The sequence below is a fragment of the Chryseobacterium camelliae genome (genome assembly GCF_030818575.1).
Taxonomy (GTDB): domain Bacteria; phylum Bacteroidota; class Bacteroidia; order Flavobacteriales; family Weeksellaceae; genus Chryseobacterium; species Chryseobacterium camelliae_A.
Genome location: NZ_JAUTAL010000001.1, coordinates 3,402,235 through 3,459,905, shown reverse-complemented (window position 1 = coordinate 3,459,905; position 57,671 = coordinate 3,402,235). Strand labels below are relative to the sequence as shown.

The following is a 57,671-nucleotide window of genomic DNA, read 5'->3' as shown; positions in this document are numbered from 1 at the left end:
GGAACTTCCCTTCTTTAAATTTAAGGATCCCTGCATTGTAGGCAGAAAGTTTTCCGATATCCGTTGAGGAATATTCATTATAAGTTCCTATAAAACCAGGATTAGCAGCGGATTTACCTCCTAGAGCCTCTTTGTCTTTTCCTTCGGCAAGGTATTTCTGGGCAGCAAGGAAGCTTTTAACGGCTTCTGCATTTTTAGGAGCTACCACAAATTGCTTGTAGGCAAAAAATCCTAAAACTCCCAATACCAAAACTCCGAACACAATACTCAGCGGTTTTGAATATCTTTCAAGGAACCTCTCAGTGTTTAAAGCTTCTTTATCAAGGTCTTTAAAAAACTCTACCGTTTCTTTACCTTCTTGCTCTTGCTGAGCATTCTTTGTAAGTTTTGCCATAAATTCTTAAAAATTGAAATGCAAATTTAATTGTTTCTGAATGATTTACAAAATACTTTGCAGGTATTATTGATAAAACTGCATCACAGTGTATTTTTTATCCTGTTGAGCGTGTTTTTGATCCTTTTTTCCTGTGGTTTTGCGGTGTTAAAATTCAAGCGTGTGGTAAATTTCAGCGTTGAATTTTTCAAGCTTGTCTTTGCCGTTCAGGTCTTTCAACCCGATCAGGAAACTGAACTGTACCGGTATCGCACCCTGCTTCTGAACGAGTTTGGCTGCGGCTTCCGTGGTGCCTCCTGTGGCCAGAAGGTCATCATGGATCAGGATTTTCTGGCCCGGTTTGATCTGTCCTTTGCGCGTTTCAATTGCTGCACTCCCATATTCCAGATCGTATTCTTCGGAAACGACAGGCGGAGGAAGCTTTCCTTTTTTCCGGATCAGGATGAACGGGACATCCAGTGCCACGGCAATGGCGATTCCGAAAAGGTATCCTCGGCTCTCGATTCCGCATACGGCATCCACTTTTCCTTTACTGAAGGCTACCAGATCCCGGATCACTTCTTCATACAGCTTAGGATTCAGGAAGATAGGGGATATATCTTTAAACTGTATCCCCGGAATCGGGAAATCAGGAATATTCTCTATTGTTTCTTCAAGTTGTCTGATGAGTTCCTGTGAAGCCATTATGGATTGATTTTATAGCTTGAAATTTTCCATTCCCCGTTAACGTTTTTAAGTCCGAAAGTTGCTTTAAGTGAAGTAGTCCTTCCGTTCTTATCCGTCACATCATACGTTGCATTTACGCTGGCATTGTTTGTATTCGAGGCATTGGTGGTAATATTCTTAACGCTTACATTCTTTACAGAACCGAAACCTGAATTAGGATTGGAGAATGTTTCATAGCTGCCCCAGCTTGGATTGTTGGATGCGTCGAAGGCCGCTTTCAGGTTCTGAGAACTTACATTGCTCAGGAATTTATTAACGGTCGTCTTAGGATCTGCTGCAGGTTGTTTCGGAGCTGCAGGAGTTGTTGCACCGGTAGCAGGATCTGTAATAGTACCCGGAGTGGCTCCAGGATTATTAGGATCGATAGCCGATGGATCCTGTATCACGGCAGTAGAATCTACTTTAGGTGGTTCAGGCACTTTGAGCGCGGATGGATTGACATCCAGTCCGATTTTAGACATTTTGAACGTTTTTGCGGTTGTCTTCACAGAAACGGTGATGTCTATCTTGTTATCAACCACTTTAGCGGCAGGGATAGAGGAGTATCTAAGGTTAAAGCCTTTGAAATTGTTATCCTGCATCAGGTTTTTCGATGTCGAAATCTTTACGCCGTTGCTGAAAACCTCCAATGTGGTTTCCAGACCGGCTCCGGTAAAGGAAACAGGATTTCCGGCATTGTCTACAAGTCTCGGAATGATCTGCAGGGAAGTGGCCCCGGTCCCGTCGTCACCCATTGGCCTGGTGATGATGCTGAGGGCGTTGGCTCTTACGTCGTTTGGATCGCTTTCCTTGGCTTTTTCATCAACCGAAGATATTCATTTCTCCCAGTGATGGCGGAGCATTGCTGGCCCATTCAATCCCGTTTTTCTGTGCTACTTCATCTGCCATAGCCAGGATTTCAGGAACTTTTTTCCCGTTAATCAGTTTTCCCAGTGCTTTCAGTTCGGCAACATCGCCGTCTGCTTCCACTCCGAAGGTCTTAAGGATATACAGCGCCTCATTGAATTTAATCTGTTTAATGGTAGGAAGGCTGGAAGTCATATCATTGATACTCGACTGCAGAGTCTTGGTATTGGTAGCATCTACCTGATCTTTCTTACATGCTGTAAAAAGCAATAAGCTGAACATAAGCAGATAAGATAACTTTTTCATTTTTTATCGGTTTGGTGCAAATTTAATAAAACCTTTATTAAGTGTATGTTTTATTTTTTACTTTGTTTTGAAGGCTGGATACCTTAGTGAACATGGGCTGTTTGTGCCTGCATGACACAATTTTTGAATATAGCAACAAAAAATCCATCAGAAAATTTCTGATGGATTTTGGCTCCTCCTGCTGGGCTCGAACCAGCGACCCTCTGATTAACAGTCAGATGCTCTAACCGACTGAGCTAAGGAGGAATGTCCTCGTTTAAGTAGTGCAAATATAAAACGAATAATTATATCAAGCAAATTTTTATCCCGTGTTTATGGGCGAAAACAGATGTTTCGCAGCTTAAATTCTCGTTTTCAAAGATTTAAATTGTAAGGGAAACAACTGAAAATATAGGTTCTCGGATACTTGAAATTAAAACTACAAAGAAGATTTCTTAATTATGGCTGTTCTCAAAGGGTTATTATTTAATTGGGACGGGGACCTTTTGTAAAACAGGAAAAAAGAAGGTAAAGAAAATCTGCATTTGGATGCATGACTATTCCCTGCCTTTTCCAAAGTATTTGAAGATAATTATACAAATAATTCCTAATCCAATTTTTCCAATTGTTGAGATCTTATTTTCTGACAGACCATTATAAAATCAAGCCTTTGCTTTGGACTAATAATAGTAATGTTCTTGGTTTTTGTAATAATAAATACAAGATCTGTTAGATTGGAAGCATATACTGAATACCTGCCATATGGTCTTGAATTAAATATTCCAAAGTACCCCCAAAAGCCCTTCGAAGCAAACATACGTATATGCATATTGAATGCATGTGTACTTGTTTCTTTTATATCCACCAAATCATAAATGTTAATCTTTTTTATGGTGAAAACAGGTGATTTTATAAGAATATAATTATCCTTTATCAAATATTCTTTAGGATGCAAAATATACGGAACTATAGCTATTATAGCAAACAACAATAAAAGAAAATATTTCGTCACTGTTGAAGGAATATTAACATAGTCTTTTCTAAAAATAATAAAATAGTAAAGACTAATAATAAATACATTTAGCATTACTGTCAGGAATATAGACATTGCTCCCATTCTAGCTTTATACTTTCTTACCATAATAGTTTTTAATAAATATTTCTTTTATTTTCAGATATATGATATTTTTATCATCAAGATAGAGTATCAATGCTGCAGCCATAGAGCAGAAAAAGGAGACTAAACCATGAGTAAAAATAATGCTCAGGTGAAAAATCAATCCAATAATTAAAAAGATATACTTTAACTTTCTATTTGTAGCCAATATACATGCAAAAAGTAAAAGTTCTAAAATAATGACAGACCATGTAAATAGGGGGGCAAACTTACTTAATGTAAAAATATTGTAAATTTTCTGTATCCAAACCGGCGCTCCAAATACGTTGTGCGTAAACCAATAATATGCACAGGTTCCATTTCTCCACTCTTCATTGTATAGTTTTCCGATACCCGAATGCAGATATATGATAGCAACTTGAAGTATAATCAAAAAGTAATATACATTAAAAAAAACATTAACAGGCTTTCTGCCTTCACTTTTTCTTTCTGGCCTCCATTGATTTAACCGGTTATCAAATAAACATATAAGAACAAGCAGAATGGTAAGGTTTGAGGCAATCTGATCACCACCTTCCACAACCAAGAAACTATTACAAATGCTATAATGTACCCATGCTTGTAATAGACCTGTTACTTGAGGAATAAAGCCTGTAAATACGGATAACAGGATCAGGATAGAAACATATTTTCCCACCTCCAAACCTAAGAAATAGAAAATACTAAAATTAGTGAGTGGTATATTTCTTACGAATATCATATCCTGTTTATTCGCTAATAACTCAAAATCAGCTAATTCTGGAACATTATTGAATAAAAGAGTTAATAAAGCACCTAAGGCGAATATAGATCGGACAAATGCTAAACGCTCGTTAAATATAGATTTTCTTTCCAAAAATAAAATTAATGATTTCATTTCCTGATAAGATTTATAGGGAAAACTACGAATTTGGAAGGGTATTCTGGGCTTTGATTTAATAAAGACCAAGGAGGAATAATTTCTAATGAAATTAAGTATTTTCCATTAAAATTTTTAATACTTTTATTGTCTATTATGATATTTGAGTAATGTAAAGTGTCAGACTTTACCCTATCCAAAATATTTAATTCAGACTTTGCAGTTATTGTAAATGATTTAACAGAATCTTCTTTAATACGTTGTATAATATTTCCTATTTCAATATTTAATACTCGATTGTGCCTAGATATACCAAAATAATATTCAGAGGAGAAATTTCTAAGATTAAGATATTTTATCTTATTTCCTTTTACAGAAAAGATATGAATTTTTGGATCTTTTGAAGTTTTAGTAAAAAAAGCCCAACCTTCCGGAAAAAACGAAACGTAGGATGCTTTTATGCTCTGGCTATTGTTAAGAGGGTTGTTTCCTAAATAAACACTGAGGAGTTTAAAGAATATGAATAAAACAACAAATAGCCCTGAAAAAAGAGCTATTATTGAGTATATGCTTATTTTTTTCATGTAAAAATACTTATATCCCCTCTAACTGTATTGTTACATCTGAAGTAAATTTTTCTTGTAAATAAGGAGTATCCATTCCTGTCTCTGGCGCAAATAAAAATACAGCTATTGCACCTACCACCACTACAGCTCCTGCTACTGCTACAACTGCCCAAACAACAGTGTCAGTATCGAACCAAACCGTATCCCCAGCCTGTATTTTGACTTTTTTCGCTTTTGAAGCAACCTCTGGGACTGATGTAGAGCTGCTGATGTCACTTTGTCCTTTGATCTGTGTCGCATAAACATTTGTAAGATCTGTTGCTGTTGCATCATTAATTTGAGCTAAAGCTATTGTTTCTTTTCTTACAAGTTCAGCAGCACTTTTTATAGCAGCTTCAACTTTGTAATAATCACCAGAAGAGATGTTTTTTCTAAAATTCTCCATATAGCCAGGATTTGAAGATTCAATATTATTAACAACCTTATTTTGAAATACTTCAATCTCTGCAATTTTTGTATTGTCAGTAATAAAGTTTCTAAAGTTTAACTCTTTGAAATCTGCTAGGCTATTAGCGATATCTCCTTCAAAAAACATCACTCCTTTGAAGACATCAGTATCACTAAGCGATGATATTTTTGAAAAATTACTACTGGGTTTTTGATTTTTGATTTCAATACTCTGATTGTCACGAGTATCACCTTGACTACAGGACATGTTTAAAAACGAAGCAAGTAATGTACCTAGTATGACAGGGTGGCTTGCGATTTTTCTTAGAGATTTCATAATGTTATTAATTATTAGGTTAGCTTTCAAATTTATGATAAATTTTGAAAAAAACAATTAGTTCGTTAAATTTTAATTAATAATACCTAAAAAAAACTACTGTCCTCAGTGCTTAGGTTCAAAGTAGTAAAAAATGGATTAAAAATTACGGGTACTCATAATTTGTATGCAATAAGAGGTTGGCTCCCGAAAAGTAAAGAAACCGCATTAAAAATAGAATCTTTATAAAACAAATTTACTGATGCTGTATTTTATTTTTGTTGATCCGGTTATAAAGGTTTGCCGGAGTCGAGTTGTAGTGTTTTGCTATAAATTTTTTGATAGAATCATTTTTAAGTAAAGCCTCTATTTTCAATTTGTGATCATCAAGTTTACTTCTTTTTGGTGCAGGAAGTCTCCGGAATAACATATTTTGTAATCAGAGTAGTTGCAAATATTATATTTATAAGTCTGATGCGTACAAGAATAATATTGCTTTAAAAAGTTGTTGTAACCAGATCCATCTATCATAATATAGAAAAAGACAGCCTTTTGGACTGTTTAAAAACACAAATTACTCCCGAATATATTTTGAAACATTTATAATTTTCATCAAACATGTATGAGTAGGCGAAGTAGATTCATGTGCAATTCTCGCTGCATTAAGCTTTTCTTCAAAATGGGTAATATTAAAGTGTTCTACCAAATATTCAAGTAACAGTAATTTTAATAATTCTGTGTCAGCTGACATTACATGAAATCATAATTATAAATTAATCTTCCTAATTTTGGATGCTAATCCCTGATCTCCTCTTTGGTCCTTCACTTTTACGAAACTAATCTTTTGTAAAAAACCGGATCAGATCGTCACAAAAAAAGAGAGCTACATTGCTGTAACTCTCTTGGCTCCTCCTGCTGGGCTCGAACCAGCGACCCTCTGATTAACAGTCAGATGCTCTAACCGACTGAGCTAAGGAGGAATGTCCTTATGTTTTAAGTGGTGCAAATATAGGACGAATATTTATACCAGACAAATTTTTGGAATAATTTTTTTACGATTATAATTTCCCGGTAAATATTTTGAAAATATCACTTCCGAAAATCAACAGCATCAGACCCAGAAGAAATATAACACCGATCATCTGTGCATTTTCCAGCACTTTCTGCGGTACCGGTTTTCCTACAATCATTTCATAAAGCGTAAAAATAACGTGGCCCCCGTCCAGTCCCGGAATCGGAATAAGGTTCAGGAAGGCCAGCCAGATGGAGAACATCGCAGTGAAACTCCAGAATGCTGCCCAATTGATTACGAAACCGCCATTGGCATCCCTGTCTACAGGCATGGATTTTACGATTGCTATGGGTCCTCCTACGTTTTTATATCCCTGGATTTTTGAATTGAACATAATTTTGAACTGCTTTACCTGCATGGTAAGGGCTTCAATAGTCCTTGTCAATCCTCTAGGAATTGCCTCCCCGAAAGAATATTTTTTATCGGTGATCACATTGGCAATGCCTTTCTGATTTACTCCAACGCCTAATTTACCGTTTTTGTCCACGGAGGCAGATAAAGTTTCCGGTTTTCCGTTTCTCAATACTTCAATGGATACGGTTTTGCCTTTGTTCTGGTTTAAAACAGAGCTAGCTTCATCAAAATAAGAAGTAGGGGTTCCGTTGATCGATACTACTTTATCGCCTTTCTCCAATCCAGATGCCTTTGCTGAAGGGCTGGCAAGGGAATCGATTACCATCGGGAATCTTGGCGTAATGTACAGTTTGGCTTCTCTTTGTTTGATCACATCAGCTACACCATTTTCATTTACTTTAAAAGTTACTTCCTTACCGCCTCTTAAAACGGTAACCTGGTCGCTGAAAAGGATGTTAATGGAAGTGTTTTCAAGCCTTTCTGCCGGCTTGCCGTCAACACTGATGATTTTGTCTCCGTTCTGGAATCCCATTTTCCGTCCGGCTTCAGTTACTCCAATGCCTTCTTTGAACTTCGTGAGGTCGGTATATGTTTCCCCATTGAAAAAAGACAGGCAGCTGTAGATCAGCCATGCAAGGAAAAAGTTTACGGTAACGCCACCCATCATGATAATCAGTCTCTGCCATGCCGGTTTTGCCCTGAATTCCCATGGCTGGGCCGGCTGCTTCAGTTGCTCCGTATCCATGCTCTCGTCTACCATTCCGGCAATTTTTACATATCCTCCGAAAGGAAGCCAGCCGATCCCGTATTCGGTTTCACCGATCTTTTTCTTGACAACGGAAAACCATGGATCAAAGAACAGGTAGAATTTTTCAACTTTGGTTTTGAATAGTTTAGCGGGAATAAAGTGCCCGAGCTCGTGAAGAATGACTAAGATTGAAATGCTTAATATGAACTGGAAAATCTTGATTGCTAATTCCATTAATAAATTTTAGGTTTAATTTGCAAAGGTAACAATTATCAATACTATGCCAAATAAAAAAGCTCCTCTAAATGAGAAGCTTTGTCATATATTTCTTGCTGAATTACAAATTGAACGATACTCCCAGGCTGCCATTATTGCCCACTTCTGCAAATACCCCGATCCTGTCGTTAAAGAAGTAACGGGCTCCGATGTGTGCCCCGATACCGAAGTCCTTGCCTAAGACACCAAGGTCAACTCCAGGATATATGTCCCATTTTTCAGGAAGGTCCAGTGCTTCCTGAAGGTGGAAGTTCAGCCGTCCGAAAACAAAAACACGGTTGTCTTTATCATTATCCTTATACCCGTCAAAATAAGCATTCAGTCCTGCTCCTATGGAAATAAGTTTGTTGAGCCCGTAATCATAGGTTCCGGTTACCCCGGTTCCATAGCCCCATGCATTAAGGCCCAGCTGGATTTTCTGATCTCCTTTACCTGTCCATGCCTGTGCGTTGGCTGTGATTCCCGCGAATACAACCATTAAGATTAAAACCAATTTCTTCATAATATAATACCCATTAAAAGTTAGTACTGGAAATTATCCGCATCAAAAATAAAACCGAAATCATTTAAAAACCCTATTTTTATAGAAGTTTTAGAACGCTTATGAAAATTACAGGAATCAATCTGGATGTCATCTGGAAAAATAAGGAAGCGAATTTCAGGAATATAGAACAGGCCCTTGAAAGCCAGGAGGCCGACATTTTTGTCCTCCCGGAAATGTTTTCTACCGGATTCTGCATGGAAGCATCTGAAGTGGCGGACAGTCATGAAGAATCCCTGTCATTTCTGAGAACAATGGCAAAAGAAAAAAATGCTGCTTTTTGCGGAAGTGCGCCGGTAAAGCAGGAAGGTAAATTCTATAACCGGATGTACTTTGTGCATCCTGACGGGCAAACGGATTTTTACGACAAAAGGCACCTCTTTTCTTTTTCCGGAGAAGATGAGGTTTATACACCCGGTAAAGAACGGGTTATTGTTCATTATAAAGGATTCCGGATCCTGCTTCAGGTCTGCTATGATCTCAGGTTTCCTGTATTTGCCAGGAATAATGATGATTATGATATGATCATTTATGTCGCCAACTGGCCGGAAAAAAGGGCAGACGCATGGGAACACCTGCTTAAAGCGCGTGCTATTGAAAATCTGTGCTTTGTTTTCGGCCTGAACAGGATCGGGACAGACGGGAATGATCTTTTCTACAGGGAAAGTTCGCATTGTTTTTTCGCTGACGGTAAAGAGATCGCCGTTAAAGAAGGAAATATCATTTCTGCAGATCCGGACTTACAGGAGCTTTTGGAGTTCAGGAAGCATTTCAGGTTCCTGGATGACCGGGATCATTTTACCATCAAGCTATAAAATAAACGGCTGAACTTGTTTTTGAGTTCAGCCGATGAATCTAAGCATATTGCTGGAGAAGCCGTGTAAGAGTATTGACGTCATGCACGCCGCTTTCTTTCCAGAGCAGTTCTCCATTTTTAAAGATTGCCAGGGTAGGAACTCCCCGTACTCCATACTGTGAGGCGATAGCAGGATATTGGTCTACATCTACTTTTATAATCCTGGCTCCTTCGCCTATATTTTCCTTTACAGTGGTTAAGACTGATGACTGCACTTTGCAGGGCTGGCACCAGGTAGCAAAAAAATCGATCAGAACAGGGCGCTCCGAATCAATGATTTCCTGAAATTTTTGTGACATAGTGTATACTTTAATGGTTTTCGGTATTGTTGAGGTGCTGTATCGCCTGTATATTCTTCCATGTTGTGCCGTCATAGGCCTTTATCCTGTTTTTTTTCAGGATCTGCATAGCCTGATCAGCCTGTATTCCTTTATTGCAGAAAACGACCACCTTCTTGCCTTTAAGCTCATTGATCCGCTTCGGAAGTTCCCTGAGTGGGATATTTACCGCGCGATCTGCAGTTCCCTCTCTGTACTGCTCAGGAATTCTAACGTCCACTAAAACAACATCTGCACTGTTGATTATATCAGTTAATCTGTTGTCCGTCTGGCTGATGCTGGCAATATTTTTACAGGCGCTTAGCATGATGCTCATGCATACAGAAGTTATGACAGCTATATGCCTCATTACTGTTACAGTACTTTTGACTGGCATACAAAACTTGTCGTCGGAATCTTTTCAGTCTTCTTAATTCCGTTATATCCGCCTTCTATTTCTGTAAAGTTCCTGATCCCTCTTGCGTTCAGTATGCTTGCGGCAATCATGCTGCGATAGCCTCCCGCACAGTGGATGAAGAAATGCTCTGAGCTGTCTATGGTCCCCGCCCAGTCACTGATGTTGTCTAAAGGCTTATTATAGGCATTTTCAACATGCTCTGCTGAATATTCTGTCAGTTTTCTTACATCAATAACCTTGGCGTCCGTACTGAACTGCTCAGCAAATTCGGCCGGGGAAATCCTTCTGATTTCATCGATTTCGTTTCCTGAATTCTTCCAGGCTTCGAAACCGCCCTGAAGGTATCCCAGAACATTATCGAAGCCCACGCGGCTGAGCCTGGTGATGGCTTCCTGTTCACTTCCCTGTTCAACCACCAGAATGATAGGGTGCTGCACATCCACAATCATGTTTCCTACCCAGGGTGCAAAGTCTCCTTTTAAGCCGATGTTAATAGAATTGGGAATAAATCCTTTATGAAACTCTCCCTGACTTCTCGTATCCAGGATCAGTGCTCCGGTATCTTCAGCGATGGCTTCCAGGTCAGCCGGATCAATTGGATTCAGTCCTTTGCTCATAACGTGGTCAATACTTTCATAGCCGTTTTTGTTCAACGCGACATTCATTCCGAAATACTTCGGAGGAGCTGTAAGGCCGTCCAGTACTTCTCTTATAAAAGATTCTTTGTCTGGCTGGTTAAGCGCATAATTGGTTTTCTTCTGGTTGCCTAAAGTATCAACCGTCTCTTTCTGCATATTTTTTCCGCATGCAGAACCCGCTCCATGGGCCGGATAAACGGTAATGCTGTCATCAAGCGGCATAATTTTATTCTGAAGGCTTTCGTATAGTATGCCTGCCAGATCCTCCTGCGTAAGGTTGGTTGCCTTTTGGGCCAGATCAGGTCTGCCGACATCTCCCAGAAAAAGGGTATCTCCGGTGAAAATGGCTGTTTCAGTACCGGTTTCATCAGTCAGGAGGAATGTGGAGCTTTCCATGGTATGGCCCGGCGTATGCAGCACTTTGATTGTAATATCTCCGATATTGAAAACCTGGTTATCCTCAGCAATAATAGCTTCAAAATCAGGTTCGGCTGTGGGTCCGTATACGATAGGGGCACCCGTTTTCTTACTTAAATCAAGATGTCCCGAAACAAAATCAGCATGGAAGTGGGTTTCAAAAATATACTTTAACGTGACACCATCTTTTTCCAGGCGTTCCAGATAAGGTGTTACTTCCCTCAGAGGGTCTATGATGGCTGCTTCATTTCCGGACACAATGTAATAGGCACCCTGAGCCAGGCATCCTGTATATATTTGTTCAACTTTCATTATGGTTGTAGCGGTTTGTTAATAGTACAAAAATCGTGTTTATTTTTTTAAAAGAAGGCAAAATAAAAAATCACTATTAATAGAAGAAATCTATAAAGTATCTTCAGCTTCAATTAATCCTCTAATTTAGCCAAAAGATGGTTGATCTGCAACAGCAGGCTAAAATAACTGATGGCTTATTGACAAGGGTTTTATAAAAAATTTTATATTTAGAACTTTAAAAAAACAATAATGACATCTAAAACACAATTCATTGAAGAACTTAATGCAAGATATACACCTAAAGGTGAACATATTATACTGGGAAAAGGCATGCTGGACGGCGAAGTCGTACCGGAAGTCAATGTAACCATCCCTTTAAAAACCATTAACCGCCACGGCCTTATTGCCGGAGCTACCGGGACGGGAAAAACAAAAACCTTACAGGTCTTTGCAGAACAGCTTTCTCATGCCGGAATTCCTTCGTTGGTCCTGGATATCAAAGGCGATTTTTCGGGCATCGCCGAAGCGGGAACAATGAATCCAGCCATAGAGGAAAGGTATTCGCGAACCCAGTTGCCCTATCAGCCTCAGTCTTTTCCGGTAGAACTCATGACCATTTCCGGCGAAAGAGGAGTGAAGCTGCGCGCCACAGTCACAGAATTCGGCCCTGTGCTGCTCAGCAAAATCCTGCAGCTGAATGACACCCAGCAGAGCATCATGTCTATTGTCTTTAAGTATTGTGATGATAAAGGACTGCCGCTTATTGATCTGGATGACCTTAAAAAAGTGCTTCAGTATGTAACGGACAATGCGCAGGGGAAAGCGGAGCTGGCTGCCAATTATGGGTCCATCGCTTCATCATCTTTGGGTGCGATCCTTAGATCCATTGTTGCCCTGGAACAACAGGGAGCCACGAAATTTTTCGGTGAACTGAGTTTTGACGTTCATGACCTTTTACAGACACGGGATGGCAAAGGAGTCGTTAATATTCTCCGGGTTGCTGATATCCAGAATAAGCCACAGCTTTTTTCAACCTTCATGCTTTCCCTTTTTGCTGAAATTTACATGACTTTCCCGGAAGAGGGCGATAGTGGAAAGCCTAAGCTGGTTTTATTTATAGATGAGGCTCACTTGATATTCGATGAGTCATCCAAGGCTTTGGTTTCCCAGATCGAAACTATGGTAAAACTGATCCGCTCTAAAGGAGTGGGAATTTATTTCATTACCCAGATTCCCGGAGATGTGCCTGAAGCAGTCTTGTCTCAGCTCGGACTGAAGATACAGCATGCCTTAAGAGGGTTTACGGCAAAAGATAAGAAAGAAATTTCCAAGGCGGTGGAAAATTATCCGACGACAACATTTTACGATGCACCTACCTTGATTCAGAACCTTGGGATCGGAGAAGCTTTTGTGACGGCTCTGGATGAAAAAGGGATTCCGACTCCGCTGGTGCATACCTATCTCATTTCGCCTGAATCCAGAATGGATGTCCTGAATGATGCTGAAATCTCTGAGTTGACATCGAAATCAGCTTTAGTGGCTAAATATGACCAGGTGATCAATCGTGAATCTGCATATGAAATCCTGGTAAAAAGAATGGAGACAGCAGTACAGAATGCGGAACCTGACCAGAAAGCCAAGCCTGCCAAAGAGGAGCCGGGAATGTTTGAACAGATCCTGCAAAGCAAAGCCGGAAAGACCTTTACCAGTACCCTGATGCGGGAAGGAGCCAAGGCAATTTTGGGAATGCTTGGGCTGGGCGGAAGGCGGAGATAGGTGATGCATGCCGGTGGTACACCCTAAGTATTTATATTTGCATTGTATGCTTCATTACGGCTGAAATTTTGGATTAAATTTTGCAGACTCATGTTATGGCATAAGCCGTGTTGGCTTTTTAACATAATTTTTTTTATTTTAGCAGATTTTCGGTGGCTGTTTTGGTAGCTACACGGATGGCCCAAGCAGCAGTAAAGAGAGAACCCAGAATGTATTCGATTATAGACATAGAAAGTAATGGTGCAGGTTACAGGAAAGAATGCATTATTGATATTGCGATCTACCGGTATGATGGACAGAAGATTGTAGACCAGTTTATTTCTTTGGTTAACCCAGAAAGCGATATTACCCCATTTGTGCAAAGACTTACGGGCATTACCCCTAAGATGGTTAAAACTGCGCCAAAATTTCATGAAATTGCTAAAAGAGTGATCGAAATTACACAGAATACCACCCTGGTCGGCCACAATATCGAATTTGATTACAGAATGCTTCGCCAGTCCTTCCAAAGCCTGGGGTATACTTTTGAAATCAACACCCTGGATACGATTCCTCTTGCTAAGAAACTAATTCCTGATGAGGTCAGCTACTCGTTGGGTAAACTGGTGAAGTCACTGGGTATCCCTTTAGTAAGCCATCACAGGGCTGATGGCGATGCGAGGGCTACACTTGAACTCTTCAGGCTCCTGATTCTGAAAGATACCGAAAATGAGATTATCAGCAAGCAATATGAGGAAACCAATGCCAAAAGCTATGTAAATAAGATCAGAATATTAACCCAGGACCTGCCGAATGAAAAAGGATTCGTTTATTTTCAGAGTGGGAACGGAGATATTATATTTTCTGATCACGTACAGAATATCAATAAATTCTCTAAAAAAATATTCAACTCTAAATCCAAAAGATGGGAGGAAGTACAGGCCCAGGTGCAACAGATCAATTATGAGATTACAGGGATAGATATCATTGCTAAGCTGATCTTGAGTTCCAGGAATATAAGAAAGAGGGAGCATCTTCCTTTCGGTCTTTATTATAGGAATGATACCTATGTGGTAGAGAAAAACAAGCTCAATAAGACAGAGCGGCCAATCCTGAAATTCAAATCCTTTACCCAGGGTTCAAAAGCTGTTCAGTTCATCACTTCACAGGACGAATTCAGTGACGTTAATTCGCTCAGAAATATGATAGATTTTAAAAAGCGCAATGAATTATGGCTGGGAACGGGCAGGAGGCTGGGTGAAAAACTTTTTCTGATCATTGAGAACGGCAGGGTGGCTTCTTATGGTTTTTATGAGCTTTTCACGCAGATTCAGACCATGAGTAAGCTGTCTAAACTGAAAATTGACCTCCCTTTGCAAACACCGGATCTCAACAATGAACTGCAGCTTGCATTGCTTCGTGGTGATTTTGAGACACTACCGTTGCCAAAATAGGCAGCTATTTCTTACATTTGCACTTCCTTAATAACAAAAAAGAAGATACTTACCAATTATGAATGCAACAGATTTGCTACAGATTGCCAATGAATATGGCACACCGGTGTATGTTTATGATGCCGAATCCATTAAGACTCAATATGAGAAACTTACCTCTTCTTTTTTAAAACACACCAAGTTCTTCTATGCAGCGAAGGCATTAACTAATATTAATATCCTTAAATACGTCAAGAGCCTGGGTGCATCCCTGGACTGTGTATCTATCAATGAAGTTAAACTCGGGCTGAAAGCAGGCTTTCCGAAAGAAAAAATATTGTTTACACCTAATTGTGTAGACCTGGCAGAGATTGAAGAGGCTATGCATCATGGCGTGCATATTAATATCGATAATATGTCTATCCTGGAACAGTTCGGGAATAAATATGGAAATACGTATCCTATCTTCGTAAGAATTAACCCGCATATTTTTGCAGGCGGAAACTATAAAATTTCTACCGGGCATATCGATAGTAAATTCGGGATCTCCATCCACCAGCTAAGGCATATTGAAAGAGTGATGAAGACTACTGACCTGAATGTAGAAGGGCTGCATATGCATACCGGAAGCGAGATCAAAGATCCCGAAGTTTTCCTTCAGGCATTGGATATCATGCTTGAACTGGCAGAAAATTTCCCGAATCTTAAATACCTGGATATGGGAAGCGGTTTTAAAATCCCTTATCGTGGTAGTGAAGAAGAAACAGATGTAAAAACGTTAGGTAAAAAAGTAGAGAAAGTAATTGCAGATTATTCCAAAACTACGGGAAGAAAGTTTGAACTGTGGTTTGAGCCGGGAAAATTCCTCGTGGGGAAAAGCGGCTACCTTCTGGTAAAGGCCAATGTGATCAAACAAACGACAGCAACTGTTTTCGTAGGAGTTAATTCAGGATTTAATCACCTCATCCGTCCTATGTTCTATGATTCTTACCATGTTATTGAAAACCTTTCCAATCCTAAAGGAGCTGAAAGGATTTATACGGTGGTAGGGAATATCTGCGAAACCGATACATTTGCCTGGGACAGGAAGCTGAATGAAGTAAGGGAAGGCGATATCCTCGTATTCAATAATGCTGGGGCTTATGGTTTTGAAATGAGCTCTAATTTCAATTCAAGGCTGAAACCTGCCGAGGTTTTATTCCTGGACGGTAAAGCCCACCTCATCCGTAAGCGTGATGAATTTGAGGATTTACTGAAAAATCAGATCGAAGTATTGTAAACTCATCAGGATAAATTATACAATCATTTATATCAGCTCCGCACTTGTGCGGGGCTTTTGTTTTTTAAGAATATTTTAGCAGGTAAAACGGCTGCCGTTCGTGATTTTTTAGCTAAATTTGATTAGGTCACATTTTCCTGACTTTCTATATTCCATTTCCTTTAACGGTTAACAACCAAAAAAAATTAAATAGTAACACCCAAAGAATATTAATTATGGCTAAAAACATAGCTGAGCAGATTGTTGAGATGCTCGAAAGTGCCCAGGTAAAAAGAATTTATGCAGTAACCGGCGACAGCCTTAACCATCTGAATATCGCCGTAAAGAAAAGCAGCATTGAATGGATTCATGTGAGACATGAAGAAGCAGGTGCCTATGCTGCCGCTGCTGAAGCAGAACTTGATGGTTTTGCCGTTTGTGCAGGAAGCTGCGGGCCCGGGCATATCCACCTGATCAACGGGGTATATGAGGCACATCGTTCCCATCTTCCGATGCTGGTGATCGCCTCCACCATCCAGAGCGATGAAATGGGAATGGATTATTTCCAGGAAACCAATACCATCAAGCTCTTTGATGACTGCAGCTATTACAATCAGATGATCACCAGGCCGGAGCAGGTGGAACGCACGGTACAGACTGCCATCCAGCATGCCATCTCCAAAAAAGGGGTTGCTGTGATCGGGCTGCCGGGAGATGTTTCCGAGCTGGAAGCCGAGGAATCTGTTACTTCTTCCCAGATATTCAGGACCAATCCGGTGATACGCCCTTCGGATGAGGAACTTCAGCGCCTTGCTGATATCATTAACGAAAACAAGAAGGTAACCCTGTTCTGTGGCATTGGTGCCGAAAATGCAGCAAATGAGGTTATTCAGCTGTCTAAATACCTGAAGGCGCCGGTAGGCTATTCATTCAGGGGAAAAATGGCCATACAGCCCAATAATCCTAATGAAGTTGGATTAACGGGCTTGTTGGGGCTTCCTTCAGCTTATCACGCAATGCACGAAGCAGATCTGGTAGTTTTGTTAGGGACCGATTTCCCGTATAAAAAATTCATGCCGGTCAAGAATAAGATCGTTCAGATCGATGAAAGTGCAGAAAGGCTTGGCCGGAGAGCAAAACTTGAACTGGGCTTGTCCGGAGATATCAAAGAAACCTTAAGGGCATTGCTTCCCCTTCTAAAAGAAAAAACCGATACAAATTTCCTTAATCAGCAACTGGAATTCTATGAAAAAGTAAAAGAAAACCAGATGACCTATGTGAAAGATCCCGGTAAAGAAGATGCAATTCAGCCGGAATATGTAACCTATCTCCTGGACCGGATTGCTGAAAAGGATGCCATATTTACGGTAGATACAGGAATGTGCTGCGTGTGGGGTGCCAGATTCATCAGCGGTACCGGCGAAAGGAAGATGCTGGGGTCATTCAATCACGGCTCTATGGCTAATGCGATGCCAATGGCCATAGGTGCTTCATTGGCTTACCCCGGAAAACAGGTGATTGCCATGTGTGGCGACGGAGGATTATCCATGTTATTAGGCGATATGGCCACCATTCTTCAGTACAGGCTGCCTGTAAAATTGATTGTCTTCAACAATAGGGCTCTGGGAATGGTAAAGCTGGAAATGGAAGTAGGAGGATTGCCCGATAATGAAACCGATATGATCAATCCTGATTTCGCTATGATTGCCCAGGCTATGGGGTATCCCGGCAAAAACGTACGTCATCCTGAAGAAGTGGAGCAGGCCCTTAAAGAATGCCTTAACCATACAGGACCCTATCTCCTCAATATATTCACAAACCCGAATGCGCTGGCACTTCCTCCAAAAATAGAAATGAACCAGGTATTGGGAATGACGAAATCCATGGCACAGCTGATGCTCGGCGGGAAAATGGAAGAGGTGATGGACACCGTGAAGAGCAATTACAAGCATATTAAAGACCTGTTATGATTAGTGATTCCCTGAAGAAGTTTTATATCATTGCCTGGGTTTTCGGGCTTGTTTTCTATTTTCTTGATTATGTCATCAGGTCTGCGCCGGCAGTAATGATCCCGGAGCTCGTCAGCAATTTCAACACGACGGAGCTGAAGCTGATCAGTATGGTGGGGACATATTATTACACATATTCCACCTGCAGCCTTATTGCAGGGATTGCCCTGGACAAATTCGGAGGTAAACGCTCCATATTTGCAGGTACTTTTATTCTGGGAATTGGCTGCTTGCTGTTTCTTTTTTCCAGTCAGGTTTCAGGTATTACAGGAAGGCTTTTGCAGGGAGCGGGATGTGCTTTTGCATTTCCCGGTTGTGTATATCTTGCAAGCAAAGGATTTTCCTCGAAATCCCTGGCAACCGCCATCGGGGTAACGCAGTGCATAGGCATGCTTGGCGGAACAGCCGGACAGTTTATGGTAGGGCCGTGGATCAAAGAAGGGATGAATATTGATACCTTCTGGCTTTGGTCCGGAATCATCACCCTTATTACAGCTGTCGTACTGTTTTTTGTGATTCCCGGCGAAACAAAGGAAAATAACCGGGAGGAAAAGGCTTTAGGCTACCTGGAACCCTATAAAATAGTTTTCAGGAATCCCCAATCCTGGCTTTGTGGAATCATTTCCGGGCTGTTATTTGCCCCCACCACTATTTTTGCGATGACCTGGGCGGTAGCATTTTTTGAAAAAGATAAGGGTTTTGAATTCTCTGATGCTGCGATTACGAGTGCTATGGTAGCTTTCGGCTGGGTATTCGGCTGTCCTTTATTAGGATTTATAACGGATAAGATTGGCTTAAGAAAACCAGTCCTTGCAGGAGGAGCAATCTTGATGATCCTAAGCCTGCTCCAGCTGATATATCTTCCGGATCTGTATCCGGCCAAGATAAGCATGTTTGTTCTTGGGTTGGGTTCAGGAGCGGCGATGATTCCGTATTCGGTGATTAAGGAAGCAAATCCGGACTATGTTAAAGGAAGTGCTACGGGAGCCATCAATTTTATTACTTTCGGGGTCACGACGCTGCTTAATCCTGTATTCAGCAGGTGGTTTGGAAAAAGCCTCGGAAATGTGCCGGGAACCATACACTTCCAGCATTCAGTCCTGTTCTGGATTGCCGGAATTGTACTGGCGATTTTGGTTTCGTTACTACTGAGGGAGACTGGAAGAAAAGTAAATGTTTCAGCAGACTGACCGTTGCAGATCAATACAAAGGAAAACTTCATATGACCTGTGGAGTTTTTCTTTCTTCAACTTTCTGAAAGATTTATCTTTGTTATAGAAATTATACTCATTGATTATGAAAACCTTAATCTTGTTCCTTGGGCTTTTAATGGCGAATTTCTGTTTGGCGCAATATGATGTGGAGGACAGGGATGATACTTTTATCACGGAGAGCAGCAATAATAAAAATATTCTGAAAATAGATATCAGGGAGCCATTCTTTCAGGTGGCCGCCAAAAACTGCGGTGATTTCAAAGCAGCGGACATTGAAGGCGGGGTCACCGCTTACAGGGAAATGCTGAGAAAGAATATGTATGTTTACCTGAATACGGATTTTTATGTTCTTAATGGGGATTTTACTTTCACATTGACAATAGATGAGAACGGGGAAGTAGCGGATATTGAAGGTTCTCCAAAGGTAGCCAACAGCCAGATTTTCTTTGATGATATGAAATACATAATGCGCAGGCTCAAAAAGAGCTGGATTCCCGCTACCTGTAACGGGAAACCTATTGCCTCTAAAATAAAGATCAAAATGAACCTTTCTTCTATTTCTACAGATCTGTAATATATTTTCAGCGAATTTCTATAGAAGATAATCCTGCCATTCTGTCACAATATTTTGTATCTTTGCAAACTCAACTGTTTTGTCGTGACCGGAAATAAGCTGAATTCCGGGCGGGCAGGACTTTAAATAAAAGAACGTGCAGGAAAAATATATAGACGAAACCAAACAGGGAGAAGCTTTTGCCATTGCAGAACGATCCGGGAACTCCAAGAAACTTTTTCTGGAAAGCTATGGCTGCCAGATGAATTTCTCAGATTCCGAGATTGTAGCTTCTATCCTTAATGAACAGGGATATAACACTACTCTGAAAGCAGAGGAAGCAGACCTTATCCTTCTGAACACATGCTCCATCCGCGAAAAGGCTGAGCAAACTGTAAGGATGAGACTGTCCCAGTTTAAGAACCTTAAAAAGGAAAGGCCGAATATGACGGTAGGAGTACTGGGATGTATGGCGGAAAGGCTGAAAACCAAATTCCTTGAAGAGGAACAGCTGGTAGACCTTGTCGTAGGTCCAGATGCTTACAGGGATCTGCCTAACCTTCTCAAGGAAACTGAAGACGGCCGGGATGCCATCAACGTAATCCTGTCTAAAGAGGAGACCTATGCAGATATCAATCCGGTTCGTCTGGGAGGTAACGGCGTAACGGCTTTTGTAACGATTACCAGAGGCTGTGATAATATGTGTACCTTCTGTGTCGTTCCTTTTACGAGGGGACGCGAAAGAAGCCGGGACCCGCATTCCATTATCGAAGAATGTAAAAACTTATGGGACAGCGGCTATAAAGAAATTACCCTTTTGGGCCAGAACGTAGATTCCTATCTATGGTATGGAGGCGGACCGAAAAAAGACTTTGCCAAAGCTTCGGAAATGCAGAAGCTTACTGCTGTTAATTTTGCCCAGCTGCTAGATATGGTAGCTTTAGCGGTACCGGAAATGAGGATCCGTTTCTCCACCTCAAATCCTCAGGACATGAGCCTTGAGGTATTCAGGATGATCGCTAAACACGAAAACATCTGCAAATATGTTCACCTTCCGGTACAGAGCGGAAGCAATAATATGCTTCTGGCCATGAACCGCCAGCATACCCGTGAAGAATATCTGGAGCTGATCAGAAAAGCAAAAGAAATTGTTCCGGATATCGCATTCTCTCAGGATATGATCGTAGGTTTCTGCAATGAAACCGAAGAAGATCACCAGGATACACTAAGCCTGATGCGGGAAGTGGAATACGATTACGGATATATGTTTGCGTATTCGGAACGTCCGGGGACGCCTGCCCATAAAAAAATGGAGGATAATATTCCTGCAGATGTAAAGCAGAGGCGCCTGGCGGAGGTTATTGCCTTACAGGGTGAACTTTCCAGAAACAGGATGAGGTCTTATGTGGGAAAAACACATCAGGTGCTTATTGAAGGAACTTCAAAGAAGAATGAAAACCAGTGGAAGGGAAGGAATTCCCAGAATGCCGTTTGTGTATTCGATAAACTCGAAGGACAGAAGATAGGTGACATTGTGAACGTTTTTGTCTTCGACAATACACAGGGCACGCTTTTAGGGGAAACCGTTCAGTAACTTGAATTAACTTTGATCGAAAGGTCAGCAATTAAACCTTAATTAAACATGTCAGCAGAACTTCAGAATATAAAAAACCGTTTCGGGATCATCGGGAACTTCCCGGCCCTGAACCGTGCCCTGGAAAAAGCCATCCAGGTAGCGCCTACGGATATTTCCGTTCTGGTTATCGGGGAAAGTGGTGTGGGTAAAGAATTTATTCCTAAAATCATTCATTCAGAATCGAGGAGGAAACATCAGCCTTATATTGTAGTGAACTGTGGAGCAATCCCGGAGGGAACCATTGATTCCGAATTATTCGGGCACGAAAAAGGAGCCTTCACAGGAGCTACGGCTACCCGGAAAGGATATTTTGAGGTAGCAGACGGCGGAACCATATTTCTTGATGAGGTAGGAGAACTGCCGTTACAGACCCAGGTACGCCTGTTGAGAGTACTGGAAAGCGGTGAATTCATGAAGGTAGGTTCGTCACAGGTCCAGAAAACCAATGTAAGAATTGTAGCAGCTACCAATGTGAACATGATGAAGGCTATTCAGGACGGCAGGTTCCGTGAAGATCTGTACTACCGTCTGAATACCGTACAGATCGATATGCCTCCTTTAAGAGAAAGGAAGGGAGATATCCACCTGCTGTTCAGGAAATTTGCCATAGACTTTGCAGAGAAATACAGGATGCCTGAGCTTGAGCTTGAACCCAGTGGCATTCATTATATAGAAAGCTATACCTTTCCCGGAAACGTACGTCAGCTGAGAAACTTAGTTGAACAGATGACCGTTGTGGAGAGGAACCGGAAAGTAACGGCAGAAAAACTGGCTGAATATATTCCTATGGAATCTCATCTGCCTATGGTTGTCAACACACCTAACAATGCCAAACAGAATGACTTCAGCACCGAAAGGGAGATCATGTATAAAATCCTTTTCGATATGCGGAATGATATCAATGATTTAAAGTCTCTCACATCAGAACTGATCAAGAATAAAGGAACGGATCTCAGCAGCCATGAGAAAAACCTGATCAACAGGATTTATACCCCTTCGGATAACCAGCAGCAGGCAGCTTCTTCAAATTCCCTGCTGTATTTTGAAGACCGTGACAACATTCAGACCCCTACGATTATTTCCAATCCGGACAGCAGTTATGAAGACATTGAAGAGATTGAGGTAGAGGAAAACCGGCCGGAATCCCTTTCACTCCAGAATAACGAAAAAGATTTGATTATCAAAGCCCTGGAGAAGCATAAAGGACGCAGGAATAAGGCTGCCGACGAACTGGGAATTTCCCAAAGGACCTTGTACAGAAAAATAAAACAATATAACTTAGAAGACTAAATTATGATGAAACTTAACGTAAAACCGGTTAATTTTGATTTCAGCAAATATCTTAACGGGGGATTTGAATTTTATAAAAATAATTTCGGAGATATCCTGCTGGCCTATTTCTTTTGTTTCGTTATGAACATCATCCCCTTCTGCGGGATCTTAGGAATAGGAAACCTGTACCGATATCTGCATAGATTAAGGAAAGGTGAACCTGCAGGTCCGGGCGATATTTTTGATTTCGGCGATTTTGTGCCGTATTTCATATTACAGCTGATTGTATTTGCCGGGGCAATTGTTATCTATCTGCCCATGATGATTGTCGGATTTATAGCAGGAGCTGAGAATGGTGAACCTTCACCTGTCTTTGCGATGATCATGATCCCTTACATGATTATTGTTATGATTGCATTTCTCATAGTCGTGCTCAAAGCATTCTATATGCCGGGTCTGATTTCAATTGCCGGAGTAAAAGACATCAAAACGGCGTGGAATATGTCAGTAACCATGACAAAAAATAATTTGTTATCGATCTTCTTATTGGTAATTATTACAGCAATACTTGGGCAATTGGGTATTATCTTTTGCGGAATCGGGATATTTTTAACCATTCCTTTTGTGTATGCCAGCAATTTTATGGCCATTGAAGATGCCCTGCAACAGATTCAGTATGATGAGATAACTGAAATAGGAGTAAAAAATGAATATTAATAAACAAGAGTTTTTGCAATACATCAAGATTTCTTTCCTGCTGGTATTCTGCATGGGAATGCTTCATTCCTGCTACAGTTTTACCGGATCATCCCTTACGGATGAAAAGACGATTCAGATCAATGAATTTCCCAACAATGCCGCTCTGGTGAATCCAACATTGTCCCAGCAGTTTTCAACGGATATTCAGAATCGCTTTCTGCAAAGGACAACCTTGAAAGGGACCAAAGAAAATCCGGATATCCTTGTTGAAGGAGAGATTACGGACTATTCCATTACTCCTACCACCATCAGCTCCACTACCACTTCAACCAATACCGGAGGAGTAATCAATGAATCACAGAATAAACTGACCATTACTGTAAAAGTTCATTATGAAAATAAGCTGCACCCGGAGCTGAGCTTTGACAGGACCTATTCTGATGAGGCGGTATTCAATAACAACCTGTCGCAGAGCGATATCGAATCTTCTCAGGTGAAGCTGGTTACAGAAAGAATTATTAATAAAATATTTAACGATATTGTAGCAAACTGGTAAGATGAATCCTAGAGTTTTAGAATTATTAAAAGAGCCCAAAAACATTCAGCCGGAAGATTTAACCCTTCTGAAAGAAGAAATCAATTCTTTTCCCTATGTTCAGAATATCAGAGCATTGCATCTGTATGGCGTTCATCTGCATGATAAAGGAAATTATCAGAAAGAGCTGGCCACTACTGCCGCTTACACCACGGATAAAAAAATTCTTTATCAGCTGATTAACGGCAAAATAGAACAGAAGCGGAAAGAACCTGTAACAGAAAAGAAAAAAACGGAGGCTCCGCAAAATTTTAAATACTCATATAACAATGGCAGCTTCCCGATAAAAAGGGAAGATAAGGCAGAAGAAAACAACAAACCTTCTGAAAATCATCGGGAAACATCTTATATCCAGCCTGCGCCAAAACCAGAGATTAAGCACGTTTATGTGCAGGGGGAACGGAACAGGATCCTGTTTGACGGTGAAGAAAACTTCATGAATGAAGACAATCATGAAGTCATTGATCTTGAATCCACACTGGAATCCGGGGTTATCGTAACCCAGAAACCGGAATCCGGGCCTTCTAATCAGAATATTTCGTCAGAAGGGGAAGATGTTACAAGAAATACAGAAAATCAGTCTGTCATAACTCATGATCCTGTAGGACACGATTCCGCTGACCAGTCCGGTGTTGAGGAAAATATAGCGGCTGAGAGGCAGGAAAACCACGAAGAGCCTACGGAATTGTCTTCTAATGAAATCATTGAGCAAAAAGAAAATGCTGAAAACATTATACAGGAGATAACGGATCCTGCAGAAGTAAGTTTTAAGGAAGCAGAACCTCTGATGCCGGAACCCCGCGTAAGCGAAAATGCCGGAGCAGAAGAAGGGGAAAGTAGTGGTGAAGATCAATCGGAACCGGCAGCTGATGCAATAACAGCATTTTCTTCAGATATAATCGTTGACCAGGAGGAAAATACTGAAGATGTTGTTAAAGATAAGATAGCTGATCCTACAGGAGTAAGCTTCAAAGAAACGGAAGCATTCATGCCGGAAACAGATGCTGAAGGAAATACTGAAAGTGATGAGCAGCAGGCTTCATCCGTTGAAGCAGAAGCTGATGAGAAAGGCCTGGATTTTACACATGAAAAAATCATCAGCGAGGATAAAATCAATTCTGAGAAGACAGAAGAGAACCTTGAGGATAAAACTGAATTAAGCTTTCACGGTATGGATTCCTTTTTGCCGGATGTCCAGATCCAGGCTGTTCACAAGGACCAGACAGCTGAACCTATTTCCGCTAAGCCTGCCATCAACAAGCACGAAGAGGAAATGAGGCGCCTGATTGAAGAAGTTGAGAAGAAGATGAAAGCATCCAGAAACACTTCGGAAATAAAGGCAGAAAAAGATGCGGAAGATAATGCCGGGCATGAAATCAGTTTTGCAGAAACGCAAAGTTTCGTTGTTGCCGATTCGCAGGAAGAAAAGTTTAAGGAGACTACTGAAGCTACATCGTCTTCTGAAGCTGAACACCCTCAGAAAAAGAATGAAGAAACCCATATAGAAGAATCCTTTTCAGAAAGTGAACCGGATCAGGATCAGAAAGAAAATACGGTTCCTCCTGCTGAAAAACCTGCAACAGCATGGAAACCGATGAGCTTTGAGGTCCACACACCGGATTCACTGATCGATAAAAAGCAGGAAATTCCCGAACACAGGAAGGAACCTGCCGTACAGGCTGAAAACCGGCTTCAGGAAATACTACCGCCTGCAGAAGATATGCCGGCTCTGAAAGAAGACCGTTCAGAAAATAGAGAAAGCCATGACGAACCTTTAAAAGAAGATCCTGAAACACCAGAGAATAAAGATCATGATGAACAGGCTCCGGTGATGAATGTGTCATTTTTCAGTTCCGATATCTCCAGCTGGACCGTTGATCAGACCAAAAAAGAAAACACGCAGCAGAGCAGGTCTGAGGAAAAAGCGGCCGAGGCTACCCCTAAAACTACACAGGCAGCGGCGGACAGCAACGTGCCGGGATTCATCAATACATGGCAAAGCTGGCTGAAAATTGACCGCACGCAGGAACCGGTAAAAGAAAAAGCGGAAATCAAGAATAAAGCGATTGAAGCATTTATAGAAAATAATCCGAGAATAAGCCAGCTAAAAGAGGAAAGCAGCTTCGTAATCAAAGAAAAGAACGATGATATTTCCCATCTGATGACGGAAACACTGGCCAACCTGTATTTTGAACAGAAGCTCTATACAAAGGCTATTAAGGCTTTTGAAATCCTGATCAATAAATATCCGGATAAGAAAGAGTATTTCGAAAACAGGATTAAAGAAATTAAAGATTTCCGAACTAAAGGCTGATAGAGGTAACATGGCTATAAGAATCACGCTCTTAGTTGCGGTATATCTGATTACAGGATTTGGCCTTTCTTATGTTTTTTATCCGGAGTGGGGTAAGGCAGAAGGGTTATTAAGAAGCTATGGGTGCCTGTTGTTCGCCTTTGGCTATGGTATTTATAATGTCATTTCATCACATAGGAAAATAAAGCCATAATTCGTAAAGCATACAACCATCTTAGTTAGTACTCCATATGAATTTATATATTCTGCTATAATGCTGATTACATTACAGATTTTGGCACTGAAAATTCCAGTAGAAACCAAATCCGGGATCAGGACCTGTATGGCACTCATTCTTCCTGGTCAGCGAACCTCTGGGAATAATTACTTCAAAATATGTTAATCGGACAATAGGATAAAAATACAGCGGCGGAAATTTTCCGCCGCTGTATTTTTTTTTGAATATCCCTTTTTCTAATGTTCAGATTTAAAACCGTAAGCTTTAATCCTGTATGCATAGTCAGGATTTTTTTTGTGAACGGCAGAGGCTGATAAACTGAGCTTCAACGTCCCGGAAGTGTTTAGGCAATTCTGATGATGCCCAGAAAAGCATTGTGATAGACTGTTCTCCGAAAGCTTCCCTGAAAAGCCCTTTATTCAAGCGGTAGCATTCCCGCAGCAGCCTTTTGATCCTGTTTCTGTATACAGCCTTCTTAAAATATTTTTTAGAAACAGACACCCCAAACTTCGCCTGTTCCACAGGAGCGGAAGGTTTGTTTTTGAGAACAATGATTCTCAGGCTCCCATGTGTTTTCCATCTGCCTTTTTCAAAAAGCAGCGAAATTTCAGTATTTCTCTTAAGTTTTTCAGTTCTGGGATAAGTAAAATTTGTCATTGCTTGCTGTAAAGATAGTCTTTATTTGGCTCACGGGTTCCGGAAGAGGATGGATTCATAGGTCTCCTCCAGTCCTGAAATTATTTTTTATCCAGCAGATAATTGATCACTTCTGAGGCAGCATACAATCCGAAGATCGCCGGCATATAACTGATCGTGCCATAGAATGACCTTTTATAATTGGTGCCATCCGTCATCTTAAGGCTTTCTTCATCCTGTATGTCATTGGCGAAAACACAGCGAACCCCTTTGTCGATCTTTTCTTTTTTCAGCCTTTTTCTTACCTGTCTTGCCAGGTGGCAGTGCTCCGTCTTGCTGATATCCCTCACCATCACCTTGCTCGGATCTGTTTTTCCCCCGGCTCCCATGGAACTTACAATTTTAATCCTTCTCCGCTTAGCTGCGATAATCAGGCAAAGCTTAGGCGTTACACTGTCGATACAGTCCAGGACATAATCGAAAGGTGCAGAATCAAGTATCTCATCCATCCTTTCAGGATTCAGGAATTCATTGATCTTGGTCAGTTTAAGATCAGGATTGATATCCATAAGCCTTTCTGCAACCACATCTACTTTATGTTTTCCTACGGTAGATCTCAAAGCAGGCAGTTGTCTGTTGATATTCGTGATATCAACCGTGTCACCGTCTACAATGGTCATATTGCCAATCCCGGCTCTGGCAAGGAATTCAGCGGCAAAAGAACCTACGCCACCCAATCCTACGACAAGGACATTTGATTTTATCAGTTTTTCCAGGCCTTCCTCTTTTACCAGAAGCTCTGTTCTCTCCAACCAGTATTTATCCATTTTTTATCTGCGCTAAATTTTCTCTAATCTGTTCATTAAGTACCTCTACAGTAAGGCCCTTTATTTCCGCTGTTTTTTGATACAGTTCCGCGATGTCAAAATCCTCATGATCTGTTTCCAGGAAAATCCTGTTCACGGGAACGGTTTTCAAAGTATCCTGCAAAGATAAATTATACAAAACCGCTTTTCCAAAACTGAGGTGAAAATTATTCCTGATCAGATCTTCGGCAATACCTTTTTTTTTGTTGAATCCATGGATGACCATCGCCTGCTCTGCCTTTTTCCTGAAAGCAATCACCTCGTAATATTTGCGGACACAATGGATGATGAGAGGTTTTCCTACATCATTCGAAATCCGGATCTGCTTCATGAACATCTCTTCCTGAAGATGCTGGTCTGCCGCCACCATAGAATCCAGTCCGCATTCCCCGATAGCAATGCAAAGGGCATGACCGGCCAGCTCTTGCAGTCGTTCAAGCTGAGGCTGCATGCCGCTCTGATCAATATCTTTTGGGTGGATTCCTGCAGAATACGGGAAATCAGGGGGAGGTTCCTGAATATCCGCATTATAGATCCCGAAAGGACGGGTTTTCTTATGGTGGTGAAAATCAAAAAACTCCATCTTCAAAATTACTCAATAAATTATTAACGACTAATAGTAATTGCTAAACGAACGTTTATTATTTCTGTTAAAAAATTCATAACTTTACGTAAACTGCGCTATATGAGAAAAAAATTTACTGAAAAACAAATCTATATTCTGGATGTTGCAGAGGAACTCATTGCCAAACAGGGATATGAGGGCACATCCGTTAGGGATATATGTTCCAAAGCCGGCATTAATGTCGCAATGATTTCCTACTATTTTGGGTCAAAGGAAAAAATGATGTCCTACCTTTACCAGTACCGGGTACTGAAGACCCGGGAAAACTTTTCGGAATTTGCAGATACCATTAAAGACGGCAAGCCGGAAATGCAGATGAAGGAGATCATCAAATATATTGTAGGACAACTGTTTAAATACAACTACTTTCACGGTTTTGTCACCCAGGAGCTTCGTCATACGGACAGTGTGAAGAACGAGTTGCTGGACTTTTACCAGCTTTTTGTGAGAAAGCTTGATGATGTCATCAAGAAAGGAGTGGCTTCAGGAGTGTTCACCTTTACCCCGAAACCAGAAGATGTTCTTACCACCATTATCGGATCTACACTGTTTGTTATCCGTAACCGTAATTTCTACGAAATGTATGTCCCTAACAAAGATGAGGAAACCTATGCTAAGGAAGCTGAGAAGAAAGTAAGGATGAATCTCTTACTCAGCATTTTTGCTATCCTGGGATACGCTGCAGACTAAAATTACGTTAAATAATCATAAAAAAAAATCTATTGGCAAAAAAGTTATATTTTTGCAAATTAATAGATCGGGAGAATCCGAAAACTGTTGAACTTTTTATGAAAAAATATATTTTAGGTCTTTTTGCTGTTGCGGTGGTTTCATCATGTATAAGCCAGCAGGACAAAGCAATGAAGAGTGCTGATAAGAATTACATCCTTAAAGTAGCCAATGAGAATTTCGCCAAAAAGAAATGGAAAAATGCACTGGCACTTTATGACAGGCTTCCGAACCTGGTTGCAGGTACCGATGATGCCCCGAATGTGGTTTTCAATTCTGCATATGCCAATTACTACGATAAAAATTACCGGTTGGCAGGAAGCCAGTTCAAGAATTTTTCCATCAGTTTTCCGCAGGACAGCAGAAAAGAAGAGGCAGCTTATATGTCTGCGCTTTGTTATTACGAAGGTTCAATGGATTATAACCTGGATCAGTCCAGTACGGAGCTTGCGATCAACGAGCTTCAGGACTTCCTGAACAACTATCCCAATTCCGAAAGATCTAAAAATATCAATCAGCTCATCGATGAGCTCGCTTACAAGCTTGAATTCAAAGCCTACGAAAATGCGAAACAGTATTATAAAATGGCTGAGTACAAGGCTGCCAATGTAGCTTTTGAAAACGTGCTGGATGATTTCCCGAGTACCAAGCTACGCCCGAAAATCTATGATTACATCATGAAGTCCAGGTATGAGCTGGCTACTAAATCTGTTTACGACCTTAAGGATGAACGTATAGAAAGTGCATTGTCTTTTACCAAACAGGTAGAAAAAGAACTTCCAAATACGGAATATGCTAAGACTGCGGTAGACCTAAGGGGGAAACTGGAAAAGGAAAAGCAGGATTTCGCCGTGGTAAAAAAACAGACTGAAGCTAAAATAGCAGCCCTTACGGCAAAACAGAAAAGAGAAGCGGACAGGCTTGCTGAAAAAAATAAAACAGAGCAGCAGATGAAGGATCAGATAGATGCAGAGAAAAAAGCAAAGCAGATCCAGAGGGATAGCGCCGCGATTCAGACCCCTCCGCCGGCAGCGACTTTCAAAATTCAAAGATAATTTGTAAATTTGCCATCTTATAAATAAAATAATATTCTCAAAATGAGTGTAAAAGATACCAAAGCAGAAGTCAATACGATTACTTACGATAAAGATAAGATTGAAGAAAAAGTAGGTTCCATCTATGAGGCTATTGTTATCATGGGTAAAAGAGCAGAGCAGATCAATGCGGAAATCCGTACAGAACTGCACAATAAGCTTGACGAATTTGCCGTTCATAATTCTACACTGGAAGAGGTTTTCGAAAACCGGGAACAGATCGAAATTTCCAAGCATTATGAAAAATTGCCTAAGCCTACCTCTATTGCTGTAGAAGAATGGCTGAACGGAGACATCTACTTCAGAAAAACTGACGATAGAAAATAATCATTTGTGTTTTTTATATATGAAGGTCATAAGGAATCTGTTCTTTATGACCTTTGTTTGTTTACCTTAGAAGATAAATAAGTAAATTTACGGCCTAAAACCTAACCGAATGAGCAGCCTTTCCGGAAAAAAAATTCTTATCGCAATCTCCGGTGGAATTGCAGCCTATAAAATTCATTTCCTGATCCGCGACTTCATAAAAAAAGGAGCGGAAGTACAGGCTATCATGACGCCTGATGCAGAGCACTTCGTAACCAAGCTCAGCATAGCCACTTTATCCAAAAATCCTGTATACTCAGATTTTTATGGGGATAACGGCACCTGGAACAGCCATGTGGAAATGGCGTTATGGGCTGATGTGATGATTGTGGCGCCCTGTACGGCCGGAACCCTGGCCAAAATGACCCATGGAATCTGTGATAACCTGGTTATCGCTACTTATATGTCCGCTAAATGTCCGGTCTTCATCGCACCAGCTATGGACCTCGATATGTATCAGCACCCTTCCACAAAACAGAACCTTGAGCTGGCGGAAGATTTCGGAAATCTGATCATCCCTGCCGAAAGCGGGGAGCTGGCCAGTGGATTGATAGGACAGGGAAGGATGGCGGAACCTGCAACGATCGTATATGCTGTTGAAGAGTTTTTCAGTTCGGCAGGCCGGAAAAGAAGCCTTGAGGGAAAAATGGTGTTGATTACAGCGGGCCCGACTTATGAGGCAATTGATCCGGTAAGATTTATCGGCAACCATTCATCCGGAAAAATGGGTTACTCGCTGGCTGAAGAAGCGGCTGAAAGGGGTGCAAAAGTAATTCTGGTCTCAGGGCCTTCCGGCATGGTTGTAAAGCATCCCTCCATTGAGCTTTATCGGGTAACTTCGGCAAAAGAAATGATGGCTAAAGTGTTCGAATTTTATGAACATACGGATATCGGTATTGCCAGCGCAGCAGTGGCAGACTATGCCCCGAGAGAGGTGGCGAAAGAAAAAATCAAAAAGAAGGATGAGCATCTGACCATTGAATTGGTGAAAAATCCGGATATCCTCAAGACCATGGGTGAACAGAAAAGACATCAGTTCCTGGTGGGATTTGCCCTGGAAACCGAAAATGAAGAAGAAAATGCACAGGCCAAAATGCAGAAGAAAAACCTGGATATGATTGTGCTGAACTCACTCCGGGATAAGGGGGCAGGTTTCCGGAACGATACCAACCGCATAAAAATCTTTACTCCGGCAGGAAAAAAAGAATTTGCACTGAAATCCAAAGAAGAGGTGGCCCGGGATATTCTCGACTGTATTGAAGCAGAAATTCTCAAATAAAATTAATAATTTTCCGTTCTCAACTTTTAAAGGAATAATGAAAAAACTTATCAGCTTATTTTTACTGCTTTTCTTATATAACGTTTCATTTTCACAGGAGCTGTTAGCCACTGTTCAGGTTAACTCGCAGCAGGTGGCAGGAAGTAACCAGCAGGCTTTCAAAGTACTTGAGAAAAGCCTTAAGGACTTTATCAACAATACCAGCTGGACAGGCAAGAAACTCCAGAATTTTGAGAAAATTAAATCCAACTTTGCTATAGTGGTAGCCAGCAGGGATGGCAACCGTTTTACTGCCAGTATCGTAGTTCAGGCAGTAAGGCCAGTGTATGGGACTACTTATGAATCCCCATTAATTAACCTGCAGGATACCAGGTTTACGTTTGATTATGTGGAAAATGAAAACCTTATTTTCAACGAACGTCAGTTTTCCGGTAAAAATCTTATTGATGTGATCAGCTTTTATGTCTATCTGATCCTTGGGTATGATGCAGATAGCTTTCAGTCCATGTCAGGGACCCAGTGGTTCCAGAAAGCTCAGCAGATCGCTCAGAATGGGCAGTCGCAGAATACATACGACGGCTGGAAGCAGATCAACGAGCCGAGAAGCCGCTCAATCCTGATCGGTGAGATCCTCAATCCGAATATGGCACAGCTGCGCTCATCTTTTTATACCTACCACAGAGGTGGGATGGATAATCTCTTCAACCAGGACCAGACCGGCGCTAAAAGAGCCATTTTTGATGCCCTGATGCAGCTTAAGATGTATGAAAACTCTTTCCAGCAGAATTATTTCTTCAACCTGTTCATCACAACTAAAAGCGACGAGATTTACAATATCTTCAACTCCGGCAACAACGGCGGAATTGTGCTTAGTGATCTGAAGCAGCTTATGATCCTGTTTGCTCCGAAATTCACGGATGACAAATGGAACAAATGGAAATAATCCCAAAAGCGGCTTACCCCGTTGTTGAATTCTGAATTCTAAAGTTCTATATTTGCAGTACCTAAAGTAATCTGCCTCTATCACATGCTTTCGAGAATTTACATTAAAAATTTTGCCCTTATTGATACGCTTGAAGTATCATTGCATAATGGTTTACAGGTTATTACCGGAGAAACCGGAGCAGGGAAATCCATTATACTGGGTGCTTTAAGGCTTATTTTAGGAGAGCGAGCAGATGTAAAGTCCATTGCCAACACGGGTGAGAAAAGCATTGTGGAAACTGAATTTTCCCTGGATAATCAGTTCAAGAAATTTTTTATAGAAAACGATCTGGATTATGATCTTCAGACCATTATCCGCAGGGAAATTTCACCTACAGGGAAATCAAGGGCGTTCATTAATGATGTACCCGTTACCCTGGACGTTCTCAGGGAACTGTCTTCAAAGCTGATTGACATCCACTCGCAGTTCGAGACCTCCAATCTCTTTACTTCCGAATACCAGTTTAAAATTATCGACGGCCTGTCTGAAAATAAAAGCAGGATCGAGGAATACCAGAATGAATATTCCGATTTCCAGAGCCTGAAAATCCAGCTTAAAAAATACCAAGCCCAGCTTTCCGAGAATACCAAAGAAAGCGATTATAAGCAGTTCCTGCTTTCTGAGCTGGAAGACCTGCAACTGGATGCTATAGATTATGAAGACCTCCAGAACCAGCTTTCCATCCAGGAAAATGCTGAAATGATTTCCGAAAACCTGGCGCAGGTATTATCAAGATTTCATCAGGAAGAAATCGGCATCCTGTCTTTTTTTAATGAAGCTAAAAATAAACTCTCCAGGATTTCTGAGGTGTCACATGGCTTTGCTGAATTAGACAGCCGCCTTGAAGCCTCTTTTGTGGAATTAAAGGATATCATCTCCGAGCTGGAAGACGAAGCAGAAAATATCGAAGCCAATCCGGATAACTTGGTCCAGCTTTCAGAACTGAATAACAGGCTCAATACCCTTTTTATCAAGCATAATGCAGCCAATGTGCAGGAGTTGATGGATATCAGGGACCAGCTGGCCGGTGATCAGAAGGGAGCCTCCGAGCTGGAAGCCCTCATCATGGATGTGGAGCAAAATATCATAAAAAAAGAGCAGAAGCTTCAAAAGCTGGCTCAGAAACTCTCAGAAAACAGAAAGAAAAGCATTCCTGTTTTCATCAAAAAAGCAGAAGGGCTGCTTAAAAAACTGGGCCTTGAGAAAGCCAGAGTGGATATTGAGCTGAAACCGGCGGAAGATTTCAATGCATTCGGTAAAGAAAGTATCCAACTTCTGTTCCAGGCCAATTCCGGGTTTCCGTTAAAGCCGATCCAGACCGCAATATCAGGAGGCGAACGTTCCAGGGTCATGCTGGCAGTGAAAAAAATTATTGCGGAAAGTGACCAGCTTCCTACACTCATCCTGGATGAAATAGATACCGGAGTTTCAGGAAAGGTGGCCGAGGAGATCGGAAATCTGATGCGAGAAATGTCCGCAGACATGCAGCTGATCGTTATTTCACACCTTGCACAAGTGGCAGCGAAAGGCAATAACAACTATAAAGTGGTGAAGCAGGACGTCTCCGGCAAAACCCAGTCCACCATTGTTCCGCTTGATGAAGATGAAAAGCTGAATGAAATTGCACAGCTCTTATCCGGAAGCAGGATTACAGAGGCTGCACTTGCACAGGCCAGAGAATTGATCGGTTAATCTGAGGCTATTGGCGGGATATTCTCTCCAAACTTAAATCTTATTGATATAAATCTGTAACATATCAGCTGCTTTTTTAACTAATACAAAAAAATAGCCTATGTTTTTACAATTCCTGAAATTAGAGTACAAAAGTTTTTTCCGGGGAAGTTCCGTTGGGGTCAATCTTGCTATGAAGATCCTCAGGTTTTTCGCTATACTTTATTTTATGGGATGCCTGATCGGAGGTGCCTTTATCGCCTTCTTTTATGTAGAGGAAGAAATGCATGCCGATGCGGTAAAGATTATTTCCCGGTTTATGATCATTGCCTGGGCTTTGGATTTGATTGTCAAGTATATCTGGCAGGAAATGCCCACCCAGAACATCAAGCCTTTTCTTACCCTGAACATTCCGAAGCGTACACTGGTTAACTATATGCTCACCAAGACCTTCCTTTCCGTATTCAGCTGGATCAATTCCTGTTTTATGGTAACCTTCTGCATTATTGCGATGTTTAAAGGCTATAGTGCATTGGGCATCGCTGCCTGGTTTATCGGGATATCGCTGTTGTTTTACCTCAACACATTTATCAACATCCTGTTCAATGGTAAAGAAGCCGTTGCCATTGCAGTCGGGGTCCTGTTCCTTATCGTCGTCGGACTTTCTTATTATGATATTCTGCCTTTGTTTGACTATTCCGAGTGGCTCTTTCACAGTTTTTATGAACATCCTTATCTTGTAATATTTCCTATCGTTGTATTTGCTGTTTTATGGTGGATCTGCTATAAGTTCATCCATAAGGAATTCTATCTGGACCAGGGTCTGGAAGCAAAGAAAGAAGTAGGAAAAACTGAAAACATTGCCTTCCTGAATAAGTATGGTGCCATAGGGACCTTCATCAATAACGATATCAAAATGCTGAAGCGGAATAAAGTGACCAAAGGCATTCTTATGGGGAGCTTTATGTTCCTGTTCTATGGATTGCTTATGTTTACGTCTGATATCTACCGCACGCCGATGATGATGATGTTTATGGGGCTTTTCGTAACAGGAGGTTTCCAATTCATGTTCGGGCAGAGGGTGCCCGCTTTCGACAGTTCTTATTACCCGTTGATGATGACCCAGAACGTCCCTTATAAAGAATACCTGAAAGCAAAATGGTGGCTGATGAACATCGTTACGGGAGTTTCCATCGTATTGGCGCTGTTTTATGCCTATTGGGGATGGGAAGTGTATTTTACCTTTTTTGCAGCCGGCCTTTACAACATCGGTGTGAATTCACAGTTTACCCTTTGGTCCGGTGCTTTCAATAAAACACAGATCGACCTGAATTCCAAAGAGAAAAGAATCGGTCAGAAAAATAGCTTTAACCTGAAAACGATGTTATTATTAATTCCCAAGATGCTGCTGCCGATGGCTGTTTTTGCCCTCACCAAATATTTCTTCGGGATTACAGCGGGTGTTGTAAGCATTGCCATTCTGGGACTCATTGGATTTTTATTCCGCGAGACAATATTCAACATCATCGTACGCCATTATAAAGTTGAAAAATACAGCACATTAGAAGCATTTAAAAACAAAAGTTAACATGATTACAATCCATAATTTATCTAAAACGTACGGGAAAGCCACCGTCCTCAATATTGAGCATTTAGAAATCCCAAAGGGGGAGACCTTTGGTCTTGTAGGAAAATAACGGTGCCGGGAAAACCACACTTTTCAGCCTGATGCTGGATCTTATCCAGCCTACAACCGGTTATGTGAGCATCGATGATATCAAGGTGAATGAATCTGAAGCATGGAAAAGCAAGGTTGCCGCATTCGTAGATGATTCCTTTCTGATCGGTTACCTTACCCCGGAAGAATACTTCTATTTTATCGGGGAATTAAGAGGGCAGAACAAGGCTTCCGTAGACGAGTTTTTAAAACAGTTTCACGATCTTTTCAATGGAGAAATTTTAAATTCTGGGAAATACATCCGTGACCTTTCCAAGGGGAACCAGAAAAAAGTCGGAATTGTTGGGGCAATTATTGGAAACCCGGAAATCATTATCCTTGATGAGCCTTTTGCAAACCTTGACCCTTCCACCCAGATCAAGCTTAAAAACCTGGTCAAGGAACTTTCCAAGCAGGAGGGGGTTACGTTTCTCATATCGAGCCATGACCTTTCCCATACTACGGAAGTCTGCAACCGGATTGTCGTAGTAAATAAGGGACAGCTGGTAAAAGATATTCAGACCCATCCGGAAACCCTGAAGGAACTGGAGCGGTATTTTGCAGACCAGGTCAACCTTTCCGGGGAACTGAACTAGATTTTCATTATACCTATACACTACCAGCCTGTAGGATTCCGTAATCCTACAGGTTTTTTTTATTTGATAAATTGTTTGTTTCCAATATTTTACATTTATTTGTCACGGAAAAATATTTTTTTTGTAACCATTTTAGATTTTTGTTGTCTTTATTATAGAAACAAGATGCCCATGAAGTTTTTATCTGGAAATAAGAAAGAAGATTTGCTCAGCCGCCTGAAAAAACAGGATCCGGCTGCACAGAAAATTTTTTATGATCAGAACGTCAGGAAATTTCTGAGTGTAGCCAGAAGCTATATCAGTGATCTGTACCAGGCTGAAGACTGTGTTATTAAAGCCTTTTGCAAGATGTTCAAATCTGTGGAAAGCTTCAGGGGCGAAGGGGCACTGGAAGGATGGGCAAGAAGGATTGTGGTCAATGAATGCCTCAATTTCATCAAAAGCCATAAAACCATTTTCTACCTGGATGAAGTAAATGCTTCTGCTTTAGAGGAAGTCTATGAAGAAACGGTGGTTTCGGATTTCAATGCCCAGGAACTTCTTGACCAATTGCCTGATCCGTACCGGATGGTTTTCAACCTTTATGTGATCGAAGAATATTCGCACCAGGAAATAGCTGATGCTTTGAATATTTCGGTTGAGGCAAGCAAAACACAACTCTTCAGGGCAAAAGAAAAAATGAGAAAGATTTATTTTAAGCAACAAAAAAAAATTAAAAATGAACTTGTCTAAGCATAATCTTGAACAACAAATCAAAAAACAGATGGATGAAAGGGAGATTAATCCTTCCCGTGATTTGTGGGCAGAAATTCAGGCACATCAGCCGGCTACACAGTCTTCCGGAAATGCAAAATGGATCTTTGCGGCGGCATGTTGTATACTGGTGGCAGCCATGGGAGCCGTATTGTTCATGATGAGGGATGACAATAGCCAAAAGGCTCAGCCTGTTGAAAAAGTATACACCGTTCATAAAGAGAAAGAATCTAAAGAGCCAGCAGTGAGTTATGGAACTGCCGAACAGCATAAAATAAGCAGCCAGAAGATAGCTGAGCATATACCGTCTAAAGGCCCTACGGTACAGCATTCCCAAACGGAGATCCTGCCTCAGAAGGAGGCTATGCCGTTAACCGCGGTACATTTAGCTCCTGAAGAAAAAATAGAAAGTAAGGTATATGCTGTTGAAATACCGGCTTCTAAAGCCTTTGCCGCAGCAGATTCGTCCAAAGTGCCTGTCTATAAGAAACGATATACCGATGCGGGGACACTTCTTTTTTCCGTAGAGCATAAAGATGCTATAGAGAAGACAAAAGGGGTGAGCAATGTAGCAAAGGTTGACCTTAACGCCAGATAATCCAGTTTTAAAAATATAATATAATGATCAGGAAATTAATCATTACAGGAATGGTATGCCTTGCCACGGCTTCAGCATATGGTCAGAGAGCTCTTAAAATTAGCCTTCAGCCTAAGGAAGATACAGAGGTGAGCCCCATTGTCAAAGAAAAGATGGAAGACTATGCCATGAAAATCAACAACATCATCCAGGAAGAAAAAAAATTAATGGAAGCCGAATTAATCAGCCTCCAGGAACAAGGACTCGGGAAAGCTGAATTTGATGAGGAAAAAACGAAAGTGGCCGACCGGTATTCCGAGAAGATCGACCAGCGGATTCATGATCTTGGATTTGACCTCGATCAGGTGATCCAGAAACAGGTAAGGTTCTCACTCCTGAATTCAGATGTTACTTCCAATGAGGAAATGAAAGCGCAGCTGCTGAAAAAGTTCCGCCCTACCAAAGAAATATCCCCATACTTCACTACAGGGGTGCTGACCCTTACCAATAATCTTCCGGATAATGACCTTGACATGAATATGAAACGGGGGAGAGACTTGGAGCTGGGGGTTAGGTTTAATTATCAGTTCGGCAGAACCAGCCCATGGGGATTGGTTGTTGGTCTTGGTTTTTCCTGGAGAACCATCCGGCTGGATAATGACATGCGTTTTACCAAAAACAGCAACGCCGATGTTTTCCTGACCAAATATGATGGTACGCTGGACAAGAGTAAGCTGAGGACAGGATATATTATGATTCCGCTGGGATTCCAGTATAATTTTTCCAAACTGAAAAATGCCGGAATGGATGTCCAATACAGGCCTTATGCCGAGGGATTCAGGATTACAGCCAACGCTTACGGAGGCATAAAGATGTCCAGCAATAACATTATCAAAAGTGATATCGGGGAGTTGAGAAGCCGGGGGGATTATCAGGTGAATCCATTTGTCTACGGGGCACAGCTGACATTATCATATGACGATTTCAGCATCTTCGTTAAGAAAGATTTCAGCAATTTTTTCAAGGACGGATATTTTGAAAACGATAAAGCCCCTGGTATTTGGAATAGCAGTCGGTTTATAAACTTCTCAGCTCATTTAACAGCGATACAACAGAGGATTTATTATAATCCGATGCCATATTCTCTAACATACCTATAGCAAAACACTCCGGAAATAATCTTCCGGAGTGTTTTTATCATTTATTTAAGGCTTCCTACCATATCTTCAGGTCTTACCCATTCATCAAACTGTTCGGCAGTCAGCAGTCCGAGATTGACAGCTTCTTCTTTTAAAGTCGTCCCGTTTTTATGGGCCGTTTTGGCAATCTTAGCGGCATTTTCATAGCCGATATGCGTATTAAGAGCCGTAACCAGCATTAAAGACTTATCAACCAATTCTTTGATCCTTGCTTCATTAGGCTCGATACCTACCGCGCAGTGATCATTGAATGAAATGCATGCATCAGCAATAAGCTGTGCCGACTGCAGGAAATTGTAAGCCATTACCGGCTTAAATACATTCAATTCATAATTCCCCTGTGTTCCGGCAAAGGAAATGGATGTGTCGTTCCCCAGAACCTGTGCACAAACCATCGTCATCGCCTCATTCTGGGTCGGGTTTACTTTCCCCGGCATGATGGAGGACCCAGGTTCATTTTCAGGAATATGGATTTCCCCGATCCCTGATCTCGGTCCTGAAGCCAACAGCCTGATATCCTGTGCAATTTTGAATAATGAAACGGCAAGCTGTTTCAGGGCACCGTGCGATTCTACAATGGCATCATGGGCAGCGAGGGCTTCAAATTTATTTTCAGCCGTGATGAAGGGATGTCCAGTAAATTCTGCAATATACTCGGCTACTTTTACATCATAGCCCTGAGGTGTATTCAGTCCGGTTCCTACGGCAGTTCCGCCCAGAGCCAGCTCGGAAAGGTGCGGCAATGTGTTTTTTAATGCTTTGATTCCGAAATTCAGCTGGGCAACATACCCGGAAAATTCCTGTCCTAAAGTCAGCGGTGTGGCATCCATTAAATGCGTCCTTCCGATCTTGACAATATTTTTGAAAGCTTCCGATTTTTCAGCCAGGGTATCTCTAAGCTTTTCAACGGCAGGAATGGTTTTTTCCACCACCTTTTTGTATGCCGCAATATGCATTGCTGTAGGATAGGTGTCATTGGAAGACTGGGACTTGTTGACATCGTCATTCGGATGGATTTCAGATTTTCCCCCCAGGGTTCCGCCGTTGTTTACATGTGCACGGTTAGAGATCACTTCATTCACATTCATATTGGACTGTGTCCCGGATCCGGTCTGCCAGATTACCAGCGGGAACTGGTCGTTTAGTTTCCCTTCCAGGATCTCATCGCAAACCCTGGCGATCATATCCCTTTTTTCTGACGGAAGCACACCCAGGTCAGTATTAGCAAAGGCCGCTGCTTTTTTCAGGTAAGCAAAAGCTTCAATGATTTCATGGGGCATCGATCCTTCCGGCCCGATTTTGAAGTTGTTTCTGGAACGCTCTGTCTGGGCTCCCCAGAATTTGTCTGCAGGAACCTGCACTTCTCCCATGGTGTCTTTTTCTATTCTGTAATTCATACGATTGGAATTTCTGATTTGTAGTTTATAAAAATACTCATTACTTAAAAACCTCACAATTTATAATCATTATAAATATCAATTGGCAGGAGTGATTTTCCTCATGTTTTTAGAGGATGTTTTATTTTTGCAGCCAAACAAAAATTCAATGGAATTCAGATATCAGGATCCGTATCCGATTCAGAAAGATGATACGGTATACAAAAAGCTCACTTCAGATTATGTAAAGGTTGAACAACTGGGAAACAGGGAAATACTTACCATTGATCCCAAGGGTCTCGAACTGCTGGCTGAAGAAGCTATGGCAGACGTTTCCTTTATGCTCCGGTCGTCTCATCTTGCCAGTCTAAGAAGGATTATTGATGATCCTGAGGCAACGGATAATGACAGGTTCGTAGCCTATAACCTTTTGCAGAATGCAGCTGTGGCGGCAGAAGGCGCCCTTCCATCCTGTCAGGATACCGGAACGGCTATTGTCATGGGTAAGAAAGGAGAGAACGTGTATACAGGAGTGGATGACGGCGAATACCTGAGTAGAGGGATTTATAATACCTATCAGAAGAGAAACCTGAGATATTCACAGGTGGTTCCTTTAACCATGTTTGATGAAAAGAACTCAGGGTCCAACCTTCCCGCGCAGATCGATATCTATGCTAAAAAAGGGAACTCTTATGAATTCCTGTTTTTAACGAAGGGTGGAGGTTCTGCCAATAAAACGTTTCTATACCAGAAAACGAAATCATTACTGAATGAAAAATCACTCGAAGAATTCATCAAAGAGAAAATATCAGATTTAGGAACGGCTGCCTGCCCTCCTTATCACTTAGCCTTGGTGATCGGCGGAACTTCTGCTGAGGCCAACCTTGCTGCGGTAAAAAAAGCTTCTGCAAAGTATTATGACCATCTTCCTACAGAAGGCAATGAAGCCGGACAGGCATTCAGGGATCTGGAGTGGGAAGCAAGGGTGCAGAAAATCTGTCAGGAAAGTTCGATCGGAGCACAGTTCGGTGGAAAATACCTTACCCACGATGTAAGGGTGATCAGACTTCCGCGTCATGCGGCATCCTGCCCGGTTGGTATGGGTGTATCCTGCTCTGCAGACCGTAATATCAAAGGGAAAATCACCGCAGAAGGGATTTTCCTGGAACAGCTTGAGCAGGATCCTAAAAGATTCCTGCCGGAAACGCCGCCGCATCTTGAGGAAGCTGTGGAAATCAATCTGAACAAACCCATGCCTGAAATTCTGGCTGAACTTTCTAAATATCCCATCAAAACCAGGCTGAAACTCAACGGTACCCTGATCGTAGCAAGAGATATTGCCCATGCAAAAATCAAGGAGATCATTGATAGCGGACAGCCGATGCCTGAGTATTTTAAAAACCATCCGATTTATTATGCAGGCCCTGCAAAAACGCCGGAAGGAATGGCTTCAGGAAGCTTTGGACCTACTACGGCAGGAAGGATGGATGTATATGTGGATGAATTCCAGAGCCATGGCGGTAGCATGATTATGCTTGCCAAAGGAAACCGGAGTAAAGATGTGACCAATGCCTGCGGGAAATACGGAGGGTTTTACCTCGGCTCGATTGGCGGACCGGCTGCCATCCTGGCAAAGGACAATATCCTTTCCGTTGAGGTGGTAGATTTCCCGGAACTTGGAATGGAAGCGGTAAGGAAAATCGAAGTGAAAGATTTCCCGGCGTTCATCATCACTGATGATAAAGGAAACGACTTTTTCGCAAATCTTGCCCATTAAAGAAATTATTTTATAATAAACACTACTTTGTATTGCAAGGTATCTTATTAAAGGATATCTTTGCAATACAAATTGTTTATCAATGAAAAATATTTCGCTTTCATTTCTGCTGATCCTCTGTATATTTCAGCAATCTTTTGCCCAACTTAATCAGAAACTGGACAGCATCATACAAACTGAATTTTCTGATCCGCATGCACCGGGAGGGGTGTTCCTCGTTTCACAAAAAGGAAAAACCCTGTATGAAAAAGCATTCGGAAAAGCCAATATTGAACTGGACTTTAATATGGTTTCCGGCAATGTCTTCGAGATCGGTTCCATGACCAAGCAGTTTACGGCTATTGCAGTGCTGATCCTTGAGTCCCAGGGAAAGCTAAGCGTCAATGATCCGGTCTCCAAATATATTCCTGATTATCCTTCGGGAAATCTTATTACGATCCATCATCTTCTTACCCATACCTCAGGCATTAAGGATTTTACCAAAATAAAATCACTTCAGTATATCGCTCAGAAGGAAATGACGCCTAAACAAATGGTCGACTTTTTCAAAAATGAAACTCCTGATTTTAAGCCCGGCGAAAAATTTGAATATAATAATGCTGGCTATGTTATCTTAGGATACCTGATTGAGCTGGTTTCAGGGGAACGCTATGAAGATTTTATCCGGAAAAACATCTTTGAAAAAGCAGGTATGAAGAATTCGTACTATGCCAGTGACCGGAAGATCATCAGGAACAGGGCTTATGGGTACCATCAAAAGACTGATGGCTATGTCAATAAAACCATTATAAGTTTCAGTGTTCCGTTTGCTTCAGGTTCGCTGATGTCAACGGTAGAAGATATGGTACGCTGGCAGCACGCGCTCAACACCGGCCTTATCCTTGATGCTGCTCACATCAACAAAGCTTTCACTGCTTATACGCTCAACAATGGGGAAAAGTTTACCTATGGTTACGGATGGCATTTGAAAGACATAAATGGTATTCCTAGCAGGGAGCATGGCGGAAGTATTTTCGGATTCAAGTCCATGGCTGTTTACGTTCCATCCCTCGATTTGTATGTGATAGGATTCAGCAATTGCGACTGCCATTCCCCGACGCAGGTCGTAAAGGATATGGCAAAAGCAGTTGTAAATGCTGTTAAAAAGTGAAAACTGCCTTCAGATCAATTTAAAATCAAAATAAATTATAAAATAGCAGGTTCATCTTTTGTGTAAAAAGGAAAAATGTTCTATTTTTGCCTAAAATCTATAAGATAATGATCACGATTTTGTCAGCATTTTGGCCGTTTTATCAGTTCCTTTGGACTGTTTTCTTCATCATCATGTTCCTGGTAGGGTTCTGGTGTATCTTCATGTTCTTCGGTTTTGTTATTCCGTTATGGCTGACTGAAGGCCTTAAAGAATATTTCGGAAAGGTAAGGCCTTTTGATCCGGAAGATATCAGAAGAAAAAAGATTTATGAGCAGGAAGGTACTGAAGTGATCTTTAATGAACCTAAAGGTAACGGACCTTTCATCCACGACCACGGACATCATCATTAATTGATATTGTCATTGCTTTTTCACCTGAATTCTGAAAAGGCAATATCAAAGCAAAACAACATATATAAACCACTCGGCAATACTGAGTGGTTTTTTTATTCATTCCTCAGCTTTTCCGGGGAGATGCCGAACTTTTTCTTGAATGCGCGGGTGAAGTTCTGCACGTATTCATATCCGCATTCAATGGCAATTTCTTTGATCATCACTTTCCTGTCAATGATCATCTTTTTAGCTTTCAGCATCCTCAGTTCTGCAATATAATCGCTTACCGTTATATGGTACCGTGATTTGAACTCCTTTCGGATGGTATTCTGGTTGATACCGATCAGCCTTGCAATATCTTCTGTTCTGAGGTGGGTGTGGTAGTGGTCATCGATATACTTCTTAACGGTTTCCGGTGTGCCTGGAAAGATATCCGTACTGTCTTTTTCACTGAACTGTTCTAAAATCAGCATCAATAGCTTGATTACTTTAGCTTCTATAAAGAGTTTCTGCAATACTCCTTTTTTGGAATAGCCTACAATTTCCTTGATAATCATATGCATTTCGACTGTAATGGATGGCGGTGTCTGCTGATGAAGAAAAATAAACCTGTTCTTTATCAGGCGTTCGAGTATATCTGCACTTTCGCTATCCGGTGCCGGCTGAATCAGATGAAGCATATACTGGTAATCAATATCGATCTGGAGGTATTCCAGAACTGTTTGGTTTTCCGTCCAGAGCTCTGCCTTGCTTTCCTGTTCAAGAAAATGGAGAATGTACTGATTTTTTCCGAAACGAAAAGAGGTCCTGCAGTCCGGAGCTTCAAGATGAATATCATTACTCAGCAGAAATAAAAGTGTAAAACCTGATCTGCTTTCCAGAGCATCAGATTTCATATAATAGTCGGCAGAACGGTCGGTATATGATTGTATTCTGATGTCTTCAGAACAAAACAGTATCTTTTTTTCAGATAACTTTTTCATGAGCGTTGTTACATTAGGTATGGTTTGGAGATACTCATGTCCGATAACAGATTGTTTACAAATGATAACTCAGCTTTGATATGGAACATTAATTTTGCACAAAAATAAATATAATTTAGAATAAATAAAAATAATAAGCACTTATGTTTAAAGTTTTACCTCGGGTTCTGTTCAATATCACTGCTGCCATTGGCTGCATGGTATTCTCCAATGGCAGTTTTTCTGCACAACAATGGGAGAATGTAGGAAATACTCAGCCGGTTTCAGCCGGAGGAAGCGGTTATACCAATATTATTGTTGATCATGTAGGGAATTACTATATTTCTTATTATGATGTTTCTGCCGGCAAAGGTTCGGTACAGAAATTTGACGGTACGTCATGGTCTTATGCAGGAGGATCGGCGGGGATTACATCAGGAACTGCAACGTACAACTCTCTATCAACAGATAATTCAGGAAATGTGTATTATACCAACCAGTTAGGATGGCCGGGAGCAGGGATGGAAGTCCGTAAGTTTAACGGTTCATCTTGGAGTCAGTTGCCCAATTCAGCTAATGTTGCGATCAATTACCATGCTTCTGCGGTAGCTCCATCCGGAGTTCTGTTTACATTTTCAGGAGAAAATTCTGGGACTGTAAAACGTTTTATAAACGGTGCATGGGAGCAGGTAGGTAACTCAGGCTTTTCTTCCGGCGCATCATACGCGGAAATGGTCATAGGATCAAATAATAAAGTCTATACCTGCAATATTTCAGGGGGAGTAAAAGTATACGAAAATTCCACTACTGCGGGTTCAGCAGATAGCTGGAGCCTGGTGGGCGGGAGCATTGTGGACGCTTCCTCTTCTTCAGAACAGTATAATTCGGATATTGCAATTGATGCAGACAATCATCTGTATGTAGCATATATTTCCAATTCGGCAAACGGACAGAAACTCAATGTAAAAAAATTCAACGGGACGTCCTGGGTACAGCTGGGAGCACCCAATTTCTCAAATGGGAAAGCACAACATGTCGCCATTGCCGTTAGCGCATCTGGGCAACCTTATGTGGTTGCCAGCCGTTGGGAAAATGATGATTTTTCAAGGAATACCGTATATAAGTTTAATGCAGCCACGCAGGTGTGGGCTCCGTTGGGCGGAGACTTTATCTCAGACGGCCAGGCTACTTACAATGATCTTGCATTCGATAATATTCATAACAGCCTGGTTCTGCTCTACTCTCAGAGTGGTGCCCGAGTAAAAAAAATCGTTCAGGGGAATCCTGCAATCGTTTGTAATAATACCGATCCTGGAAACACTCCTGGAAATACGGGCTGTGTAAGCTTCACTTACAGAGGGCAGAATGTAATCTATACCACTGTAAGAGGTGCAGACGGAAAGATATGGCTGCAGCAAAATCTGGGAAGTACAAAAGTAGCCGGTTCGGTTTCTGATGCGGATGCTTACGGAGACCTCTTTCAGTGGGGAAGATGGGATGATGGTCACCAGCTGAGGAATTCAGCGACGGCTGCTGCACCGTCGCCCAATTCTCCTGACGGCCTTGGTACGAGCAGTTCATTTATCATGGGTAGCAGTACTGCTTCCTGGTGGTCCGGCAACAGTACTTCAGATCAGTGGGCGGCAGCGAATGCTTCTTCAGTAACTGCTACAAACGGAGTAGACCCCTGCAAAGCGATCGGATCCGGATGGAAGATGCCTTCACAGGCAGACTGGGCTGGCCTGGTCGGGGCAGAAAGCATCAACAATCCGGCATCAGCATACGCCAGCAACCTGAAACTACCTGCAGGAGGGTATAGGAGCAATACAAGCGGAGGATTTACTTTTGTGGATCAAAGAGGGTACTTCTGGAGTTCAGATACGGCTAATTCAGGAGGAAAATATTTATACATCGGTACGGCCAGCGCCAATGCTTCTTCAGGCGCACCGAGAGGGCAGGGGGCTTCCGTAAGGTGCATTAAAGATGTATCGGGATTGAACACATTAGATCTTAAGCTGAATACCATGGCAATCTACCCGAATCCAACCCGTGATATATTATTTGTTAAAGCAGATTCCCCTGTACAGGATGCTATACTATCCACTGTAACAGGACAGAAACTGACCGTTCCGTTTTCTGGCAGCCAGATCAATATGCAGGGACTTCCTGACGGCATATATATTTTAAAAGTACAATTAAAAAACGGGAAAACCTTTTCCGAGAAAATCATTAAAAAATAGTCCGGAAAATTTCTATCATCCGGATGTTCGACAACTAAAGTCATTTTTTCAACACAATTCAATTTTTTTATTTGACTTAAGGGCCCATCGAAAGATGGGCCTTTAATATTGATGAAAGGGCTGTCTCCTTTTAAATCTGTTTATTAATAATCGAATCGCTTTATGATGAAATTATACAATAAAATAAAATCATGAGTGTCCACAATAAAAAAATTACATTTGTAATACTTCCGTAAGTCACAATTTTGTAATTTCCGGAATTAATGGAATTTTAATCATAAAGCAAGATCTATAGTATGAAAAAACTTTACTCAGGCGTATTGCTGTTCATGATGGCCTTTATTTTCGGGCAGATCAGCTACAGCATTACGCCAAACCCGTTTAATGAAACGGATCAGATTACACTTACCATACCCGGGAACCAGATCGATGAATCTGCATGGGGCGTTACCAATAACGCTGTTTACATATGGTCATGGTCATTGGATACCAACTATCAGAACAGTCAGGACTGCCCTACCAACGGAAGCTGGAATAATTCTAATGACCTTAACAAACTCAATTACAATGCAACAACGGACACGTACTCTTTAACCTTTACACCTACTGTATTTTATAACAGGACAGGAATCGGAAGGATCGGATTCCTGCTGAAAGATAAAACAGGCGCCCACCAGACCTCAGATAATTATGTGAATGTAGGGGTGCTCAGCTTAAGCCTTACCAATCCGGCAGCCAACAGCCTTACATCCGTACCTTCCGGAAATTCGATTACGGTTACGGGAACTACTAATGTTGCGGCAACATTTCAGCTGAAAGCCAATGGTGTGGTGGTGAATAGCACTTCAACACCCTCAACTTCTTATTCCTACAGTTATATGGTAACAGGAGATGCCGATATGGAATTGGTCGCAACACAAGGGTCTACCTCCAAATCTGTGGCTTTCGTGTTGCAGGTTCCGAGAAACGTGGTTTCACAGGCCATCCCTTCATGGATCAGACAGGGCATCAATTACAACCCTACAGACAATACCAAAGTAGGGCTGGCTTTATATGCTCCTTATAAGAACTTCGTCCACGTCATCGGCAGTTTTAATAACTGGACGGTCAATGACAATTATCTGATGAAAAGGGATACTACCAATCCTGATCTTTACTGGATCGAACTGAGCGGCCTGACACCTCAGCAACTCTATACCTTCCAATACAGGACCAATGATCTTAAAAAAGTTGCCGATCCTTATTCTCCGCAGATTTTATCATCCTATGATGACCAGTGGATTTCTTCAGCTACATATCCGGGGTTACCATCATTCCCTTCCGGGCAGGGTTTTGAAGTTTCCACATTTAAAACGGGACAGACTGCTTACAACTGGCAGGTAAGCAATTTCCAGAGGCCATCCAAAGATAACCTGATCATCTATGAGCTCCTGTTGAGGGACTTTACGCAGGAAAAAAACTGGCAGTCGCTGATCAATAAAATTACCTACCTCAAAAACCTGAACATCAATGCCATTGAACTTATGCCTATAATGGAGTTCGACGGGAATGTATCATGGGGATATAATACCTCGTTCCATTATGCATTGGATAAAGCCTATGGAACGCCGGAAAAATTCAAAGAATTTGTAGACCTGTGCCACCAGAATGGGATTGCTGTAATTCTGGATGTCGCTTTCAACCATGCTACCGGACGGTCACCGCTGGTAAGACTTTGGAATATAGACCCTGATGGCGACGGATATGGGGATGTAGCCGCTAACAATCCTTATTTCAACCAGGTAGCGAAACATTCATACAGCGTTTTCAATGACTTTAACCACACGAGTACCGCAACCCGATACTATGTTGAACGATGCCTTCAGCAATGGCTTACGGAATATCATATCGACGGTTTCCGTTGGGACCTTACGAAAGGATTTACCCAGAACTGTACGGCAAGCGATGAAAACTGTACCAATGCCTATCAGCAGGACAGGGTAGACATCCTGAAATATTATGCCGATAAACAATGGGGCATCGATCCGAATTCATATATGATCTTTGAACACCTGGGAACAGATGCGGAAGAGCAGCAGTGGGCGAATTACCGTATTGCAGAAGGAAAAGGGGTGCTGATGTGGAATAAACAGACCGATCCTTACAACCAGAATACAATGGGGTACAAGGAAAACAGTAACTATGACAGGATGAACCATACCCTCCACGGATTTACCAATATGAGTGCGGTAGGGTACGGAGAAAGCCATGATGAAGAAAGGCTGATGTTCAAAAATCTTGCTTATGGTGCTGCCAACGGTGCTTATGATGTTAAAAACCTCAATACGGCACTGGAAAGGATGAAGACTTTCGGGGCTACGTTTTTTACCATTCCCGGGCCTAAAATGATCTGGCAGTTTGGTGAACTGGGCTATGAATTCAGCATCAACAGGTGTACAGACGGAACGATCAACAATAACTGCCGTACAGATGAAAAACCTATAGCTTTCACCTTGGGCTATGATTCCAATGCCAACAGGAAAGCAGTGTATAATACCTGGGCGCAGATCATCAATATACGGAATTCCCATCCGGTATTCAAGTCAAAAACTTATACCATCGAATCCAATAACCTTTCCAATGATCCCAATGGGCTGATCACCAGGATTTATGTGTATGATAACCTGCTCACTACAGGCATGAAAAATATAGTCGTGCTGGCTAACTACAATACCTCTGCGCAGAATGTAGTGCCTTATTTCCCTTATGCCGGAGCATGGCAGAACCTTATGGACAATACGGTTTCAAACATCACCTCCACTACGGCCCCTATTACACTTCAGCCCGGCGAATTCAGGATTTTCGGGAATTATGCGGGATCCCTGTCTACGGATGAAAATACTGCTCACAGGCTTTCCCTACAGGTAGCAGATAATCCTGTGAAGAATGGACAGGCAAAATTCATTTATTATAAAGCTAAAAATGCAGAGATTGTGATCTATGACATGAGCGGTAAAAAAATGGATTCATTTAAACTCAATCAGGAGAACGGAACCCATGAGTTCAAAGCAGCATATCCTGCCGGGACTTATCTGGTTTACCTGAAGGCAGCTAACGGGACGGCTATCCAGAAAATGATCGTTCCTTAACAGAAATATATACCATTAGATCAGGAAAGAGGCTGCATAACGCAGCCTCTTCTGTTGATAAGCGTTTTGAATCAAAAGACTTTATAAATCAGAACCATAACCGGTTTTTAATTTGAATTAATAATTCTTATCTTTGCACCCACAAAATTTCCATCATGTCTAAATCGTTAGTCCCGAAACTAGAAGCTATAAAACAAAGATATAATGAGGTAGCAGATCTCATTATCCAGCCCGATGTGATCTCGGATCAGAAGAGGTATTCTGCTCTGAACAAAGAATACAGCGACCTGGGAAAGATTGTACGGGTGTATGACCAGTACAAAGCTGCTTTGGATACGATTGAGGAATCCGATGAAATTATTGCAGACGGATCAGACAGGGATCTCGTAGACCTGGCTAAAATGGAAAAACTGGAAGCCCAGGAAAAGATTCCGGGACTGGAAGAGGAGCTTAAAGTATTGCTGATTCCTAAAGACCCTGCCGATGATAAGAACGTTATCGTGGAATTGCGCGCAGGAACCGGAGGAGATGAAGCTGCTATTTTCGTAGAAGATATTTACCGTATGTATAGCATGTATTTCAAATCGAAAGGTTGGAGGCATGAAGTAACCGATGCCAATGAAGCGGCGAAGGGATATAAGGAACTTATTATGAAAGTGGAAGGGGAGGGTGTCTATGGAATCATGAAGTTTGAATCCGGCGTTCACCGGGTACAGCGTGTTCCTGAAACAGAATCTCAGGGCAGGGTGCATACCTCGGCGATTACCATTGCTGTCCTTCCGGAAGCGGAAGAAGTGGATGTGGAAATCAATCCGGCCGATATCGAAATGCAGACTTCCCGTTCAGGAGGAGCAGGAGGGCAGAACGTAAACAAGGTGGAAACCAAAGTTCAGCTTACCCATAAGCCTTCAGGATTGGTGGTGGTTTGCCAGCAGGCACGTTCGCAGCTGGCCAACCGTGAGCTGGCTATGGAGATGCTGCGGGCAAAGTTATATGACATCAAGCTTCAGGAAGTTCAGGGAGACATTGCTGCACAAAGGAAAACCATGGTATCTACCGGGGACCGTTCCGCTAAGATCAAAACGTACAACTATCCTCAGGGAAGGGTAACGGATCACAGGATCAACAAATCCATGTACAATCTGGATGCATACATGAACGGAGATATCTCTGAAATGATAGATGCCGTTATTATGGCAGAAAATGCTGAAAAAATGAAGGGAGAAGAAGAAAATCTATAAAAATATTCTATATTTATACCTTAATGACTCTTGTTAATCAGGAGTCTTTTTTTTTGAGTAATTAAACAGTTAAGCTATGAAAAAGTGTAGAGTATTTTTTATGCTCCTGATGATGCTGTGTATTCAGCAGTTGCAGGCGCAGGACCCTGTTTTACAGCCGGAAAAGGTATTTCAGCTGTACTTCAATGCATACATCAGATATGATAACCGCTCACTCGATGAGCTCAATATGTATGGTAACCAGTTCCTTGACACCGAAAGCATCAGGGAACAGACCTTCAATAGTAAAGTGGACCACCTGACCAAAATTTTTCTTTCCACCCTGCCGGATAAGGTAGCACAAGCCTGCCTTCCGGATGCCCGAAATTATTTTGCAGTTCTGATGGATCAGCTTAAAAATGCAAACTATCAGATCAAAAGTGTATCGGACATTACAGACAAACAGCTTGAGGGACAGAAAGTGACGGAAATACTGTACCAGGTAAATCTTAAAGTGCCGTCCAGACCATTGGATACGAAAGAAAGAGATATCAGACGATTCACTGCTGGCGAAATGAAGAAATACCTTAAAGATCTTACTTCGCATTTAAAAAAAGCGGATAAGAAGGTCTTGATTTCAGACACATTCAGGTTGTACCAGAAATACAAAGACGGAAATGTATTTTATTGGAACGGAGGACCAGAATCCCTATCCTGGAACCTGGAAGAAGCTTATCTTAAAAATATAAAATAACCGTTGAAGCGGTCCTTTACTGGACCGCTTTTTTATTTCCGATACTTTCCCTATTTTTGATAAAATCCTTTCACATGAATTTTAAACCCATATTACTGACAGCCGGAATCCTGTATTCCGCCTCTTTCTATTCTCAGAAAATGAATTATCCTAAAGCATTAAAAGGAAGCCAGACCGATACTTATTTCGGGACCGCAGTACAGGATCCGTTCAGGGATCTGGAAAATGATTCTGAAGCCACAAAAAAGTGGGTGGATGAAGAAGTTGCCTACAGCCAGAATTACCTTTCAAAAATACCGTTTCGGGAGCAGATCAAAAATCAGCTGAGAGATATCTGGAATTATGAAAAGATTTCAGCACCGTTCAAAGAAGGGGATTATACCTATTATTATAAGAACGATGGATTGCAGGCGCAATCTGTCCTATACAGAACAAATAACAAGACTAAAGTAACAGAAATATTCCTGGACCCTAACAAGTTCTCGGATAAGGGAACCACATCACTGGCGCAGCTTTCCTTCAACAAAAAAGGAAACCTCGCAGCCTATTCCATCTCGGAAGGCGGGAGTGACTGGAATAAAATCATCATCCTGAATGCCGTAACCGGGAAGCAGATTGATGATACCCTGAATGACGTAAAGTTCAGCGGCATTTCCTGGCGGGGTGATGAAGGATTTTACTATTCAAGCTATGATAAACCTAAAGAAGGAACTGTACTTTCAGGAATGACGGATAAACATAAAGTTTATTTTCATAAACTGGGCACAAAACAATCTGAAGACCAGTTGATTTTCGGCGGTGAAAAGACACCGAGAAGATATCTGGGAGCAGGGGTGTCTGAAGACCAGCGGTATCTGATTATTTCTGCGGCTAATGCAACTAACGGTAATGAATTATATATTAAGGATTTAAAGAAAGGCGGCGACTTTGTGCAGGTAGTAAAAGGATTTGATATCAATGCCAGTATTGTGGATACGGATGGTGATGATCTGTATATATTTACGGATAAGGATGCTCCCAATATGCGCCTGGTAAAGACCAGCATCCAAAATCCAACGCCGGAAAACTGGAAAGATGTAATCCCGGAAACTGAAAATGTTCTGGGCATCTCTACCGGAGGAGGATACTTCTTTGCCGTCTATATGGTAGATGCCTTGGGCCAGGTAAAGCAGATGGATAAAAACGGAAAGCTCATCAGGGAAATTACACTTCCCGGAAAAGGAAATGTATCAGGTTTCGGCGGAAAAAAAGAAGAAAAAGAACTGTATTATTCATTCAGCAATTATATAACGCCCGGAACCACATATAAATTTAATACAGATTCAGGAAAATCAGAAGTATATCAAAAGCCGAGGGTAAAGTTCAATCCGGATGATTATGTTTCTGAGCAGGTATTTTATACTTCCAAAGACGGAACGAAAATTCCGATGATGATCAGCTATAAAAAGGGGATCAGGATGGATGGCAAAAATCCTACAATGCTCTATTCTTACGGAGGGTTCAACATCAGCCTGCGGCCGGCTTTTTCAGTAGTCAATGCCATATGGATGGAAAATGGAGGTATTTATGCTGTTCCGAACATCCGCGGTGGTGGAGAATACGGAAAAAAATGGCATGATGCCGGAACCAAAATGCAGAAGAAAAATGTCTTCAACGATTTTATTGCAGCAGGAGAATATTTACAGAGTAAAGGCTATACTTCAAAAGAATATATGGCCCTATCCGGAAGATCCAATGGAGGCCTCCTTGTGGGAGCTACCATGACTATGCGTCCGGACCTGGCTAAAGTGGCTTTCCCGGGAGTGGGTGTTCTGGATATGCTGAGGTACAACAAGTTCACTGCCGGCGCCGGATGGTCATATGACTATGGAACAGCGGAAGACAGCAAAGAAATGTTTGAATACCTGAAATCCTATTCGCCGGTTCATAATGTGAAAGTCGGAACATGCTATCCGTCCACCATGATCATCACCAGCGATCATGATGACAGGGTAGTTCCGGCTCACTCATTTAAATTCGGAGCCGAACTCCAGGAAAAGCAGGCATGCAGCAATCCCATCCTTTTACGTATTGAGAAAAATGCAGGTCACGGCGCCGGACGATCTACCGAGCAGGTGATCGGGGAAAATGCAGATCTGATTTCTTTTGCATTGTATGAAATGGGGATAAGAAAAATCTGATAATTTTATATATTAGTGGTCTAATTATAAAAATATGAAAAAATTATTATCATTTTCTTCCTGTGCAGTACTTATGCTTTTACTTTCTTCTTGTAATGGATCAGATCTTCAGAGTGATAGTCATGAGGTTTTCCATCAATAAAATCTAATTATTTAGTAAGTAAATCATCAAGTACATTAAATGATGAGAATTATGTTACTCCTGTTATTTTTATTGAACAGTCTTCAATGAATAACGATAATTCTCCATGTAATAAGTACAGATTATATGCTAGTTCTGATGTTTTATCTGTAAATGATAGACAGGTAAATATTGTAATTATTAGCGATAATACTATTATTGAAGGTAAAATTTTTACAATTCCGGCAGGACAGTATATTTCCCAGACATTAGACGTTTTTAAAACAGCAAATAAAAGTTATGGGAACATTGAAATAAAGATAAATACCGTTAAAGAAAATGGTGTTGTAACAAATGATTATGAGTTAAAGTCAATTGAAACTGAAGTAAATAATTGTTATCAAAGTACTCCTGCTTTACCTGCGCCGGAAAATCCTGACTGTGAAGATAATAATCATAATGGTTACCCGGATTGTTATGAATCTCATTAATCAATAAGAACTAAATCAAATTTAAGCGTCATATTTTGACGCTTTTTTTTATCGGAAAATTATTAAAAATGTATTCTCCCGAAAATGTGTAATTTTAGCCAGATAATAAATCGGACATTATGAGAAGAGAAGTTCAGAACAAAGCTCCTCAATTTACCATATCTGAAAAAAGCAGGGAAATTTATGCATTTGAAAAAGACGGGCTTCAGCTGAAGTCAGCGTATAGTGCAGATGACATAAAAGATCCGTTGCTTACACAGACCGCTCCAGGAATAGAGCCCTACCTGAGAGGGCCTTATTCCACCATGTATGTTCAGAAACCGTGGACCATTCGTCAGTATGCCGGATTTTCAACGGCTGAAGAATCCAATGCCTTTTACAGAAGAAACCTTGCTGCCGGGCAGAAAGGGCTTTCAGTGGCGTTCGATCTGGCAACGCACAGAGGCTATGATTCCGATCATGCAAGAGTTGTGGGAGACGTGGGAAAAGCAGGCGTAGCGATTGATTCCGTAGAAGATATGAAGATTCTTTTCAATGAAATCCCTTTGGACCAGATTTCAGTGTCCATGACCATGAACGGGGCTGTGCTTCCGGTCCTGGCATTTTACATTGTGGCGGCAGAAGAGCAGGGAGTGACGCAGGACCAGCTTTCAGGAACCATTCAGAATGATATCCTGAAAGAATTCATGGTACGGAATACTTACATCTATCCGCCGGCACCATCCATGAAAATTATTGCGGATATTTTTGAATATACATCCCGGAATATTCCAAAATTTAATTCCATCTCCATTTCAGGATACCATATGCAGGAAGCGGGGGCCACTCCGGTTTTGGAAATGGCCTATACGCTTGCAGACGGGCTGGAATATGTAAGGACCGGGATCAAGGCCGGTATGAACGTCGATGATTTTGCACCGAGGCTATCCTTTTTCTGGGCGATCGGCATGAATCATTTTATGGAAATTGCCAAAATGAGGGCTGCGAGGTACATCTGGGCTACTTTGCTGAAACAGTTTAATCCACAGAACCCTAAATCTTTAGCCTTAAGGACCCATTCCCAGACCTCAGGATGGTCACTAACGGAGCAGGAACCGTTCAACAACATTACCAGGACGGCTATTGAGGCACTCTCTTCAGCATTGGGAGGAACACAGTCGTTGCATACCAATGCACTGGACGAAGCCATTGCCCTTCCTACAGACTACTCTGCGAAAATTGCCAGGAATACCCAGATCATCCTCCAGCAGGAAAGTGGCATCTGCGATGTTGTAGACCCGATGGGAGGAAGCCACCTAGTGGAAAGCCTTACACAGCAGATGATTGAGGAGGCCATGAAGTATATTGATGAAGTAGAGCAGGAGGGCGGAATGACCAAAGCCATAGAAGCCGGCATTCCTAAAATGAGGATTGAAGAAGCTGCGGCAAGGAAACAGGCTAAGATCGACAGTGGCGAGGAGTTTATTATTGGGGTCAATTCTTTCAGGTCTGCCCTGAAGCAGAATGAAATAGAAATCCTGGATATTGATAATACCGAAGTCCGCAGGAAGCAGATTGAGCGGCTGAACACCATAAAATCAGAACGAAATACAAAAGCTGTGGAAGAGATTCTCCATACCATCCGCGAAAGTGCCGGTACGGGAAAAGGAAACCTTCTTGAGTTTTGCATAGAGGCTGCCCGCAGGCGAGTAACGTTGGGGGAAATGAGCGATGCAATGGAAGAAAGCTTCGGCAGGTACAAAGCCAATATCAGGACTATTTCAGGAGTATATGCTATGAATGCAGGAAAAAACGAATATTTTGAAAAGGCACTTGCCCTGACCAGAAAGTTTGAAGAAGAAGAAGGAAGGCGCCCAAGGCTGATGGTAGCTAAAATGGGCCAGGATGGTCATGACAGGGGAGCCAAAGTAGTGGCAACCGCCTTTGCGGATATGGGATTTGATGTGGATGTAGCACCGCTGTTCCAGACTCCGGAAGAGGTTGCGAAACAGGCGGTGGAAAATGATATCCATATCCTGGGGGTTTCTTCACTGGCAGCCGGCCACAAAACGCTGGTTCCGCAGGTAGTGGAAGAACTGAAAAAACTTGGGGCGGATGATATAGAAATTGTCGTGGGAGGCGTCATCCCGCAACAGGACTATGAATTCCTGTATGCCAACGGTGCCGACTTTATCTTCGGGCCGGGAACCAACCTGCCGAAATGTGCTGTGGATATCCTGGAAAAATTCCTGCAATACAATTCCTGAAACATAAGTTGTACGCTTTTTGTATTGATAATCAAAAATATTAATTATGGCGTATACAGTAGTTTCAATTTTCCCTTC

Annotated in this window: 49 protein-coding genes, 2 tRNA genes and 2 pseudogenes (2 of these 53 only partly in view); 34 read left to right on the top strand and 19 right to left on the bottom strand. The window is 41.6% G+C overall.

The window, feature by feature from the left end:
• The 11 genes and pseudogenes from QE404_RS15825 to QE404_RS15775 form a co-directional block, all read right to left on the bottom strand.
• On the bottom strand, window positions 1-394 hold the 5' portion of the coding sequence (locus QE404_RS15825; protein ID WP_307452087.1) for a tetratricopeptide repeat protein. 314 nt of this gene lie to the left of the window's left edge; the window shows 394 of its 708 coding nt (coding positions 1-394); its start codon is at window positions 392-394; the stop codon falls past the left edge of the window.
• A 147-nt stretch (window positions 395-541) separates the two neighbouring features.
• Complete coding sequence (locus QE404_RS15820; RefSeq protein ID WP_307452085.1) at window positions 542-1,078, bottom strand: adenine phosphoribosyltransferase; 537 nt, start codon at window positions 1,076-1,078, stop codon at window positions 542-544.
• Window positions 1,078-2,272, bottom strand: a pseudogene (locus QE404_RS15815) (hypothetical protein). Before QE404_RS15815 ends, QE404_RS15820 begins: the two are co-directional and overlap by 1 nt.
• A gap of 169 nt (window positions 2,273-2,441) precedes the next feature.
• Window positions 2,442-2,518, bottom strand: a tRNA-Asn gene (locus QE404_RS15810).
• A gap of 340 nt (window positions 2,519-2,858) precedes the next feature.
• The gene (locus QE404_RS15805; RefSeq protein WP_307454002.1) at window positions 2,859-3,392 is read right to left on the bottom strand and encodes a PH domain-containing protein; all 534 of its coding nucleotides are present in this window, start codon (window positions 3,390-3,392) and stop codon (window positions 2,859-2,861) included.
• Window positions 3,376-4,284 (bottom strand): sporulation-delaying protein SdpB family protein, encoded by a 909-nt coding sequence (locus QE404_RS15800; protein WP_307454000.1) that lies wholly within the window; start codon window positions 4,282-4,284, stop codon window positions 3,376-3,378. Before QE404_RS15800 ends, QE404_RS15805 begins: the two co-directional genes overlap by 17 nt.
• Window positions 4,281-4,850, bottom strand: a complete 570-nt coding sequence (locus QE404_RS15795) for an SdpA family antimicrobial peptide system protein (protein WP_294275660.1) — start codon at window positions 4,848-4,850, stop codon at window positions 4,281-4,283. Before QE404_RS15795 ends, QE404_RS15800 begins: the two co-directional genes overlap by 4 nt.
• Before the next feature lie 10 nt (window positions 4,851-4,860).
• Entirely contained in the window at window positions 4,861-5,616 is a 756-nt protein-coding gene (locus QE404_RS15790) for a hypothetical protein (RefSeq protein ID WP_307452075.1), read from the bottom strand.
• A gap of 882 nt (window positions 5,617-6,498) precedes the next feature.
• Window positions 6,499-6,575: transfer RNA gene (locus tag QE404_RS15785), tRNA-Asn, on the bottom strand.
• A gap of 78 nt (window positions 6,576-6,653) precedes the next feature.
• Window positions 6,654-8,003, bottom strand: coding sequence for an RIP metalloprotease RseP (gene rseP / locus QE404_RS15780; RefSeq protein WP_307452073.1), 1,350 nt, complete (start codon window positions 8,001-8,003; stop codon window positions 6,654-6,656).
• A 103-nt stretch (window positions 8,004-8,106) separates the two neighbouring features.
• Window positions 8,107-8,547: a DUF6646 family protein gene (locus QE404_RS15775; RefSeq protein WP_307452072.1), complete on the bottom strand. Its 441-nt coding sequence runs from the start codon at window positions 8,545-8,547 to the stop codon at window positions 8,107-8,109.
• A 101-nt stretch (window positions 8,548-8,648) separates the two neighbouring features.
• Here QE404_RS15775 and QE404_RS15770 point away from each other — a divergent pair, with 101 nt between their 5' ends.
• Complete coding sequence (locus tag QE404_RS15770; protein WP_307452069.1) at window positions 8,649-9,401, top strand: nitrilase family protein; 753 nt, start codon at window positions 8,649-8,651, stop codon at window positions 9,399-9,401.
• 40 nt (window positions 9,402-9,441) lie between these two features.
• On the opposite strand, the gene QE404_RS15765 is transcribed toward QE404_RS15770, so the two are convergent.
• From QE404_RS15765 to QE404_RS15755, 3 genes are read right to left on the bottom strand one after another with little or no spacing between them, the layout of a single operon-like run.
• Window positions 9,442-9,741: a thioredoxin family protein gene (locus QE404_RS15765; RefSeq protein ID WP_307452066.1), complete on the bottom strand. Its 300-nt coding sequence runs from the start codon at window positions 9,739-9,741 to the stop codon at window positions 9,442-9,444.
• Between the two features lie 10 nt (window positions 9,742-9,751).
• Window positions 9,752-10,096 carry a rhodanese-like domain-containing protein gene (locus tag QE404_RS15760; RefSeq protein ID WP_307452063.1) on the bottom strand — a complete coding sequence of 115 codons (345 nt, stop codon included), beginning with the start codon at window positions 10,094-10,096 and terminating at the stop codon, window positions 9,752-9,754.
• Window positions 10,097-10,134: 38 nt separating this feature from the next.
• Window positions 10,135-11,544, bottom strand: coding sequence for an MBL fold metallo-hydrolase (locus QE404_RS15755; protein ID WP_307452060.1), 1,410 nt, complete (start codon window positions 11,542-11,544; stop codon window positions 10,135-10,137).
• A 231-nt stretch (window positions 11,545-11,775) separates the two neighbouring features.
• Here QE404_RS15755 and QE404_RS15750 point away from each other — a divergent pair, with 231 nt between their 5' ends.
• The 11 genes from QE404_RS15750 to QE404_RS15700 all read left to right on the top strand — a co-directional run bounded on the left by QE404_RS15750 (window position 11,776) and on the right by QE404_RS15700 (window position 26,264).
• The gene (locus QE404_RS15750; protein ID WP_307452055.1) at window positions 11,776-13,302 is read left to right on the top strand and encodes a helicase HerA-like domain-containing protein; all 1,527 of its coding nucleotides are present in this window, start codon (window positions 11,776-11,778) and stop codon (window positions 13,300-13,302) included.
• A gap of 209 nt (window positions 13,303-13,511) precedes the next feature.
• Window positions 13,512-14,735 (top strand): 3'-5' exonuclease, encoded by a 1,224-nt coding sequence (locus QE404_RS15745; protein ID WP_307453421.1) that lies wholly within the window; start codon window positions 13,512-13,514, stop codon window positions 14,733-14,735.
• A gap of 58 nt (window positions 14,736-14,793) precedes the next feature.
• Window positions 14,794-15,993 carry a diaminopimelate decarboxylase gene (gene lysA, locus QE404_RS15740; protein WP_307452052.1) on the top strand — a complete coding sequence of 400 codons (1,200 nt, stop codon included), beginning with the start codon at window positions 14,794-14,796 and terminating at the stop codon, window positions 15,991-15,993.
• Window positions 15,994-16,208: 215 nt separating this feature from the next.
• On the top strand, window positions 16,209-17,942 hold the full coding sequence (locus tag QE404_RS15735; protein WP_307452050.1) for a thiamine pyrophosphate-dependent enzyme: 1,734 nt from the start codon (window positions 16,209-16,211) through the stop codon (window positions 17,940-17,942).
• Entirely contained in the window at window positions 17,939-19,171 is a 1,233-nt protein-coding gene (locus tag QE404_RS15730) for an MFS transporter (protein WP_307452047.1), read from the top strand. Before QE404_RS15735 ends, QE404_RS15730 begins: the two co-directional genes overlap by 4 nt.
• Before the next feature lie 106 nt (window positions 19,172-19,277).
• Window positions 19,278-19,769: a hypothetical protein gene (locus QE404_RS15725; RefSeq protein ID WP_307453998.1), complete on the top strand. Its 492-nt coding sequence runs from the start codon at window positions 19,278-19,280 to the stop codon at window positions 19,767-19,769.
• A gap of 136 nt (window positions 19,770-19,905) precedes the next feature.
• A complete protein-coding gene (gene miaB / locus QE404_RS15720; protein WP_307453996.1) occupies window positions 19,906-21,342 on the top strand; it encodes a tRNA (N6-isopentenyl adenosine(37)-C2)-methylthiotransferase MiaB in 1,437 nt (478 codons plus the stop codon).
• A gap of 48 nt (window positions 21,343-21,390) precedes the next feature.
• Window positions 21,391-22,674 carry a sigma-54 interaction domain-containing protein gene (locus QE404_RS15715; RefSeq protein WP_307452043.1) on the top strand — a complete coding sequence of 428 codons (1,284 nt, stop codon included), beginning with the start codon at window positions 21,391-21,393 and terminating at the stop codon, window positions 22,672-22,674.
• A 3-nt stretch (window positions 22,675-22,677) separates the two neighbouring features.
• Window positions 22,678-23,373, top strand: coding sequence for a hypothetical protein (locus QE404_RS15710; protein WP_307452042.1), 696 nt, complete (start codon window positions 22,678-22,680; stop codon window positions 23,371-23,373).
• The gene (gene lptE / locus QE404_RS15705) at window positions 23,363-23,911 is read left to right on the top strand and encodes an LPS assembly lipoprotein LptE (RefSeq protein WP_371935170.1); all 549 of its coding nucleotides are present in this window, start codon (window positions 23,363-23,365) and stop codon (window positions 23,909-23,911) included. Before QE404_RS15710 ends, lptE begins: the two co-directional genes overlap by 11 nt.
• A 1-nt stretch (window position 23,912) precedes the next feature.
• Window positions 23,913-26,264, top strand: a complete 2,352-nt coding sequence (locus QE404_RS15700) for a hypothetical protein (RefSeq protein WP_307452040.1) — start codon at window positions 23,913-23,915, stop codon at window positions 26,262-26,264.
• A gap of 499 nt (window positions 26,265-26,763) precedes the next feature.
• On the opposite strand, the gene rnpA is transcribed toward QE404_RS15700, so the two are convergent.
• From rnpA to QE404_RS15685, 3 genes are all read right to left on the bottom strand, one after another.
• Window positions 26,764-27,138, bottom strand: a complete 375-nt coding sequence (gene rnpA / locus QE404_RS15695) for a ribonuclease P protein component (RefSeq protein WP_307452039.1) — start codon at window positions 27,136-27,138, stop codon at window positions 26,764-26,766.
• 80 nt (window positions 27,139-27,218) lie between these two features.
• Window positions 27,219-27,944: a tRNA threonylcarbamoyladenosine dehydratase gene (locus tag QE404_RS15690; protein ID WP_307452037.1), complete on the bottom strand. Its 726-nt coding sequence runs from the start codon at window positions 27,942-27,944 to the stop codon at window positions 27,219-27,221.
• Window positions 27,937-28,566 carry a TatD family hydrolase gene (locus QE404_RS15685; protein ID WP_307452036.1) on the bottom strand — a complete coding sequence of 210 codons (630 nt, stop codon included), beginning with the start codon at window positions 28,564-28,566 and terminating at the stop codon, window positions 27,937-27,939. Before QE404_RS15685 ends, QE404_RS15690 begins: the two co-directional genes overlap by 8 nt.
• Before the next feature lie 102 nt (window positions 28,567-28,668).
• On the opposite strand from QE404_RS15685, the gene QE404_RS15680 reads away from it, so the two are divergent.
• From QE404_RS15680 to QE404_RS15630, 11 genes and pseudogenes are all read left to right on the top strand, one after another.
• Window positions 28,669-29,298, top strand: a complete 630-nt coding sequence (locus QE404_RS15680) for a TetR/AcrR family transcriptional regulator (RefSeq protein ID WP_307452034.1) — start codon at window positions 28,669-28,671, stop codon at window positions 29,296-29,298.
• A gap of 98 nt (window positions 29,299-29,396) precedes the next feature.
• Window positions 29,397-30,392 carry an outer membrane protein assembly factor BamD gene (locus tag QE404_RS15675; RefSeq protein WP_307452032.1) on the top strand — a complete coding sequence of 332 codons (996 nt, stop codon included), beginning with the start codon at window positions 29,397-29,399 and terminating at the stop codon, window positions 30,390-30,392.
• 42 nt (window positions 30,393-30,434) lie between these two features.
• Complete coding sequence (locus QE404_RS15670) at window positions 30,435-30,758, top strand: DNA-directed RNA polymerase subunit omega (RefSeq protein ID WP_294206732.1); 324 nt, start codon at window positions 30,435-30,437, stop codon at window positions 30,756-30,758.
• A gap of 109 nt (window positions 30,759-30,867) precedes the next feature.
• Window positions 30,868-32,076, top strand: coding sequence for a bifunctional phosphopantothenoylcysteine decarboxylase/phosphopantothenate--cysteine ligase CoaBC (coaBC, locus tag QE404_RS15665; RefSeq protein WP_307453993.1), 1,209 nt, complete (start codon window positions 30,868-30,870; stop codon window positions 32,074-32,076).
• A 37-nt stretch (window positions 32,077-32,113) separates the two neighbouring features.
• Window positions 32,114-33,019 (top strand): type IX secretion system protein PorD, encoded by a 906-nt coding sequence (gene porD / locus QE404_RS15660; RefSeq protein WP_307452030.1) that lies wholly within the window; start codon window positions 32,114-32,116, stop codon window positions 33,017-33,019.
• An 84-nt stretch (window positions 33,020-33,103) separates the two neighbouring features.
• A complete protein-coding gene (locus QE404_RS15655) occupies window positions 33,104-34,753 on the top strand; it encodes a DNA repair protein RecN (protein WP_307452029.1) in 1,650 nt (549 codons plus the stop codon).
• A 100-nt stretch (window positions 34,754-34,853) separates the two neighbouring features.
• Entirely contained in the window at window positions 34,854-36,320 is a 1,467-nt protein-coding gene (locus QE404_RS15650) for a DUF5687 family protein (RefSeq protein ID WP_307452027.1), read from the top strand.
• Window position 36,321: 1 nt separating this feature from the next.
• Window positions 36,322-37,045: pseudogene (locus QE404_RS15645) on the top strand (ABC transporter ATP-binding protein).
• 171 nt (window positions 37,046-37,216) lie between these two features.
• Window positions 37,217-37,777: an RNA polymerase sigma factor gene (locus tag QE404_RS15640; protein ID WP_307452022.1), complete on the top strand. Its 561-nt coding sequence runs from the start codon at window positions 37,217-37,219 to the stop codon at window positions 37,775-37,777.
• Entirely contained in the window at window positions 37,764-38,396 is a 633-nt protein-coding gene (locus QE404_RS15635) for a hypothetical protein (RefSeq protein WP_307452020.1), read from the top strand. The genes QE404_RS15640 and QE404_RS15635 overlap by 14 nt, the downstream gene beginning before the upstream one ends.
• 23 nt (window positions 38,397-38,419) lie before the next feature.
• On the top strand, window positions 38,420-39,535 hold the full coding sequence (locus QE404_RS15630; protein ID WP_307453991.1) for an outer membrane beta-barrel protein: 1,116 nt from the start codon (window positions 38,420-38,422) through the stop codon (window positions 39,533-39,535).
• 41 nt (window positions 39,536-39,576) lie between these two features.
• Here QE404_RS15630 and fumC read toward each other — a convergent pair whose 3' ends face one another.
• Window positions 39,577-40,971: a class II fumarate hydratase gene (fumC, locus tag QE404_RS15625; protein WP_307453989.1), complete on the bottom strand. Its 1,395-nt coding sequence runs from the start codon at window positions 40,969-40,971 to the stop codon at window positions 39,577-39,579.
• A 148-nt stretch (window positions 40,972-41,119) separates the two neighbouring features.
• Here fumC and QE404_RS15620 point away from each other — a divergent pair, with 148 nt between their 5' ends.
• The 3 genes from QE404_RS15620 (at window position 41,120) to QE404_RS15610 (ending at window position 44,269) form a co-directional block, all read left to right on the top strand.
• Window positions 41,120-42,727, top strand: a complete 1,608-nt coding sequence (locus QE404_RS15620; protein ID WP_307452017.1) for a fumarate hydratase — start codon at window positions 41,120-41,122, stop codon at window positions 42,725-42,727.
• An 82-nt stretch (window positions 42,728-42,809) separates the two neighbouring features.
• Complete coding sequence (locus QE404_RS15615) at window positions 42,810-43,877, top strand: serine hydrolase domain-containing protein (protein WP_307452016.1); 1,068 nt, start codon at window positions 42,810-42,812, stop codon at window positions 43,875-43,877.
• Window positions 43,878-43,984: 107 nt separating this feature from the next.
• A complete protein-coding gene (locus tag QE404_RS15610; protein WP_307452014.1) occupies window positions 43,985-44,269 on the top strand; it encodes a hypothetical protein in 285 nt (94 codons plus the stop codon).
• Between the two features lie 95 nt (window positions 44,270-44,364).
• Here QE404_RS15610 and QE404_RS15605 read toward each other — a convergent pair whose 3' ends face one another.
• A complete protein-coding gene (locus tag QE404_RS15605; protein ID WP_307452012.1) occupies window positions 44,365-45,234 on the bottom strand; it encodes a helix-turn-helix transcriptional regulator in 870 nt (289 codons plus the stop codon).
• A gap of 143 nt (window positions 45,235-45,377) precedes the next feature.
• Here QE404_RS15605 and QE404_RS15600 point away from each other — a divergent pair, with 143 nt between their 5' ends.
• The 8 genes from QE404_RS15600 to QE404_RS15565 all read left to right on the top strand — a co-directional run.
• Entirely contained in the window at window positions 45,378-47,453 is a 2,076-nt protein-coding gene (locus QE404_RS15600; RefSeq protein WP_307452010.1) for a T9SS type A sorting domain-containing protein, read from the top strand.
• A gap of 296 nt (window positions 47,454-47,749) precedes the next feature.
• Window positions 47,750-50,581, top strand: a complete 2,832-nt coding sequence (locus QE404_RS15595) for an alpha-amylase family glycosyl hydrolase (RefSeq protein ID WP_307452008.1) — start codon at window positions 47,750-47,752, stop codon at window positions 50,579-50,581.
• Between the two features lie 155 nt (window positions 50,582-50,736).
• Window positions 50,737-51,822 (top strand): peptide chain release factor 1, encoded by a 1,086-nt coding sequence (gene prfA, locus QE404_RS15590; RefSeq protein ID WP_307452006.1) that lies wholly within the window; start codon window positions 50,737-50,739, stop codon window positions 51,820-51,822.
• Between the two features lie 76 nt (window positions 51,823-51,898).
• Window positions 51,899-52,555, top strand: a complete 657-nt coding sequence (locus QE404_RS15585; RefSeq protein ID WP_307452005.1) for a hypothetical protein — start codon at window positions 51,899-51,901, stop codon at window positions 52,553-52,555.
• Window positions 52,556-52,629: 74 nt separating this feature from the next.
• Window positions 52,630-54,735 carry a prolyl oligopeptidase family serine peptidase gene (locus QE404_RS15580; RefSeq protein ID WP_371935171.1) on the top strand — a complete coding sequence of 702 codons (2,106 nt, stop codon included), beginning with the start codon at window positions 52,630-52,632 and terminating at the stop codon, window positions 54,733-54,735.
• Between the two features lie 228 nt (window positions 54,736-54,963).
• On the top strand, window positions 54,964-55,347 hold the full coding sequence (locus QE404_RS15575; RefSeq protein ID WP_307452003.1) for a hypothetical protein: 384 nt from the start codon (window positions 54,964-54,966) through the stop codon (window positions 55,345-55,347).
• 119 nt (window positions 55,348-55,466) lie between these two features.
• On the top strand, window positions 55,467-57,593 hold the full coding sequence (gene scpA, locus QE404_RS15570) for a methylmalonyl-CoA mutase (RefSeq protein ID WP_307452001.1): 2,127 nt from the start codon (window positions 55,467-55,469) through the stop codon (window positions 57,591-57,593).
• Window positions 57,594-57,639: 46 nt separating this feature from the next.
• On the top strand, window positions 57,640-57,671 hold the beginning of the coding sequence (locus QE404_RS15565) for a hypothetical protein (protein WP_307452000.1). It continues 472 nt past the right edge of the window; only the first 32 of its 504 coding nucleotides appear in the window; it begins with the start codon at window positions 57,640-57,642; its stop codon lies off the right edge, out of view.

Excerpts from the sequence above, each read along its gene's own strand:
- QE404_RS15770 (WP_307452069.1), top strand. The coding sequence starts at position 8,649 with ATGAAAATTACAGGAATCAATCTGGATGTCATCTGGAAAAATAAGGAA.
- QE404_RS15650 (WP_307452027.1), top strand. The coding sequence starts at position 34,854 with ATGTTTTTACAATTCCTGAAATTAGAGTACAAAAGTTTTTTCCGGGGA.
- QE404_RS15715 (WP_307452043.1), top strand. The coding sequence starts at position 21,391 with ATGTCAGCAGAACTTCAGAATATAAAAAACCGTTTCGGGATCATCGGG.
- scpA (WP_307452001.1), top strand. The coding sequence starts at position 55,467 with ATGAGAAGAGAAGTTCAGAACAAAGCTCCTCAATTTACCATATCTGAA.
- QE404_RS15805 (WP_307454002.1), bottom strand. The coding sequence starts at position 3,392 with ATGGTAAGAAAGTATAAAGCTAGAATGGGAGCAATGTCTATATTCCTG.
- rseP (WP_307452073.1), bottom strand. The coding sequence starts at position 8,003 with ATGGAATTAGCAATCAAGATTTTCCAGTTCATATTAAGCATTTCAATC.
- QE404_RS15595 (WP_307452008.1), top strand. The coding sequence starts at position 47,750 with ATGAAAAAACTTTACTCAGGCGTATTGCTGTTCATGATGGCCTTTATT.
- rnpA (WP_307452039.1), bottom strand. The coding sequence starts at position 27,138 with ATGACAAATTTTACTTATCCCAGAACTGAAAAACTTAAGAGAAATACT.
- QE404_RS15640 (WP_307452022.1), top strand. The coding sequence starts at position 37,217 with ATGAAGTTTTTATCTGGAAATAAGAAAGAAGATTTGCTCAGCCGCCTG.
- fumC (WP_307453989.1), bottom strand. The coding sequence starts at position 40,971 with ATGAATTACAGAATAGAAAAAGACACCATGGGAGAAGTGCAGGTTCCT.
- porD (WP_307452030.1), top strand. The coding sequence starts at position 32,114 with ATGAAAAAACTTATCAGCTTATTTTTACTGCTTTTCTTATATAACGTT.
- QE404_RS15605 (WP_307452012.1), bottom strand. The coding sequence starts at position 45,234 with ATGAAAAAGTTATCTGAAAAAAAGATACTGTTTTGTTCTGAAGACATC.
- QE404_RS15680 (WP_307452034.1), top strand. The coding sequence starts at position 28,669 with ATGAGAAAAAAATTTACTGAAAAACAAATCTATATTCTGGATGTTGCA.
- QE404_RS15585 (WP_307452005.1), top strand. The coding sequence starts at position 51,899 with ATGAAAAAGTGTAGAGTATTTTTTATGCTCCTGATGATGCTGTGTATT.
- QE404_RS15675 (WP_307452032.1), top strand. The coding sequence starts at position 29,397 with ATGAAAAAATATATTTTAGGTCTTTTTGCTGTTGCGGTGGTTTCATCA.
- QE404_RS15725 (WP_307453998.1), top strand. The coding sequence starts at position 19,278 with ATGAAAACCTTAATCTTGTTCCTTGGGCTTTTAATGGCGAATTTCTGT.
- QE404_RS15710 (WP_307452042.1), top strand. The coding sequence starts at position 22,678 with ATGATGAAACTTAACGTAAAACCGGTTAATTTTGATTTCAGCAAATAT.
- lptE (WP_371935170.1), top strand. The coding sequence starts at position 23,363 with ATGAATATTAATAAACAAGAGTTTTTGCAATACATCAAGATTTCTTTC.
- QE404_RS15600 (WP_307452010.1), top strand. The coding sequence starts at position 45,378 with ATGTTTAAAGTTTTACCTCGGGTTCTGTTCAATATCACTGCTGCCATT.
- QE404_RS15750 (WP_307452055.1), top strand. The coding sequence starts at position 11,776 with ATGACATCTAAAACACAATTCATTGAAGAACTTAATGCAAGATATACA.
- QE404_RS15670 (WP_294206732.1), top strand. The coding sequence starts at position 30,435 with ATGAGTGTAAAAGATACCAAAGCAGAAGTCAATACGATTACTTACGAT.
- QE404_RS15775 (WP_307452072.1), bottom strand. The coding sequence starts at position 8,547 with ATGAAGAAATTGGTTTTAATCTTAATGGTTGTATTCGCGGGAATCACA.
- QE404_RS15800 (WP_307454000.1), bottom strand. The coding sequence starts at position 4,284 with ATGAAATCATTAATTTTATTTTTGGAAAGAAAATCTATATTTAACGAG.
- QE404_RS15765 (WP_307452066.1), bottom strand. The coding sequence starts at position 9,741 with ATGTCACAAAAATTTCAGGAAATCATTGATTCGGAGCGCCCTGTTCTG.
- prfA (WP_307452006.1), top strand. The coding sequence starts at position 50,737 with ATGTCTAAATCGTTAGTCCCGAAACTAGAAGCTATAAAACAAAGATAT.
- coaBC (WP_307453993.1), top strand. The coding sequence starts at position 30,868 with ATGAGCAGCCTTTCCGGAAAAAAAATTCTTATCGCAATCTCCGGTGGA.
- QE404_RS15795 (WP_294275660.1), bottom strand. The coding sequence starts at position 4,850 with ATGAAAAAAATAAGCATATACTCAATAATAGCTCTTTTTTCAGGGCTA.
- QE404_RS15790 (WP_307452075.1), bottom strand. The coding sequence starts at position 5,616 with ATGAAATCTCTAAGAAAAATCGCAAGCCACCCTGTCATACTAGGTACA.
- QE404_RS15730 (WP_307452047.1), top strand. The coding sequence starts at position 17,939 with ATGATTAGTGATTCCCTGAAGAAGTTTTATATCATTGCCTGGGTTTTC.
- QE404_RS15755 (WP_307452060.1), bottom strand. The coding sequence starts at position 11,544 with ATGAAAGTTGAACAAATATATACAGGATGCCTGGCTCAGGGTGCCTAT.
- QE404_RS15735 (WP_307452050.1), top strand. The coding sequence starts at position 16,209 with ATGGCTAAAAACATAGCTGAGCAGATTGTTGAGATGCTCGAAAGTGCC.
- QE404_RS15635 (WP_307452020.1), top strand. The coding sequence starts at position 37,764 with ATGAACTTGTCTAAGCATAATCTTGAACAACAAATCAAAAAACAGATG.
- QE404_RS15630 (WP_307453991.1), top strand. The coding sequence starts at position 38,420 with ATGATCAGGAAATTAATCATTACAGGAATGGTATGCCTTGCCACGGCT.
- QE404_RS15820 (WP_307452085.1), bottom strand. The coding sequence starts at position 1,078 with ATGGCTTCACAGGAACTCATCAGACAACTTGAAGAAACAATAGAGAAT.
- QE404_RS15700 (WP_307452040.1), top strand. The coding sequence starts at position 23,913 with ATGAATCCTAGAGTTTTAGAATTATTAAAAGAGCCCAAAAACATTCAG.
- QE404_RS15620 (WP_307452017.1), top strand. The coding sequence starts at position 41,120 with ATGGAATTCAGATATCAGGATCCGTATCCGATTCAGAAAGATGATACG.
- QE404_RS15690 (WP_307452037.1), bottom strand. The coding sequence starts at position 27,944 with ATGGATAAATACTGGTTGGAGAGAACAGAGCTTCTGGTAAAAGAGGAA.
- QE404_RS15655 (WP_307452029.1), top strand. The coding sequence starts at position 33,104 with ATGCTTTCGAGAATTTACATTAAAAATTTTGCCCTTATTGATACGCTT.
- QE404_RS15575 (WP_307452003.1), top strand. The coding sequence starts at position 54,964 with ATGAATAACGATAATTCTCCATGTAATAAGTACAGATTATATGCTAGT.
- QE404_RS15745 (WP_307453421.1), top strand. The coding sequence starts at position 13,512 with ATGTATTCGATTATAGACATAGAAAGTAATGGTGCAGGTTACAGGAAA.
- QE404_RS15760 (WP_307452063.1), bottom strand. The coding sequence starts at position 10,096 with ATGAGCATCATGCTAAGCGCCTGTAAAAATATTGCCAGCATCAGCCAG.
- QE404_RS15580 (WP_371935171.1), top strand. The coding sequence starts at position 52,630 with ATGAATTTTAAACCCATATTACTGACAGCCGGAATCCTGTATTCCGCC.
- QE404_RS15615 (WP_307452016.1), top strand. The coding sequence starts at position 42,810 with ATGAAAAATATTTCGCTTTCATTTCTGCTGATCCTCTGTATATTTCAG.
- lysA (WP_307452052.1), top strand. The coding sequence starts at position 14,794 with ATGAATGCAACAGATTTGCTACAGATTGCCAATGAATATGGCACACCG.
- QE404_RS15610 (WP_307452014.1), top strand. The coding sequence starts at position 43,985 with ATGATCACGATTTTGTCAGCATTTTGGCCGTTTTATCAGTTCCTTTGG.
- QE404_RS15685 (WP_307452036.1), bottom strand. The coding sequence starts at position 28,566 with ATGGAGTTTTTTGATTTTCACCACCATAAGAAAACCCGTCCTTTCGGG.